The sequence below is a fragment of the Paraburkholderia fynbosensis genome (genome assembly GCF_902859935.1).
GTDB classification, from domain to species: Bacteria; Pseudomonadota; Gammaproteobacteria; order Burkholderiales; family Burkholderiaceae; genus Paraburkholderia; species Paraburkholderia fynbosensis.
Genome location: NZ_CADIKI010000004.1, coordinates 1 through 57093 on the forward strand (window position 1 = coordinate 1; position 57093 = coordinate 57093).

Sequence of the window (57093 nt, forward strand, 5' to 3'; positions counted from 1 at the left end):
ACGGGGATCGTTGCCTCGTTCAAGTTTGCCGCTTCGCCGATCACCACAACTCGAAAACGTGCCGCGGACTTCAGCGCTTCGAGCCAAAACAAGACTTTTTCAACACAATCAAGGGGACAGCGGTCATTCACACTGCGGCCTGACGAGCCGACCTCCGCCCCCTGTCGCGCCCGCTCTGAGCGCGGATCGTCTCCTTACCTAGCCGAACGCCCGCTCCGAGAACCGCTCGATCCAGACCGCCAGCCGGTCGGCCGCAAAACTGGCAGCGCGTGTGCCGGCCCGGCAGACGATAGTGTCACCTTCACGCACAAACTGCAGGGCGCCGCCGGCTTCTTCCAGCCACAGCAGGCAGGCCAGCCATGCAGCGTGCTCGGCCGATACGGCCTGACCCACTGGCCGGGTAAGGAACTCGTTGAGCGTGGTCGGCGAAGTCCAGATCAGCGCATCGCCGCCGCCGCGTACTGTGGCGCCGAGGACTTCAGCGAAGACCTGCACCGCATCAACAGCGCTGCGGCCGGCATTCTGCGTACGCAACTCCGCGAGGCATGTGCTGACCGCGTGGCCGAAGCTGCCGCTGCATTCGCTCTCGGCATGCACCAGGTCGGCGTAGTCCATACGCTGCCAGTCCGGCTCCACATTGCGCGTGCCAGCCAGCTCGGTGCCCGCCAGGTAGGTTTCCACCGGCTGGAAGCGGCCCGGGCCGATCAGGCTGGCGCACAGCGTGTGTACTATGCCGATGCGGGTGGCCACGGTCTGCGTTTGCAGTACTCCCAGCTTCTCGCGCACGAGCTGGTCGCGTTCCTTGCGCAGTCCCGACAGCTCCAGTGCCTGCTTCATCTCCATGCGCAGCGCGGTGATGTCCCACGGCTTCTTGATATAGCGATGTATCTGGCCTTGATTGACGGCCTCGACGGTCTGGTCCAGCTCCGAATAGGCCGTCGTCAGAATCCGGACGATGTGCGGATAGCGCTCGCGCGCATAGCGCAGAAGTTCGTTGCCATATTCGCCGGGCATGCGCTGGTCGGACACCAGCACGGCCAGGCTGGCGGCGTGGGCATCCAGCATTGCCTTGCCGTCCTCCACGGAGGCGCCCGTCACCACCGGCGCGATCGCGCCGATGGCGCGCTCGAAGTATTTGAGCGCGGTCGCTTCGTCATCAACGAACAGAATCGCCGGGGGCGGTGTCTGGTCGGCAATCGTATTGCTCATTGGTCACTCCTGTGCATTCGATCCTCGAAATTTGGGAATTCCGGCGTCACGGTCCTGCCGGCGCCGGACGCGGATGCGATCCTGATACTCCTGCCAAAGGACTGCATGACGCGGTTGCAGAACATCATGCCGAAGCCCGCCAAGGCCGGCGTTCGTGATAACTGGGGCGGGGAGGCAAGCGCTGCATCAGCCCGGGCGCAACACTGGGGCTGTTCTCGCCGATGCCAGCACCTCGCGGACCCTGCCCACGCCTAGCGGTTTCTCCAGGATTCGAAACACCTCGCCAGAATTGACCGCGCCCTGGAGCGCGTTGTTGTCCGCGTAGGCTGTCACCAGGATCCGCACGATATGCGGATACTCCTGGCAGACCTGCCGCAGCAGGTCGTCGCCGTGCCGGCCGGGCATGCGGAAGTCGGTCACCAGGATCGCCACCCGTGCGCCTTCGCGGCGCAGGATCGACATCGCCTCGTCCGCGCCACTCGCGAGCAGTACTTCATAGTCGCTGCCGGCCGCGCGCGCAAAGTACTTGCGGGCCAACTCCTCATCATCGACATAGACGACAGTCTGCCGAGCTTGCGGGGTTTCTCTCATCTCGACATCACTCGACACGCGGCAGGTCGAAGTTGAACGCGGTCCACTTGCCCAACTCGCTTTCTGCAAACAGTGTGCCGCCGTGCCGCTCCACCACCGCATAGCTGATGGACAGGCCAAGGCCAAGGCCTTGGCCGACTTCGCGGGTAGTGAAGAATGGTTCGAACACCCGCGCCAGATTCTCCGCGGCGATCCCCGGGCCGTTGTCGCGCACATTCACGTGCAGGCGGTCGTCGTGCCATTGGGCCGTGACATGAATCTGCGGCGATACGGTGCCGGCTTTGTGCATGGCCAGAGCGGCATTCGAGAACAGGTTGATGAGTACGCCGATGATGGCGGCTTCGTCGCCGAGCACGAGGGTGTCGCCGGGCAGCTCGCGCGTGAGCTTCACGCCGCGCAGCTCGTGCGCGCTCAGCCGGGTCGACGAGTCGAGCGCCTTCTCGAACAGGAACGGCACGTCGTCGGCCGCCGCGCCGGGTTTGCGGTAGGCGAAGGTCTTCAGGTCCGACACGATGTGCTGGATGCGCTGCATGCCCTGCTTGACATCCGTCAGGCACTCCAGCATCGACGGGCTGTCCTGGGCCTGCGGTTCCTCCATGGCTATTTCGATGGCCATCAGGCAGAAGTTCACCGGGTTGTTGACCTCGTGGAGCAGTCCCGCGGACAACGTGCCGATTGCAGCCATCTTCTCCTGTTGCAGCAACTGGCCTTTGATCTGCGCCAGACTTTCATTGGTACGGGCGAGCTGCTCGTTTTTGTGCGCCAGCTCATCTTTTAACCGGAATAGCTGGAAACGGCCCTTCTCGTTGAAGAAGGTGTAAATGGAGCTGGCCAGCGCGCAGAAGAAGATCAGGATCAGCTGGAACTGAAACTTGCTCGGGTTCCGTATGCCATCCGGATGTGCGCGGCAGGCGATGTAGTAGAGGCAGACCGTGGCGAGGCCAAATGCCAGCGTTTGCCGGTAGCCGGAGGGGAACAGGATCCCGACCGCGAAGATCGTCAGCATGAGCCCGGCATAGAACAGCGACTCCTCGCCCTGCGTGACGTAAATCATCCAGGAGATCATTGCCTGCGGCAGCAGCAGCCAGAGGAAGGTGATGACCTGCACCTGGCGTTTGCCCGTTTTCGTATAGAGCGAAAGCAATGCGAGGCCGATCGCTGCACTGGTGAGCACCCGAACGATGGCAAAGCGCGCCTGCTCAGCCGGATACACGACATAGTCCAGCGCCACGCCCATCAGCACGAGCGCGATCACGGTCAGGCCGCCGGCCTTGCTGCACAGCAACCGGTAGTCGCGTAACTCTTCCCGATAGTTCGAATGTAGCCCAGCCAGGGATGTCGTCATCTCAGGCTGCTTGTTGCTGGCCGATCACCACCTCGGCGAACACGTTAACCCCGGTCGAGTCCGTGTACAGGCGCGGCTCGCCGCAGTTCTCCGGCATGATTTCCGCCATCTGTGCCTCGTTGCGATAGATCAGGTACCACTCCAGCACGTGCTCCATGCTGAAGCGCTCCGGGTTGTCGGCGTGGACATTGGTGACCAGCAGGCGGCCGCCCAGTCTGGTGCGGCTGGCGAAATGCTGGTTCAGCCGGGCACAGACCTTGTCGGACAGGTAGTCAAAGAGGCCCGCGCAATAGACCGCGTCGAACTCGCGGACGTCCGGTGCATCTGCATCCATCCGGCGCTTGAGCAGGTGGTGCACCGAATCATGCGTGTAGCTGATGATCATGCGCCTACCCATTTTCTGCGCGATCGACGCGAGGCGCTCGCGCGTCCAGTCCAGTGTCTCCTGACTGAAGTCGAGCAGCTCGAACGTCAGCCACTCCGGTTCGTCGTATTCATGCATGAAACGCTGGATCTCCTGAGCGGGGCCGCAACCCACGTTCAGCACCCGGAACGGCCGCCGCGCGGCGCGCGCTTCATTGGCCAGCCGGGTCAGGTAGTCCACCAGCAGATCGACGCGATTGCGGTGCGCGCGTGCCACAGCGGTCTGCAGGAAGGCGGCGTTGACGATCTGGAAATACGTGCTCGGACCCTGGCGGGGATCGTCGAGCATCTGGTTGACCATCTGGTAGTCACCGGCATAACCCAGCGGCTTCGTGAAGGTGCGGAAAACGAAGGGCGAGCGCAGCAGCAGGGGATGGAGCGCGGCCTGGGCAAAGGCGCGGTGCGCCGGCGCCAGTTCTTCGTCGACCAACTGCGCCTCGGCTTCGAACTCGTCGAAGTAGAGCTTGGTCCTTTCCATCAGTGGCGACGCCAGTTCGAGGAAGAAGTCCTCGCGCAGGCTTTTGCCTTCCTTCGGCATGGTGTCGGCCAAGTCCGCCTGCTCGACCCAGCGCGACATGTCTGAGAGGAAAGCCCGAATCTGATTGACGGCGATCTGATAGTCACGGCGGATCTGGAAACGCTCGGTCCAGTCCTGCGCGAACCGGCGGGCTTCTTCCCCCACCGCGCGTGCTTCCAGCGTGCCGCCACTCAGTTCCAGCCACTCGGCGATCAGCGTCACCGAGACAATGGCCGTCAGGCCGGTATTGACCATACTGATGACGACCGCCTTGCCCGAATAGGCGTGTTCCACACCCATCTTGACCGACAGGTCGTTCAGCACCTCGCTGACCTGGACGATCGAGTACGGGTTATAGACCTCCATCACCAGGGACTTGCGCTGGAGATTGATGATCGTGCCCCGCACCTGCTCGCCCTGCGAGTTGCGGAAGCTCACTACCGGATCGATTTGCGTTTTGGAATACACAGTATTGTGGCTAGGTAAGTACGACGACAAGTCGGTTTGAAATCTGGTGCCGTACCCGGACCAGCAGGTCGGCCGGTTCAGCGTCGATGGTTTCCCTGGTCCAAGTGACGAAGCGTCGCCATCGATGTTTCAGTGCCCGCCCGGGCAACCCGTTCTTTCCGGGCGCCGTACCACTACTTCCTCCTGATCCGCGTCGGCCTGACAAGTTATGCATTTCGCTTATCGCGTCACCTCGCGACAGCCTGTTTCGGAACAGTCCGGATCTTTGCGATTGCAGCATTCTACTGACAAAAAAAGAATGCTGGGGCCTCACACGGACTTCATCGGTGAAATTGCCTGGAGGCATTCGACGAAAGCGCGTCAAAGGTCTGGGGCGCGCAGTGGAACAGCCAACCGACCCAGGGCTAATCGGTGTCTCGAAGTGGTCGTGGTTCGGGAGGCTTAAGCTGGATCTGCGTGCACCGGCGACGTCTCCGCGGCTCGCGCCATCAAGTTGGGCAATGCGTCCGCCAAGGCATCGACAGCAAGGCGGACCTTCAACGGCAAGTGCCTGCCAAAGTGCACGGTCGTCGTGACGCGCAGCGTTTCGTGACGGTTTAATCGCGTAGGCCGGAGCCTTGGTTCAAAGCTCACCCAAGTTCGGCTGTCACGCTCTTGAAGCGCCATCTGCCAGTCGTTATGCGATGCCTCCATCCGTCTGCAATTGATGAAGTACATGTATTGCCGTCTGTGCCGATTCGATGGGAACAAATATGTGATCGTGGTACGCGCCCGCCACTGACGGTCAACGTAATCCAGGCGCATTTGAACAACGGATTCAAACCGTTGGTCGCCGCGTCTCCAAGGCCATCCGGGCTTCGTTCGGTTCAGGCGGCATCGTTTAAACGATGTACGACACAGGTCAGGGCGATCGATCGCCCCGGCGATATCGAACGTTCCGATGCGGCCGGTTGGGCGAGGCGACCAATGCGACCAATGCGCATAGAAGTACTGGTCGTTTGGACAAAGTGCGAGCCGGTGTTCGCTGCTAACCCGTGCCCCTTGCCGCATCATGAGACGTGCGCAGGAACATGATTGCCGCGCACGGCAAAGTTACCCTTTCTGTCTCATGCAAAAAGCCAGACCGTGCCGCTCGGCACACGAGCGAACGCGCTACTCCTCGGCGTCGTGCTCGATGACGAAGCGTCGCAGATAAGCCAGCACCGCGGCTTCGACTGCGCGATGATCGGCGGTGCTCTTGGACCCTGCATTCTCTTCATCGCCGAAGAGAGTGGATGGCGCGTTGTGCACATCCACTTCCTGACCTTCGCGAAACACGCGAATCTCATGAACGTCTTCCGCGTATTCGGCGACCCAGTGCACGCCTTCGATATGCGCTCCCGCGCGAACGGTAGGTATCTTCATGGACGTCTCCCGTCGGGCCGGACCGTGGCGCCAACCCTTGCTGACACCATACGCCGTCGCGCTGACGGACGCGAGCCCAGCCGGTTGAAATGCCGGAGTTCGGACTCGTTCGGCCGATCCTTACCGGCAGACTCGCCGCTCCCGGCACAGCCGTTGCTACGTGACAGATGCCATAGTCAACTGGAGAACCGTCATGCCAGAACAGAAAACCCTCAAGCGTGCCGCAGCCGACAAACGCGCCGGCAAGTCAGCGAGCACCCAGGCAGGAGAGTTCGTGAAGGAACAGGTCGACAAGGTGCGCGCCGGCAAGCACGGCGTTAGGTCGGCGAAGCAGGCGATCGCGATCGGCCTGTCGGAAGCGCGTCGCGCGGGTGTCGGCGTGAAGTCGCCGAAGAAAGGCACGGCGAGCGAGGCGACCCGCAAGAAAGCGGACAAGGACAACGCCGCAGGGCAGCACAAGAGCACGGCGCGAAAGAGCGCGAGCACGGAGCCGAGCGCGAAGCGCTCACGCGCCTCCACCAATGCGCTGAAGCGCGAAAGCAGCGCCGGGGCGTCGCCTAAGGCGATGTCGAAGCAGGCGAAATCGGCGGCAGCCAAACGCCCGGCGGCGAGCCGGTCAGCGGCGGCGAAGAAGGCTGCTGCGACGAAGGGTGCGGCGGCTCGGTCGGCGGCGGCGAAGAAGGCGGCGCATACGCGGGCTTCGCGGGCGCATCATTAAGGAAGGTGGCGCAGAGGCGGCTTCACGAGCGTTCCCACCAGAAGGCGTCGCGTGAGTAGGCATGCGTATGCCTCACCGGAAAATGCGACGCATACGCGAGTTTCGCGCGCGTCGTTCACCCTTGCTCGCTAGGATGTACAACGTGTTCGCGGCCGGGCAGGCTCGCGCGTTCTTTCAAAAGAAAACGGGCGCATGCAACGCTTGCGCCCGTTCTTCACCAGCCCTGCGCATACTGCGCGGTTGCCGCTTACCGGGCGGTCGCCAGCACGTCACCGACGGTCTTGAAGATATGCGCGATCTGCTCTTCGTTGATGATAAGCGGCGGCGAAAACGCGAGGATGTCGCCCGTAAAGCGCACGAGCACACCCGCCTCGAAGCATTTGACGAACGCTTCGTAAGCCCGAGCGCCTGGTGCGCCGTCGCGTGATTCGAGTTCGACGCCCGCGATCATGCCGAGGTTGCGCACGTCCTTCACGTGCTTCGCGCCGCGCAGCGAATGAGCGGCGGCCTCGAAGGTCGGCGCCAGCGTGGCTGCGCGCTCGAACAGGCCTTCGCGACGATACAGGTCGAGCGTCGCCACCGCTGCGGCCGCTGCGGCCGGGTGAGCCGAATACGTGTAGCCGTGAAACAGCTCGATCGCGCCTTGCGCGCCACTATTGACGATCGTGTCGTGGATCGTGCGGCTGGCCGCGACCGCGCCCATCGGAATCGACGCGTTGTTGATGGCCTTCGCCATCGTGATCAGGTCGGGCGTGACGCCGAAGTATTCGCTGGCAGTCGCTTTGCCGACGCGGCCGAAACCGGTGATCACTTCGTCGAAAATCAGTAGGATGCCGTGCTTCGTGCAGATTTCACGCAGCTTCTGCAGATAGCCTTGCGGCGGAATCAGGACGCCCGTCGAGCCGGCCACCGGTTCGACGATCACCGCGGCGATCGTCGACGCATCATGCAGCGTGACGATGCGCTCCAGTTCCTCGGCCAGATGCGCGCCCCACGCGGGCTGACCTTTCGAGAACGCATTGTGTTCGAGGTTGTGCGTATGCGGCAGGTGATCGACCGCCGGCAGCAGCGCGCCGGAGAAGGTCTTGCGATTCGGCGCAATACCGCCGACCGAAATGCCGCCGAAGCCCACGCCGTGATAGCCGCGTTCGCGTCCGATCAGCCGGGTGCGCTGCGCTTCGCCGCGCGAACGGTGGTACGCAAGCGCGATTTTCAGCGCGGTATCGACCGATTCCGAACCCGAGTTCGTGAAGAAGATGCGATCGAGGCCGGCCGGCATCAGCTCGGCGACCTTGGTGGCCGCCTCGAAGGCGAGCGGGTGGCCCATCTGGAAGGTCGGCGCGAAGTCGAGCGTCGACAGTTGCTCGGTGATCGCGGCGACGATCTCGTCGCGGCCGTGGCCGGCGTTCACACACCACAGACCCGCGCAGCCATCGAGCACTTCGCGGCCGTCGGTGGTGCGGTAGTACATGCCCTTAGCCGATTCCAGCAGGCGCGGCGCGGCCTTGAACTGGCGGTTGGCGGTGAAGGGCATCCAGAACGACGACAGATCGTCGATGACGGGGCGCGAAGTCATGTGGGCATCTCCTCGAAGTGGTCTCCCCAAGGGGATTTTCCATTGGGGCATGGCGAAACTGTAGCGTTCGCGGTTTAATGGCGGCATAAACAGTTGACGTAGTGTGATGCCAACTGTGTTGGCGGATTGGCGCCAACTGTGTCGACGGGAGGGACGCGCCACGTCGGCCGCCTGGCTGCTTGCCGCGACCCGCCTCTTCGCCCCGATTTCGTGCTGACCATGATCGAACTAGAACTTGCGCGCGACCGGCGCGCCGCTCCCACGCTCGTCGAGCAAGTGGTACGAGGCTTCGCGCGCGCCATCGAGGCGCAGTCGTTGCGCGCGGGCGCGTTGTTGCCGTCGGTGCGGCAACTCGCGCAGAGCCATCAGCTGAGCACCTTCACGGTCACCGAGGCGTACAACCGGCTGGTGTCGATGGGCCTCGTGGTCGCGCGGCGCGGCTCCGGCTACCGCGTGGCGGCGCGCGCGCCGTCCACGCGCACGGCCGCGACCGACTGGCAGCCGCCGAGCCTCACCGCGACCTGGCTGCTGTCGGACGTGTTCGCCGACCATTCGGTGCCGATCAAAGCCGGCGGCGGCTGGCTGCCGAACGAGTGGATCAACGAGACCGGCTTGCAGCACGCATTGCGCGCGACGAGCCGGGTGCCTGCAGCGCGCCTCGGCGACTACGGGCATCCATACGGTTTCGCGCCGCTGCGCGAGCGGATCGCCGAACAGCTCGACCGGCGCGGCCTGCCCGTCGACGTTTCCAATGTGCTGCTCACGCAGGGTGCGACCCAAGGGCTCGATCTGATCGTGCGCACGCTGCTGCGCGCGGGCGATGTCGTGATCGTCGAAGATCCTGGCTACTGCAACCTGCTGCAGATTCTGAAGCTGGCGGGACTGGTCGTGCATGGCGTGCCGCGCACGCCCGCGGGCGTCGATACGGACGTGCTCGAAGCGCTGGTCGCCGAGCACAAGCCGAAGGCGATCTTCGTGAACACCACGCTGCAGAATCCGACCGGCGCGACTTTCGGCATGTCGGCGGCGTACCGGCTGCTGCAGATCGCCGAACGCCAGCGCATGTGGGTAATCGAGGACGACGTGAGCCGCGAACTCGCGCCGTCCGGCGCGCCGCTCTTTGCCGCGATGGAAGGCCTGCAGCGCGTGCTCTACGTGGGCGGCTTTTCGAAAACGGTGACGCCGGGGCTTCGCTGCGGCTACGTGGTCGCCGAGCAGGCCGTGCTGCGCGAACTGGCACGCACGAAAATGGCGGTGGGGCTGACGTCGTCGGAGGCGATCGAGCGGATCGTCGACAAGGTGCTGCTCGAAGGGCGTTACGCGCGTCATGTCGAAGCGGTCAACGAGCGGCTCAAGCTCGCGCACGCGAACGTCGAGGAGCGGCTCGATTCGCTCGGTCTCGAGGTGTTCCACCGGCCGCGCGCCGGGCTCTTTCTGTGGGCGCGTCTGCCGATCGAGGCCGGGCGGGCCGGCGAAGTGGCGACGGCCGCCCTGTCGCACGGCATCTGGCTCGCGCCGGGTTCCTACTTCCGTCCCGACGATGCGCCGAGCGCCTGGTTCCGTTTCAATGCGCCGTACTCGCTCGACGACGCGCTGTGGCGCTTCATCGAACGAGTCGGACGAGGGACGCTCTAGGCTGGTCCGTTCAGCCCGATCAGGCGCTCATGCCGATCAGGCGCAGTGCGATCGGGTACAGCGAGAACACGAGCAACAGTGCCATCGCCACGTTGAAAATGCGCAAGCGCTTCGGGTCCGCCAGCACCTGGCGCATCGCGGTGCCGAAGCCGGCCCACAGGCAGATGCACGGAAAGCCGATCACGTAGAAGATCACCGCCATCGCAACGGCGTTCATGCTGTAGCTCTCGCTGAGGTGGATCGTCGTGGCGGCGGTCAGCACCATCATCCATGCCTTCGGATTGACCCACTGGAACGCGATCGCTTCGTGAAAGCGCATCGGCCGGCGTTCGCCCGATTTCACCTTCAACTCGCCCGACGTGCCGATTTTCCACGCGAGATACAGCAGATAGGCGACGCTCGCGACTTCCAGCACCGTGTACAGCACGGGGAAATGGACGAAGGCTTCACCGAGACCGATGCCGACCGACAGCATCAACAGCACGACGCCGAGACTGATGCCGGAAAGATGCGGCAGGGTGCGGCGAAAGCCGAAGTTGACACCCGAGGCGAGCAGCATGGTGTTGTTCGGGCCGGGCGTGATGGTGGTGACGAGCGCGAACAGAATGCCGGCGGGCAGCGCACTGAGAGTGACGTAAGACATGATGGCTCCGGTGTCGGCGAGAGGACAGTGGAGTACATTCTAGCGAGGTCGGCCGGTACAGTACCGGTACGGTTCTAAAGATGAAGGCCGGTACGGGTTCAGCAGGTTATGGACGGACAGCGGGACCGGCCGTCGTCGAACGACACTAAAAGTGAGAATCGCGCCAATGGAACGAACTCATGGAGAGGAGGTGCTTTGACCACCCGAGCGCCGCTACCGCGTCAGTCAATCGGCGGAATCGCGCCTTCCGACAAGGTCTTCAGGAGCCGTATGCGGCGCCGCTCGAGGTCGGCGATCTGACGTTCGATGGTTTCGAGGCGCTGCCGCTGGACATCGCTGATCTGGTCGCAGGTGCGGGCGCCTTCGAGCAGAAGCATGCAGTCCGGAAAGCCGCGAATATCCTCGATGGTGAAACCGGTCGCGATCATGCGCCGGATTTGTTTAACCTGCGTGACCGCCTTGTCGGGGAACATGCGGTAGCCATTGCTCCCACGCACCGAGGCGAGCAATTCGTGTTCATCATAATGGCGGATCGAACGAACGCTTGCGCCGGTGCGTTGCGAAAGCTCTCCGATTGTCAGCAATTTCTGCGCAGGCGTCTGGTTCATGTAGGGAGGCATCCTGTTCACGAGACAGGCCATCGTGCTAATGAAAAAAGACTATCACGAATCGCTTGACCCTAACATCAGTGTGAGGCTCGAGACTAAGCGCTCTTTCTCTCTCGAGACTTCGTCATGCTTACCCGAATGCTGAATGACCTGATGACCGCCGCAGTCTTCGTGGCAACACTGTTGGCGACCGCCCCCGATGCTTTAGCAGCCCCCACGAACTATAGGGTTACGTCGAAGGATGGCGTGAAGCTTGCCGTTCAGGAAAGCGGCAACCCCAACGGCCCGCCTGTCATTTTCATCCACGGTCTGCTCGGCAGTCGCCTGAACTGGGAAGCGCAGGTGCAAAGCGCTGAATTGCGGCAGTACCGGATCATCACGTACGACCTGCGCGGCCACGGCCTCTCGGATAAACCGCCCGGTGCCGAGCCTTATCACGATGGGCGTCATTGGGCCGACGACCTCCAAGCCGTCATCGAGGGCTCGCATGCGACGAAACCCGTCGTGGTCGGTTGGTCGCTAGGCGGCGTGGTGATCTCCAACTACCTCGCAGCGTACGGAGATCGCAACATTGCTGGCGGCGTGTACGTCGACGGCGTGGTCGAACTCGCGCCGGGTCAGATCGTCGATCATCCCGACGTCTATCGGGACATGAATTCCCCGGACCTCAAGACCCATCTCGATGGCGAACGCACCTTCGTCGGGCTTTGTTTCAACCATCGTCCGGACAACGACACGTTTGGCCGCCTGCTCGCCAACGCCGCGATGGCATCGTGGGACATGCAGAAAGAAATTCCGACGATGACGGCATTTGCCGCCGACGGGATTGCCAAGGCGCACGTGCCGCTGCTATTTATCTACGGCGGCCGTGACGCTCTGGTCGATACGCCTAAGACGCTGGCCCGCGCGCGCGCGCTGAATTCGCACATTGAAACCAAGGTGTACCCCGAGGCGGGCCACGCGTCGTTCGCCGAGGAACCCGATCGTTTCAATCACGATCTGGCCGAGTTCGTCAAATCGGCGTCCGCGAAATAAGCGCTGTTCTATCAGGAGGTACCGATGGCACCCGAAATCGAACGAGCTGCTGCAGATGACTTCTTTCCAGGCTTCGCCAGGCTCGACATTGAAACTGACAACGTCTCGTTTCGGGGCGCCATCGGCGGGAGTGGATCACCGGTTCTGCTGCTACACGGCTATCCGCAGACCCACGTTGCGTGGCGCTTGATCGCGCCGAGCCTCGCGAAATCGCACACCGTTATCGTGCCGGACCTTCCGGGATACGGCGCGAGCCGGCTCCACAACGATCAGCCACGATGGACCAAACGTCGCGTGGCCAGTGCACTCGTCGCGTTGATGGATCGGCTCGGGCACGAACGGTTCGCCGTGGTCGGCCATGACCGCGGCGCGCGCGCCGGGTACCGCCTTGCGCTGGATCAGCCTCAACGGGTCAGCCGCTATGCGTCGCTGACCGTCGTGCCCACGCTCGATGCTTTCGCACGTGTCGACAAGGTTTTTGCGCTTAGCGCGTGGCACTGGTTTTTTCTGGCGCAGCCTGCGGACCTTCCCGAGCGGATGCTGGCGAACGATCCTGATGCCTACATCGACGCGGCGCTTGCGAAGATGGCCGGAGGCCTCGAGCGAATCGATCCATTGGCGCTCGATGCCTATCGCACCGCATTCCGCAGCCCCGACGTGCGTCACGCCATATGCGAAGACTATCGCGCCGCGGCGTCAGAGGATCTCGAACACGACGCGAACGACTTTGCAGTAGGCCGAAAGCTCACCTGTCCGGTGCTCGTGCTTTGGAGTGAGAGAGAACAGAACGAAAGGAATATCTCGCCCCTCGACACATGGTCCAGATGGGCGGCGAATGTGACGGGCAGAGGAGTGCCCGGCGGGCATCTGCTGCCTGAGGATGCCCCAAACGAGGTGTTGTCCGCTCTCGGTAGCTTCCTGAACAATAGGCTTTGACATTTCCGCTCGCTGCCCGGCCGATGCGTTGAGATAGCAAACCGTCTGCGAATGTTCGAAGAAAGAGCCTTGGTCCTTGCTGATCGGATGGCCGGGCAAGGATGCCGATTCAACGGGCGGATGCAACGAATCGATGGAATCTCTCTGCGGCTGTCATCGAAGTTCCATGGCGAGCATCGACTCTGACCAGGCGAATGCCGCCTTCATCTGCTCGACTTCTTCGGTCGGCGAGCGGCCGAACACGCGCTTGAATTCCCGGCTGAATTGCGAGGGGCTTTCATAGCCGACCGTTGCCGACGCAGCGGCTGCTGTCAACCCTGTGCGAATCATCAGCAGGCGTGCCTGGTGCAGCCGCGTCGACTTCAAATATTGAATCGGCGTCGTGTGGGTCACGGCCTTGAAATGGCGATGAAATGTCGGGACACTCATGCCGCTTTCGCCGCACAGGGTATCCACGTCGATACGCTTGTCGTAGTCAGTGTGGATACGGCGGAGCGCCCGCGCGATCTGCGAGAAATGACCGGAGGCCGCGAGCGACGCGCGCATGGCATCGCCTTGCTCACCGGTAAGCACGAGGAAGAATATTTCGCGTACGACTAGCGGCGCGACGATCCGGGCCTCCAACGGTGAGCCCAGTGCCTCCAGAAGACGAAGCAGCGTGTTCGACAGCCGGTTGTTCAGCGGGGTGGAATAGATGCCTCGCGGCGCCACGGGTGGCTTCCTGTTGGACGTATCGACGGCCAGCATCAGGTCCGCGGTGATGCCCGGATCGAGGCGAAGTGTGACCGCGAGAAGCGGCTCCTCGGGCGTGGCCTCGGTTTCCGTAGAAAACGGCAATGGCACCGAGAGCACGAGATAGTGATTCGCATCGTAGAGAAAGACCTCGTCTCCAAGGAAGCCGCGCTTGGAACCCTGGCAGACGAGGACGATGCTCGGTTCGTACAGCACCGGCGTGCGGCCTAGCGAGCGGTTCGAACGCATGAAGCTGACACCTGCCAGCATCGATGCCGTGTATCCCTCGTTTGGCGCCAGCCGCTCGATCAGCCCGACGATTCGTCTTTGCCTCGCCAGCATGCTTCCCCCCAGTGTTTTCGATGGCGATGGCCAATATAGTCGATACGCGGATAAGGCGCGCTGATTTGATACTTATAGGCAAGGGTGCGAGAACAGCAGCCATGGCTCACGAAAAATCCTGCATGTACATTGGACTCACTCGATTTCGAACTGTTCGTCAGCTCGGTCGGCAAACCATCTTTTGAGGATATGAACATGCAAGGCATCAATGAGGTTGAAGGTAAAGTTGCGATCGTCACGGGAGCGGCCAGTGGCATCGGGCGCGCAATCACCGAACTGCTCGTGGCACGTGGAGCCCGTGTAATAGCCGAGGATATCGATCCGGCGGTCCTCGCAATGGAGAGCCCCAGCGTCGTGCCGCTCGTCGCCGATATCGCCGCAGAAGGCAGCGCCGAAAAAGCAGTGGCGCTCGCCATGGATCGATTTTCACGGCTGGATCTGCTCGTGAACAATGCGGGCATCATCATCAACAAGCTCGTGGTCGACATGTCGCGCGACGACTGGGAGCGGATCATGAATGTCAACGTGACCGGTGCCTTCCTGCACTCGCGCGAAGCCGTGAAAGCGATGATTCCGCAACGTTCCGGCGCGATCGTCAACGTGGCTTCTTATGCGTCGTACTTTGCGTTCCCTACGATTGCCGCTTATACCGCGTCCAAAGCGGCACTAGCGCAGTTGACGCGAACGCTCGCACTGGAGGCGATCGGGCACGGCATCCGGGTCAATGCTGTTGGCTCCGGCGACGTGCTCACCAATATCCTCAACACCGTGGCACCCGACGGCAACGGCGTTGCTGCGTTAGCTGCGCATGGGAAAAGCGCGCCGATCGGTCGGGCAGCCGATCCGGAAGAAATCGCGGAAGTGGTGCTATTCCTTGCCTCCGAGCGAGCCAGTTTCATGGTCGGGTCGGTCGTGATGGCTGACGGCGGAATGAGCGTGAAGGTTGGCTCGTAACGGTTGGTCGTAACGGGGGAGAGGTGGCGTTGCGGTGAACGAACGGCTGGTCCCGTAGCTCTTCTCCGCTCGCGGGGAGCCAGTCGCGATAGATCGGGTAGATGGTCTCGCCGATGTGGTCGCCCGGAATGACGAGTACCCGGACACGCAGATATTCGGCGCGACAGCTTCGACGATCTCGCCACAAATGTCGTCGGCGTGAGCTTGCATGGTCTGGATCGTGTGATTTGCGCTATGTTCGCCGATGCCGGGAACATTCCGCCTAGCCGCGCTTGCTCGATCTGCAATGGGCTTTTCGGTGTAGGCTCGACACGATCGGTCTGGCGCGCGAGCTGACTACCGGGCTCCTGGTTCTGGTTTTACAAGTGCTATGGTCAGGGGATGGTGCGATTGCCGGCGATGTGACCGGAAGTGATGAACAGCGGCTTGTGGCGTGACTCGAACTGCGAGTCCCGCCAGCCCGCAGCGCATCTTTCCCCGGACGCGATTTCTGATGGACGACCCGCTACCCATTCATGATGCTAACGCCCCCATCGACAAAAATCGTATTCCCCGTCATCCTCCGCGCATAAGGCGTCGCAAGAAACGCGCAGGTATACCCGACATCCATGATATCCACGAGCTCGCCGATCGGCGCCCGTTGCGCCGCCTCGTTGAGCAGCAGATCGAAGTCCTTCAGTCCCGACGCCGCGCGTGTCTTTAACGGCCCCGGCGAGATCGGATGCACGCGAATGTGCTTCGGCCCGAGCTCGTGCGCGAGATAACGGCACGACGCTTCGAGCGCCGCCTTGACCGGGCCCATCAGATCGTAGTTGGGCACGACGCGCGCCGCGCCCAGGTAGCTCATCGCGAACAGCGATCCGCCTTCGTTCATCAGCGGCGCCGCGAGCCGCGCCATCCGGATGAACGAGTGACACGAGACATCCATCGCCTTCGCGAAGCCCTCGGCGGAGCTGTTGAGCAGGCCGCCCTGCAGATCCTCCTTCGGTGCAAATGCGATCGAATGCACGGCGACGTCGAGCCGTCCCCAGCGTTCGCGGATCGTGTCGAACACGCTGTCGAGTTCGCCGGGCTTCGAGACGTCGAGCGGCAGCAGGAGCGACGCGCCGAGTTCTTCCGCGAGCGGTTCGACGTAAGCCTTCGCCTTGTCGTTCAGATAGGTGATCGCGAGGTCCGCGCCCAGCTCGCGGAACGCACGCGCGCAGCCATAGGCGATCGAGTGATCGTTGGCGATGCCGACGATCAGCACCTTGTGTTGCGCGAATAGCTGCGCGGATGGCTTGTCCATACTTATGCCTCCAATCGTTCGAGCGTGTGCCGGGCAATCATCAGTTCCTCGTTGGTCGGAATGACCCAAACGTCGACGGCGCTGTGCGCATCGCTGATACGCGGCCCGTGCCGCGCGTTCGCGCCCGCATCGAGCGACACGCCGAGCCACGCGGCTGCGCGGCACACGCGTTCACGAACCGGCGCCGCATATTCGCCGATACCCGCGGTGAACACGATCGCATCGAGTCCGCCGAGCGCGGCTGCGAGCGAGCCGAGTTCGCGCGAAATCCGGTAGCAGAACAGATCGACTGCTTCGGCCGCGGCGGGCGCGTCGCTCGCGAGCAGCGTGCGCATGTCGCTCGAAATGCCGGAGACGCCGAGCAGCCCCGAGCGCTTGTACAGCACCGAGCCGATCGCGTGTGCATCCATCTGCGCTTGTTCGATCATCCACAGCACGACGCCGGGGTCGAGGCTGCCCGAGCGGGTGCCCATCACGAGTCCTTCGACGGCGGTGAAGCCCATCGTGCTCGCGACGCTCCTGCCTTGATCCAGCGCCGTCATGCTCGCGCCGTTGCCGAGATGCAGCACGACCGTCTTGCCGCGCGCCGCCCGCTCGCTGAATTGCGGCAGCACGCTCGCCACGTACTCGTACGACAAACCATGGAAACCATAGCGCCGCACGCCGCGGCTCGTGATGTCAGGCGGCAGCGCATAGCGTGTCGCGACGGCCGGCTGCGTGTGGTGGAACGCAGTGTCGAAGCAGGCGATCTGCGGTACGAGAGGATTGCGCGCCGTGATCGAACGGATCGCCGCGAGATTGTGCGGCTGATGAAGCGGCGCAAGCGGCACGAGCGCTTCGAGCGCGGCCAGCACTTCAGTGTCGACCCGTACGGGCTCGGCATAACGGTCCCCGCCATGCACGACGCGATGGCCGACGGCCACCAATGTCGAGGCGCCGGCGTGCGCGCGCAGCCAGTCGAACAGGAACGCGATCGCGTCGTCGTGACCGAGGCGTTCGCCCGCCGGCCAGCGCCGATCGTCGATCACTTCGCCGTCGTGCCGCTTCACCAGCAGGCGCGGCGCGGTGTAAAGCTCTTCGAGCTTGCCGCCCGCGATCGGATCGAGCGTGGCGCCGTTCACCGAGAACGCCTGGAATTTGATGCTCGACGAGCCGGAGTTGATGACAAGAATGACGTCCATGCCGCCGCCTCAGACGACGGCGGCGGCTAGCGCCTCGCGCCGCGCGAGCGCGACGAGCGAAGCTACCGCGCAGGAGGCGAGCCGCGTCATCACCGAATCGGCGCGGCTCGTCAGAATGATCGGCACTTTCGCGCCGAGCACGATGCCGGCGGCGTCCGCGCCCGCGAGAAACGACAGGCTCTTGGCGAGCAGGTTGCCCGCTTCGAGATCCGGCACCACGAGGATGTTCGCGCGCCCCGCGACGGGCGACGCGATGCCCTTGATTATCGCGGCCTCGACGCTGATCGCGTTGTCGAGCGCGAGCGGGCCGTCGAGGATGCCGCCCGTGATCTGCTGCCGGTCGGCCATCTTGCACAGCGCGGCCGCGTCGAGGGTCGACGGCACTTTCGAGTTGACGGTCTCCATCGCCGAGAGAATCGCGACGCGTGCCTCAGGAAAGCGCAGCGCGTAGGCCAGATCGATCGCGTTCTGCACGATGTCGCGCTTCTCGTCGAGCGTCGGCGAGATGTTGACGGCCGCGTCGGTGATGATGAGCGCGTCCTCGCGGCCTGGCACGTCCATCACGAAGCAATGGCTCACGCGGCGTTCGGTGCGCAGCCCGGTGCCGCGCGCAACCACTTCGGCCATCAGTTCGTCGGTGTGCAGCGAGCCCTTCATCAGCGCCTGTGCCAGGCCTTCGTGCACGAGTTGCACGGCGGCGGCCGCGGCGGCGTGGCTGTGCGGCGCATCGACGATCGGCAGATCGCCGAGATCGAGATGGCCTGCCTGCGCCGCGGCCATGATCTTCGCGCGTGGTCCGACGAGAATCGGTGCGATCAGCCCGAGCCGCGCCGCTTCGATGAGCGCCGACAGCGAATCGTGATCGACGGGATGCGCGACCGCCGTCGGCGTTGGCGGCAGCGTTGCGGCAAACGAGACGAGCCGTTCGTATTTCTCGCGCTTGTGTTCCATGTGACGGACCCTCGATGCCTCAACGTGATGGGCACCCGGCGACGATGCGGCGCCGGGCGAACAGACAATGACGCGCACGTTATTCGACCTTCTGACGAACCTCGCTACGCTGCATCGTTTTCGCTTTCTCCGCGGTCTTGAAAATGGCCAGCACACGATCGAGGTCGGTGCGTTCCTGCTCATCGAGGACGAGTGTCGCGGAGAGCTGCTCGAGGTGATGCGCGGCGGAGCGTACTTGCGCCGACGGCACGCCCTTCAGCATGCCGGGCAGCGCTTCGATCGCGGCGTCGCTGTCGAAGCGCAGCAACGCGGCCTGCTCGCGCACCACCGTTTTGAACGCCAGAATCCCGCGATCGGAGAGCGTGCCGAGCAGCGCCCGCGCGAGGTTGAAGCGGCGCTCGTCGGCTTCGCCATGCGTGCGGCGCACGAACAGCAACGCGCGCACGCTCGCTTCGATCAGACCGCCCGTCGTCATCGCCGCGCGCAGGCGCTGATGCTCGGCCACGATTGCCGCGTCGGGTTCCTGCGCCGCGTCCGGCTGCGACACGGTGGCTTCTTCGTTGCTGCCCGCGGCGGGCAGGCCCGCCAGCGCCTGCAGCCAGGGCGCGCCGTAGATCGTCTCGAACGTCTGCTCGACCGCCGCGTCGCGCATGTCGCGGTAGTAATCGAGAGAGGCTTCGATCGCATTCGACATGAGCGTCTGCATCTGCCAGAACGGATTGTCGGCGGCGACGCTTTTGCGCTCCTGCTTCACGCTGTCGGCGAGATGAGCGACGCTCGACGCGAGCGGATTACGGTCGGACCAGGACTCGTAGGGCACGCGCAGCGGATGGAACCGGCTGGCCAGACCCGCGGACCACGGCGTCGTGCAGGCGTGCAGCCATGGCTGCACGAAGCTGCGGTACAGGTCGAGATTCAGGTTTGACACGTAAGCGGCCGTCGCGAAGCGGCGGTCGCTCGCCGGGTCGGGTTGCACGATCGCGCGCACGTCGTCGACGCTGCGCCGCGTGACGGCCAGCACATGCTCGCCTTCGACGAGTTCCGCGTGGAGCGTGGTGGCGGCTTTCCTGCCCATCTGCGCTTCATACACACCCGACGGAAGCAGATCGATCAGATCGATATTGCTGACGAACTCGTGATGCTCCTTGCGTCCCGTGCTGCTCGACACAAAAATGCCGAGGTGCCCGATGCTGTCGTGCGTGGCATACACGATCGTCTGGTCGTGGGCGAAAACATCGGCGTCGTCGCGATACAGGTCGGTGATCCAGCCGAGCGCTTGCGGCGGTGGCGTGATGTTGTCGCCGTAGGAGCAGAACACGACGATCGGCGAACGGATGTTGCGCAGATCGAGGCGAATCCCGTCCGACGTGACGATTTCGCCCTGAACGAGCCGGTTGCCGACGAACAGGTTATCGACGATGTACTGCATTTCCGCCGCGTTCAGGAATACATGGCCGCCCCAGTACTTCTCGAAGCCGAGATAGCGCTGCGCTTCGCTGTCGACGTTCGCGTAGAGGTTGTACTGCTTGTGCCACAGCGTGTTGGCCGGATTCATGTTCTCGAAGTTCTGCACGAGCCACGCACCATCGAAGCGGCCGGCGCCGAGGTCGCCGGTCAGCGCGGTGAGCCATGAACCGCCGAGCAGTCCGCCGGAATAGCGCATCGGATTCTTGCCGCGCCAGCCGGCCCAATACGACACCGGCGCGCCGGCGACGATGATCGGGCCGAACAGCTCAGGCCGCATCGCGGCTGTCATCAGCACCTGCCAGCCGGCCTGGCAATTGCCGATCACGGCGGGCTTGCCGGGGCTGTCCGGGTGCAACTCGATGACTTTTTCGAGGAACGTCGCTTCGGCGCGCATGACGTCTTCGACGGTCTGGCCCGGCACCGGGTCGGGCAGAAAGCCGACGAAGTAGCATGTGTGTCCGGCGCGCAGGGCGGCGCCGATCTCGCTTTCGCGCTTGAATCCGCCGATGCCCGGGCCGTGCCCCGCTCGCGGGTCGAAGACGACGAACGGGCGCAGGCGCCCTGGATCGCGCGCGCTGGCGGCGTCGCGCGCGGGCTTGAGGTCGTCGGGGGCGATGATGCGCACGAGGCCATAGTTGACGGGCCGCGCCAACGTTCTTCCGTCGACGATCAACTCGGCGGCGAAGTCGAGCACGTTGGGCGTATCGTCGAGCAGGTGCGCCTGATACTGGTTGCCGCGCTCGCGCAGCACGTCGGCGAACAGGACGCCGCGTTGCCAGGCGTCGATGGAGTACTCGACGGCGGCCTGCACGAGCGGCACGCCATAAGAAATGGGGGAAGCGCCAAAGTCAGGCGGGGCGGATTGCGGTTGTGGCTGGGTCATCGTCGCTCCGAATTCCCTCAGATAGTCGGCCCGGCCCTGTTGCATCCATGTGCGCGATATGACGCGGCTGGCGCGGAACTGGGCGAGACAGGGCGCGCCTTCAAAAGCGCGGTTTTCACCAGGATCAGCGATAAAACGGGCAGCGCAACGACGCCGCGCGCGAGCCTCGCCGTGGCGTGTCACAAGCGTGACATGGACTCGCCACGGCGCGTGTTGCGCCGCACCAGCCAACCCAGTGTAGACGGTGAAGTTTCCACTGGCAAACCGTAAATGCCCAGCGAGTGCGTGCAGCGAGCGCGCTGTCGCGGTGCGTGCCGCGTCGCGTGGGCTTGGCGAGCCCGTTTTATGCGGAAACTGGCGGCAGCGTATTTGCACTTCGCCTGAAGCGATCCACGAGAAAAGTCGAGGAAGGCTCGCGCGCGCCAGCGGACAGATTGCCTGTGCTGCCCGAACAGGACGAAGAACGCCCCTTGGGAGAAGCGCTCCCTTTTCACCTGCGTTTTATTCTGGAAAGCAATCCGGTTAATGTCGGTCAACGTGTATTGGCCGAATGCCTGAAGGTATTCGGCGGAGTTGAGCGTTGCCCGAACGCCCCGCTGTAATAAACTCGTCGATAAAGGATTAGCGCGGCCATGTCCGGCAGGTGCTCTCATCGGCTCGAAGGATCAACGAAGGTTAAATACACATGCCATATTTCTTTGGAATCGGTCTTCACGTCATCGTCGCGATCTGCTTTGCGGTGCATGCGGTGCGCAGCCGGCAGGGTCTGTACTGGCTTTTCATTCTGTTCGCTTTCCCCATGCTGGGCAGCGTGGTCTATCTGTTCGCCATCTACCTGCCGAGCCTGCGCCAATCGCGCGGCGCGCGTGCGGCCACGCAAGCCATCACGCAGTTCGTCGATCCCAATCGCGCGGTGCGCGAGGCGCGCGCGCAATTCGACCGCGCGCCTACGGTCCAGCACCGTATGCGGCTCGCCGAAGCCCTGCTGGCAGTGGGTAACGCCAGCGAAGCGCTCGAGCACTATCAAGCCGCCGCGAACGGGCCGTTCGCCAACGACCCGGCGTTACTGCTCGGCCTGGGTCGCGCGCAGTTTGCGATGGGCGACTACACGGCGGCCGACGCGACGCTGGCAAGCCTGTTCGCGGCCAATCCGCAGGCCCGCAATCAAGGCGAGCCGGCGTTGCTGTATGCCCGCACGCTCGCCGCGCTGGGGTCGCCCGGAACACGTGCCGCCTTCGAACAGGCATTGATCTGCGCGAACGACGTGGCGCCGCGCTGTCTGTTCGCGGACTGGCTGGCGGCGCAGCCGGATGCGGCGGATCGTCAGCGAGCGGATCACCTGTACGCGGAAATCGTTCAGGACGCCAAACACTGGCCGCGCCACGCACGCGAGCACAACCGCGAGTGGCTGCAGCGCGCACAAAGCGGGTTGGCGACGGCATCGACCCGCAGATGAGCGGCTAGCGAACGGTTAAAGAGCGAGTCGCCGGACAGCGAGTTTCGGCTCGCGCTGGGTTTGTTCGCCTCACCACGCCTCTATGATCGGCGACGCGTCGCGCCTATTTTCTTCTTCATCGCCGCGATGAACTTTTCCGTGACCGGAGGCAGCGTGCGCCCGCGCTTCTTGATCAGTGTGATCGGCCGCACGAACGCCTGGTCGCCGATCGGCCTTGCGACCAGCCCTGGTTCGGCGAGCACTTCCCGCGCCGTGGCAGGCAGGATCGTCACACCCAGGCCGCCGCGCACCATCGCTACCGCAGTCATCATGTAGGTCGGCTCGCACGCGATCTCAGGCGCGTAGCCGCAGTTTTCAAACGCGGCATCGACAACCGCTCTGACGCTCGTCCCCTGTGCCGTCAGCACGAGCGGCACGCGGGCAAGCTCGTCGAGCTTCACGCGCCGCCCGCGGGCCAGCGGATGCTCTTTCGGGCACACCACCACCAGGCGATCGACGCCGGCATGCAACACTTCGAATGCCGTGTCGGAGAGATCGCCGCCTGTCAATCCGATGTCGACCTCTTCGCTGCGCACCAATGCATTCACTCGGTCCGCCACGACGTCGCGAATGTAGAAGCGTGCGCGCGGCACCACCTGCTTCAGATCCTGGATCAGTTCGGGCAGCACGCTTGCGGCAAAGGTCGGCAGACACGCGAGTCTCACCGTACCGCTCGTCCCTTCACCGAGCGCGCGGGCGTCGCTCAATACATGCTCCATGTCCTGAAGCGACTTTTGCAGCACCGGCAAGAGTTCGCGCCCCGCCGGTGTCAGCGTGACGTTCCTGCTGTTGCGGTCCAGCAGCCGCACGCCAACCGTCTGCTCCAGACGCCGAATCTGCACGGTCAGCGCGGGCTGCGAGACATTCAGGCGCGTGGCGGCGCGCGTGAAGCTAGCCGCGTGCGCCACGGCGATGAACGCGCGAACATCGCGGAAGGTCAGATCCATTACGTTTTGTGATCGTTGCAATCAAATCATTTCAATTGCTTTATTGTAGGCGCGAAATTACGCTGGGCCCACTAAAAGACAAATCTGGAGACAAGCTCATGCTTCCATTGCTGGGGCTGGCAACCATCGTCGTCCTGTTGGGGGCGATCCTTTCGAAACGCATGTCGCCGCTCGTCGCGCTCATCATCGTGCCTATTGCCGCTTCGCTGATCGGCGGGTTCGGCTTTCAGACGAGCAAATTCGTGATCGACGGATTGAAGAATCTGGCGCCGGTGGTCGGCATGTTCGTGTTCGCGATTCTGTATTTCGGCACCATTACCGACGCGGGCACGCTGGACCCGATCATCGACCGGATACTGCGCGCGGTAGGCACGAGACCGACGCGCATCGTGATGGGCACGACGCTGCTCGCGCTGCTGATTCATCTGGACGGCTCCGGCGCCGTGTGCTTTCTCGTGACGATTCCCGCGATGCTGCCGCTCTACGATCGCCTGAAAATGGATCGGCGCGTGCTTGCCGCCGCGGTTTCGATGGCGGCGGGCATCAACTTTCTGCCGTGGACCGGGCCGATGATCCGCGCATCGGCGTCGCTGCATCTGCCGATCTCGGCGCTGTTCAATCCGCTGATTCCCGTGCAGATCGTCGGACTCGTCTTTGTGTTCGGCATGGCGTTCTGGCTCGGCCGGCGCGAAGAAAAGCGTCTCGGGTATCGCCGCGCGGACGGCGCGGTGCCGATGCCGAGGCGCGAACTTACACCGGAAGAACAGGCGCTGCGGCGGCCAAAGAATTTCTGGTTCAACATTGTCCTGACGCTGCTGGTGCTCGGCACGATGGTCGTGCTCGGCGAAAAGGTCCCGCCCGCGATCATGTTCATGGTGGGCCTGTGCATCGCGTTGATGGTGAACTATCCGAACGTGGAGATGCAGCGCAAGCGTATCGACGCACATGCGCGCGCCGCGCTCATGATGGCCGGCATTCTTCTCGCGGCGGGCGTATTCACCGGCATCATGCAGGGCAGCGGCATGCTCAAGGCAATGGCGCAGGCGGCTGTCGGCTTTGTCCCGCAGGCGATGGCGAGCCATATCCCTGTCGCGTTGGGCCTCGTGTCGATGCCGCTCAGTATGTTGTTCGATCCTGATTCTTTTTACTTCGGCGTACTACCGGTGGTGGCCGAAGTCGCGGGACAGCTCGGCGTGCCGGCGGTGCACGTCGGCCAGGCCGCGTTGCTCGGCCAGATGACCACGGGTTTTCCGGTGAGTCCGCTCACGCCTGCGACGTTTCTCGTCGTCGGGCTGTGCGGTATCGATCTCGCCGATCACCAGAAATTCAGCTTTCCATTGCTGTTCGGGGCGTCGATCGTCATGACCATCGCGTGCGTCGTGCTCGGCGTGTTTCCCCTTTGAGTCCTTTTCGACAGGCGGTATCTGTATGATGACAACTCAATACCCACGCCGCGTGCGCATCGGCGCAGGCGCGGGTTATTCAGGCGACCGGATCGAGCCCGCGGTCGAACTGGCCGAATCCGGCAAGCTCGACTACCTCGTGTTCGAATGCCTTGCCGAGCGGACGATCGCGCTTGCCCAGCAGAGCCGCCGCAAAGACCCTGAACTTGGCTACGATCCGCTGCTGGAGGCGCGCATGAGGGCCGTGTTGCCGATCGCCGCGCGCAACGGCGTGCGCATCATTTCCAACATGGGCGCGGCGAATCCGCGAGCGGCCGCGCGCAAAACCGCGCAGATCGCGCGCGAACTCGGACTTGGCGGGCTGAAGATCGCCGCGGTCACCGGCGATGATGTGCTCGACGTCGTTCAGCGAGGTCATTTCAATTTCGAGGAGTCGGGGCAAAGCGTCGCGTCGCTCAACGATCGTATCGTTTCGGCGAACGCGTATCTCGGCGCCGCGCCGCTTGTCGCCGCGCTCGCGGCCGGCGCGGATATCGTGCTGACGGGGCGCGTGGCGGACCCGTCGCTTTTCACCGCGCCGCTGATCCACGAATTCGGCTGGAAGATGGACGACTGGAACACGCTGGGGCAAGCGACCGTCGTCGGGCATTTGCTCGAATGCGCGGGGCAGGTGACGGGCGGCTATTTCGCCGACCCGGGCTTCAAGGACGTGCCGAATCTTGCCCGTCTCGGATTTCCGATTGGCGAGGTGAGCGAGGATGGTTCCGTCATCGTCACGAAAGTCGCGCAGGCGGGTGGTCGCGTGACCGAGGCGACCTGCAAGGAGCAACTGATCTATGAGATTCACGACCCGGCGCGCTATCTGCAGCCCGATGTCGTGGCGGATTTCACCGGCGTTCGCGTAAGTGAGGAAGCGCCGGATCGTGTCCGCGTGACTGGCGGACGCGGCACGCCGCGCACCGATACGCTCAAGGTTTCAGTGGCGTATACCGACGGATACATCGGAGAAGGACAGATTTCGTATGGCGGTCCGGGCGCTGTCGCGCGCGGCCGGCTCGCGCTCGACATCGTGCGTGAGCGGCTGCAACTGACCGGCGTCCAGACGAGTGAGTTGCGATTCGATCTGATCGGTGTGAACGCGTTGCATGGCGAGACCGCGGGCACAGCGGGCGGCACAGAGCCGAACGAAGTGCGCGCGCGCGTGACTGGGCGCACCGCGTCGGCCGAGGAAGCGCTGCGGATTGGCAACGAAGTGGAAACACTCTATACGAATGGACCCGCAGGCGGCGGAGGCGTCAGCCGGTTGACGCGAGAAGTTCTCGCGGTTCAATCCGTATTGCTGCCACGCGTCGACGTCGATCCGGCATTCGAGTTTGTGGAGGCATGAAATGAAACTGCGAGAACTTGCCCATTCCAGAACGGGTGACAAGGGCAATACGTTGAACGTGTCGGTCATTTGTTACGACGCTAGCCACTATGAACATCTGCGGCGCCAGTTATCAGCGGATCGCGTGAAATCGCATTTGCGCGACGTGGTGCGTGGCGAGGTCGTGCGCTATGAATTGCCGCATCTCGCGGCATTCAATTTCGTACTGGGCGAGGCGCTTGGCGGCGGTGTCACGCGCTCGCTCGCGCTCGATGCGCATGGCAAGTCGTTGAGCTCGGCGTTGATGGCGCTGGATATTGCCGATTTGCCTTGAATGAAACACGCGGCGCGCGGCGAAGGGCGATACTCGAACGCTTCTGTTCGCCGCGGCGTGGCGACTGTGCATCGACATACACCCACGCCGCCATGCCCAATGTGAGCACGACGCGGTCGCGCCGACAGGCGGCGACTTCGTAATCGTCCGCGCGTTGCAATTCTGCCGGGCGTGATGACGAAAACCGTGCCGCTCACCTTATCGCTTGGATTGCCGCTATAGGACACACAGGCCGCGCCTGCACAGTCCATTCTGCATTGCGCCGGCCAGATTTATTCCCTACTCGACGATACCGATCAGATTGTCGATGTCTTCCTGAATGCGCATCTGTGCTTCGCGCACGGCGGCATCAGGGGTATTGGCAACGAGTGGCAGCATCAATCCCGAACCCTTGAATTCAGCTTGATAATGCACCCATGCGGCATATGTGCAAACGCCGGAAGCCTTTTGCACGAGATTGACTGTGATGTCATAGGTGCGTTGCTTGCCGTGCCGGCGCGTATATTGAAAGCGGCTTAATACAGGTTTGTACATGGCATCCCCCTTTGCCTGCGCTTTAGTTATTAACTGTTTCGTCCACGTGCGACGATTTTCCGAATGGGCAACGAGGCATCGGCATGCCGTCCACAAAAGCACTTGCACAGCGCACCGCAAATTCATAGGCGCACGCGGGACTCGCGAACTGCCCCAGATCCCCTAGGGACGTGGATTCCCCGTCTTCTTTCAGAATGCAGGCGCGGGCGACGAATGTGTGGCCGTATCTGACACTCGACGCCTGAATCGCCGCGCCACGGTGATATAGAACCATGCGTGCCCTCCAATCTCAAATCTAAGAAAGTCCATTGTAAAGTTGTCGAATATCATTTGGTAACTGTTACCTTTCTCCATCGGGTGCTTAAGTATGACGAGAGCAATGTGGGCACGGACAACGTTTGCGCGAACTACGTGTTCAATAAATCGCGTGAATAAAAACAATTGCAACTCAGCGAGAAAATTGCAGCGTCACATTTCGTGAATATGTCTGCTGTGTTGAAAGCCGAACGTCGCTAAGGCATTGCCCGGTCCAAGCGCTTTGGCGGATCATCAGCGCCGGATGCCGCGTGCCGCCTTGGTACACCATTTGCTCAGCGTTGTCGTTTTTCTCGCACGTTGCCCCTACATGTCTCGATCCCTGTCTAGTTGCAAAAGGTGGAGCGCCCGCGAAATCCGCGTATTGCACGAAGTGCCGCGCGTTCTCGTCGTCGATGACAATGCCGGCGCGGCCGAAGCGCTCGCTACCTATCTCTCCTACGAAGGCGTGGAAGCCCGCGCCGCCCTCAGTTGCGCGGATGCGCTGCGTTGCGTACGGGACTGGGTGCCGGACGTCGTCGTGCTCGACATCATGATGCCCGAGCGTGACGGCTACGAAACGGCGAGCGCCTTGCGCAGCTATCTGCCCACGCAAAGTCTCGGCATCGTTGCGTTCACCTCGCTCGACGAGGATCACGTCAAGGAAACTGGCAGGGCACGTCACAATTTCGACGGCTACTGTCAAAAAGGCACGCCGCCGACCGCTTTGCTTGCGTTGATGCGCAGGCTGTGGCGCGAATAGGGCGGGTTGCGGCGGTTCGGCTCAAGCCGGTTCCCCTGCCACCGGTTGCGCAATGATCTGCCGAACGATCGCCTCCATCAAACCCGGAAACCGAGCGTCCAGTTCCGCTCTGCGCAGCGAATTCTGATGCACGGTGCCGGCCACGCGCGTGCGCACCAGTCCCGCCTCACGCAGGATCCGGAAATGATGGGACACGCTCGACTTCGGCCGGCCGCCGTCGAGTTCGCCACAGGTGGCTTCATCCACGGTGGACAGCTGGCGGACGATTTCGAGGCGAACCGGGTCGCTCAGAGCATGAAACAGCCGCTCGAGGGTGAAGTCCTCGGCGGCAGGGTGGGTATAAGTGCGCATTCTGCAAATAGTAGAGGTTTCTGCGATACTCCGTAGTTCGATGTTTATCGAACTATCGTACAAGCCTATCTAGTGGGAGTTTAGCTTGATGTCCGCATTGTTTCAGCCCTACAAACTCAAGGACGTGTCCTTGCGCAACAGAATCGCCATCCCGCCGATGTGCCAGTACACCGCCGAAGACGGCCTGATCAACGATTGGCACCGCGTGCACCTCGCCGGTCTGGCGCGCGGCGGCGCGGGGCTGGTAATCGTCGAGGCGACGGCGGTGTCGCCGGAAGGCCGTATCACGCCAGGCTGCGCCGGCATCTGGAACGACGAGCAGGCGCAGGCTTTCGCGCCGGTGGTGGCGTCGATCAAGGCGGCCGGCTCGGTGCCGGGCATCCAGATCGGTCACGCGGGCCGCAAGGCCAGTGCGAACCGTCCGTGGGAGGGCGACGACCACATCGCCGCCGACGACAGCCGCGGCTGGCAGACCATCGCGCCGTCGGCGATTGCGTTCGGCGCGCATCTGCCGAAAGTGCCGCAGGCGATGACGCTCGACGACATCGCACGGGTCCGCGAAGACTTCGTCGCGGCCGCGAAGCGCGCCCGCGACGCGGGCTTCGAATGGCTCGAACTGCACTTCGCGCACGGCTATCTCGGCCAGAGCTTCTTCTCGACGCATTCGAATCAACGCGACGACGCGTACGGCGGCAGCCTGGAAAACCGCAGCCGCTTCCTGCTGGAAACGCTGGCCGCCGTGCGCAAGGTCTGGCCCGAGCATCTGCCGTTGACCGCACGTTTCGGCGTGGTCGAATACGACGGACGCGACGAGCAAACGCTCGCGGAGTCGATCGAACTCGCGAAAAATTTCAAGCGTGAAGGGCTCGACATGCTGAGCGTGAGCGTGGGCTTCTCCACGCCGACCGCGGCGGTTCCCTGGGCGCCCGCGTTTCTCGCGCCGATCGCGGAGCGCGTGCGCCGCGAGGCGTGCATTCCGGTTTCGTCCGCATGGGGAATCGATACGCCGGAACTGGCGGACCGCTCGGTTGCGAACCAACAGCTCGACCTGGTGATGGTCGGCCGCGCGCATCTGGCCGATCCGCACTGGCCGTATCATGCGGCGCGCAAGCTCGGCATCGAGCGCGCGTCGTGGACGCTGCCCGCGCCGTACGCGCATTGGCTGGAGCGTTACGCGGTCGCGTCGTAAGCGTTTGAACTGAAGTCGGTGGTGCCGATGAGCGCCGTTTGCCCGCTGTTGAATGCGGTGGGTGAACGGCGCTTTTTTTGCGCCATGCGGGTTTGACGTTCGACGCGCGCCATGCACGGCGCGCGGAACAGCCCTTGCTGGACCCTGCACTCATCGACCACCAGGGAGGCTCGCCCTATGAAACCTTACATCGTCGCTCACATGATGTCGTCGCTGGACGGCCGCAGTCTCACGGACGGCTGGCATCTGGACTTCGCCAGCGACCTCTACGAGACCACCGCCGCCAGCTTCGAAGCCGACGGCTGGATCTGCGGGCGCGTGACCATGCAGGAAATCTCGCACGGCGCCGATTATCCGAAGGGTCTCGCGAAGAGCGCGCTGCCTCGCACGGATCATTTCGTCGAACGCAACGCGGCGCAATACGCGATCTCGATCGATCCGCAAGGACGTGTCGCATGGAAGAGCAACACGGCACTCAAGTCGCATGTGATCGAGGTACTGACCGAAGAGGTCGCCGACGACTACCTCGCCTACCTGCAATCGATCGGCGTGTCGTACGTGTTCGGCGGCAAGCGCGGGATCGATCTCGATCAGGTGGTGCAGACCCTGACGCGCGAACTCGGCGTGAAGAAGCTGATTGTCGAAGGCGGTTCGCATGTGAGCGGGGCGTTCGTGAATGCCGGTCTGGTCGATGAAGTCAGCGTGCTGATTCTGCCGCTGGTGGATGGTCGCAGCGAGCACCCTTCTTCGTTCGAAGTCCCGATGGACAAGTGGCGGGCGCCCGCGTATCTGAAGCTGACGTCGGTAGAAAAAGCGGAGCACGACGCGGTGTGGCTGCGCTATACGAAGGCATGAATGACAACGCGCGGCAGGGTGGCCTTATGCTCCACACTGCCGCGCTGCGTCTTTGCCTGTACCCAGTGCTGCCGCTGGGATTGAATGGCGAGTCGTCAGCTCTTCGTATGTTGCGTCGACATCCACCCGCCGCTCTCACCAATCTGTGCGATCTGCTTCACCACCGCATCGGCGAGTCGCTTCGCGTCCGCTGACAGGCCGGCCCGTTTGCTTTCGGATACGGCATGCAAACCGCCACCCACTGCCGCTGTGGTCGCGATGCTGCCGGCCGCCGCGCCCACACCGGCGGTTTCGGCGACGCCCGGCGCCTTGCCGCTGTCCGCATCGGCATTAAAGCGCTGTACCAGGCGCGGCGCGCCGCCCGCTGGTTTGTACAGAATCTGCACCGTGCTGCTCACCTGGCTCTTGCCTGCACCAAGGCCGATCATCGTGCGACGGCGGCGATTGCCCGAGTCGATCGTATCGAAGCTGCCTTGCACGAGCAGCACATTCTGGTCGGCCGGGGCGGGGGCATCCGAGCGAACCGCGTGCAGACCCATCGACTGCAGTTGTTGCACGATTTCGCTGGCGACCTGCTCACGCACTGCGTCCGCATCGGCGACCTGCTTCTGTGCATCGGACGAACCGCTGAGGCGCGTCTTCAGTTTCTGCAGCATGCCGCTGTCGAGCTTGACCTGATCCGGATCAGCGTCGAACGTGTACACGTAAATCGTGTCCGGCCGCACCTGCGGCTGCGCGCTCGCTTCGCTTATGTTTCTGATGCTGCCGCCGGCGCAACCGCTCAGCAACGCGGTGCAGCAGACCATCGCCACGCAGACCAGACGGGTGGCGTTCTTTTTGAGGAAATTCACTGAAGTCAACATGTTCATCCTGTCGTCGGCACGCGGTGCCGGTAGCTTCGAACGTATCAGCCGATGATCGGGCAACCGTAGGATCGTTGATCATCGGCGAGACGTATTCGCACGTGAAACACTCTTGATCTCATGCGTCCTTGTTTCGTACGCACCGGCAGCGAACGAAGTATGGGCGAGTCGCCTGCCGAACTCCATTCAGCAATTATTTCGAGCGATGTCATGCGAGAAAACGGGGACGCGCGCGGTGTCGATGCAGTGTGGAAGCGGATCGGACCGAGGCGGGAGACACGCTAATGTGCCGGGAACGGCGTCATTCGCGTGCAATGTGAAATCGTGAAATGGCGCGGGACGTACCGCGAGAATCGGGCATCAGTTCAGCGCAAGCTTGACGATGCAACACAGGACCAACACAAGGAGGATGGCCGCAACTACCAGATTCGTCGGATATCGCATTCTTCACCACGCGCGGGCGTTTCAGTGCTCCTATCCTAATCACCTGATGGTAGATGAAAAAGTGACACTGACGCGTGAGTGTGGGGCAACCAACGTTGCATGCCAGAGGTGCGCATGGCGGATCGGCGGGAACTCTTCCAGGCGAGCGGCGAGTCGCCGCGTCGCGTATGAAAGGCTCCCGCTACAGCCGAATTACTGCGCCTGCGCCGGCATCCCCGGCGCACCATGCGGTGCCTTGCTCGCCGCGGCGAGATCCTCCGCCAAACTGGTGCGCAACGTCGCAATCGCCTGCTCGTGATTCGCGGGCTTCAACTGCTCGCGAGCCAGCGAATCGTAGATGTAATGCCGCAGCAGTGGGTCCTGCGTTTTGCCGAGCACCTCGTGATACACCGCGACGATCTCACCCGGATGGCCGCTCAGCGCATACAGACGGCGCAACTGTTCCAGATCGTTGATCACCGCAAAGCCGGGGCCCCGCGGACCCATCATCGGAACCATCGCGCCATGCGAAGGTGGACCGTCGCCGCGCTGCGCTTCGCCGTGCATCTGGGCAGATGGGGGTGAGGGCGGAGGCGCTTCCTGGGCGAGCGCCGCTGCCGCGGACACGGTCAGAACGACGGCCACCGCCGCGCTGAAAATGGCTTTTTTCATGATGTCGCTCCCATTGAGAAGAGCCGGCGCCACAGTGCGCCGGTGTAGAAGCAACGATAGTCGACATGCCGTTTCGTAGGGTTACTGAAGCCGTCATGTAACTTACCTAGCCTTGCATGCGCCGCGATGCAGGCCGCTCGAAATCGACAAAGCGGAAGAAGAACGGGCCGTGAGCCAGGGTGAGTGTCGGCTGGCGCAATGTGGCCGGATGGCGCATGATTGATCCGATGCGCCGTCCGACCCCAGATCCGGCACGCTTCGGCGGATCGTGGGTCGCGCGGCACACGTGCCTATCGGTGCGCGCGTCGGCGCAACATGCCGCGCTTGCACTGCCGGCGAGTACTCAAACCATTAAGGAGGATTTCGAATGGACCGACCTGACGCCGCCAATCCATTTGGCGATTTCACCAAAATGCTGGAGCAGTTCAAGCTCCCCGGCTTCGACGTCCCCGCCATCATGGAAGCGCGACGCAAAGACATGGAGGCCCTGGTTCAGGCGAATCAGACGGCCTTCCAGGGAATGCAATCGCTCGCGCAGAAGCAGGCCGACATGTTGCGCACGACCCTGACCGAATTGCAGTCGCTGACGGGTCAACTGTCGGCGGGCGGCGCAGCGCCTTCCACGAAAACCGCCGAGCTGATCCAGCAGAGTCTGCACAAGTCGCTCGCCGATATGCAGCAACTCGCGCAAGCCGCGTATCAGACGCAAGCCGAGTCGTATGCGGTCATCGCAAAACGCGTAGAAGAGAATGTGCAGGAGCTGAAGTCGCTGCTGCAGCAGCAGAAAAAATAGCGGGCGCTGTCGCGTCGAATCATCTGATTCGCACGCGATGCATCCCGTCAGCTGAACAGAGACCGTGAATGGCCGCCGCGCCATTCGCGGTTTTTTTTGCAGCCACTTTTCTTCACAGGAATATGCCTCGCCCGCCGTTTCTTGTCAGAGGAAAGCTGCATTCAAGGCTGGCTTTTTCAGCAGGTATTTACATCGAACTGTTCGATGCGGCGTGCGTGAACATTTTTCTTATGGGCGCCGATTCTTGGTTGCCCCATGTTCGCGTCAGATAGGACGCAATGTAAAAATGACCGCAGGAGGGCCGTCTCACGGCGGTCGCGCGTTTGGCGATCAAAGGGTGCAGGCCGGTATCCCGAGCGCTAAAGGTGTAAATCGCCACGCAAACGATTGCCGCCGCGCGCCGTCATCGCTCAAGTTTCGTCCCGTCGCTCCGTAGACGCATTCACGCAGCCCGACAGGTGCGAAGGCGACACTGGCACCACCGGTCGGAAGCGCGTCCCTTGTTTCACGTTCGTGAGCGGCGAGTGCCGGTCACGAGCGTTTCACCTCGAAGGAAATCTCGTGAAACCAATGCTGCACACCCGCATTGCCCGTGCAATGCTCGGGGCGAGCTGCGCGCTGTCGTTTGCCGCGCACGCCACGCTCGGGCAGAACGTCAGCACTGTCGACAGCGATCAGACACACCTGCACGCGGTCGCTCGCGCGGCCACCACGCAGAACGCCTATGCCGTTCATCTCCTGACGATGCCGTCGGGCACGCAGGTGCGCGAGTACGTCGGGCGCAACGGCATCGTGTTCGGCATCGCGTGGGACGGCCCGACGCTGCCCGATCTGAAGTCGATGCTGGGCGGCTCGTTCGACGCGTACGTCGCCGCCACCGCGACCCGGCGCGGCACGCCGCTCGCGGTCTCGAACAACGACCTGGTGATTTACTCCGGCGGCCATCTGCGCGCGTTCTCGGGTCATGCGTATCTGCCGCGGGCGGTGCCCGCGGGCGTCGACGTCGGCGTCATTCAATAACGGAGCGGATCATGCGTCACATGTCTTCGTGGATGACCCTGTTGTGCGCGGCGCTGCTCACGTTGCTCGTCACCGCGTGCGGCGGCGGAGGCGGCGGCTCCGGCGGCGCGAGCACCACGGCCAATTCCAGCAGCTCGACCGGTGGTGCCGCCGGTCCCACCGTGACCAATACCTCGCCCGCGCCGCAAGTGCTCGCCGCGAACGCGGTGCGCGTGACGGTCGACTCCGGCGTGAGCAACGTGCCGAACATGCCGTTCGTCAGCATCACGCTGTGCGCGCCGGGTACGAGCGAATGTCAGACCATCGATCACGTGCTGGTCGACACAGGCTCGTGGGGCGTGCGGGTGTTCGCCTCGCAACTGCCCGCGTCGATGAACCTGCCGCAGCAGAAGGACGCGTCGGGCAATCTGGTCGCCGAATGCATGCAGTTCTTCGACGGCTACACGTGGGGCTCGGTACGGCTTGCCGACCTGCAGATTGCCGGCGAAAAAGCCGCTTCGCTGCCGATCCAGGTGATCGACCCGAACTACCCGACGTTGCCCGCCGACTGCGCGAGCCTGGGCGCCTCGCGCAACACGCCGGGCACCTTGCAGGCCAACGGGATTCTCGGCATCGGCGTGTTCAGGCACGACTGCGGCGCGAACTGCGTGACGCAGGCGCTGGCCGGCACGTACTACGCTTGCCAGGGCCTGCCCTGTACGTCGATTCCGCTTGCCGAAGAATTTCAGGTGGCCAATCCGGTGCCGTACTTTGCGACCGACAACAACGGTTCGATGCTGAGCCTGCCGACGGTCTCCGGCGGTGCGGCGTCGGTGTCCGGGCAACTGGTGTTCGGCATCGGCACACAGGCCAACAATGCGCTCGGCAGTGCGCAGGTGATCGGCGTGAGTCCGTCGAACGGCACGTTCACGACGGTGCAAAACGGCACCACGTATTCGCACAGCATCCTGGACAGCGGCTCGACCGGGCTCTTCTTCCAGACCGGCGCGATGGCGGCTTGCCCGAGTCCGAATAGCGCGTACTACTGCCCGGCGTCGACCCAGCAGTTGAGTGCGCTGATCGAGGGCGCAAACGGCACGACGAGCGCGGTGAGTTTCAGCGTGGGCAATGCCGCGTCGATCGCGCAGACGTATGCCGGCGATTCGGCGTTGCCTTTGCTGGCAGGACCCGCTTTCGTGACGTCGACGATTTTCGACTGGGGGCTGCCTTTCTTCTATGGCCGCAATGTGTACGCGGCCGTCGAACAGCAGGCGACGCCGGGCGGCACCGGGCCGTATGTCGCCTATTGAGCGGCTTTGTCGCCCGCGTGCGCAATCACGCGATGCACGAAGCGCAGCTTGTCCACCACCGGCGCGGCCAGCGTGAACGGATAGCCGTCGGCCATCCCGAGACTGCGGTTGAGGCTGTTCAACGCATAGGTGAGCGGAAACCAGCGCTTCATCAGATTCTCGAAGCTGGCGTCTTCGACTGGCGTGCGGTCGGTGAGGGTCGGCTCGCTCGGGTCGTCGGGCAGCAGCGCGAGGCCGTATGACGTCGACGTGTCCAGCACGTCGACGATCAGCAGATAGTGCGCCCACGTCTCCGCCCAATCTTCCCACGGGTGCATCGTCGCATACGCGCTGATGTACGACGCCTGCCAGTCGGGCGGCGCGCCGTCGCGATAGTACGCGTCCAGCGCCTCGCCATAGTCGGCGCGCTCGTCGCCGAACAGCTTGCGGTACGGTTCGAGCCAGCGCGGGTCGTTCTGCACGAACTGATCGAAGTAATAGTGCCCGGTCTCATGACGGAAATGGCCGAGCAGCGTGCGATACGGTTCGCCCATCGCGGTGCGCACTTTTTCGCGGTGAGCGTCGTCGGCCTCGGCGATGTTCAGCGTGATGAGCCCGTTGTCGTGACCGGTCATCACGCGCGCGCCGTCGCCGCCGTCTTCGAGGAAATCGAATGCGAGACCATGCTCGGGGTCTGCCTGACGCGACTTCACCTCGATGCCGAGTTCGGCCAGCGTATAAAGTAGACGGCGCTTGGCGATCTCCAGGCGATACCAGTAGAGCCGGTTGTCCGGTGCGCCCAGATTGGGGATCGTGAGGGTCAACTGGCAAGCGCGGCACAAGGTGTCGGGCGAGTCGGCGGCGATCATCCAGTTGCAGACATTTTCGACCGCATAGTTGTGGCACTGGCGAAACAGCGCGCCGTCCGCGCCCGGATGCAGGCTGCGCCAGCGTCCGTCGCCGGCGTCTTCGAACGCGCTGATCTCCGCCAAATCCGGCACATAGCCGAGCAAGGACTCGCAAGGTTCGCAGCGAACGTTCTCGAAGAAGACGAGGTGCGAGCAGTGATTGCAATGGAAGGTTTTCATCGGGCGAGCCTGGGTGAGGGGTGGCAGTCGTGAGCGAAGTCGTGCCGCAATCTTCATGCCGCCATCGCCAGACGTCACCGGTTTAACGCACATTACGTGCATGATCGTGCATGGGCGCTGCGCCGCTTTGGTGCGTGGCCTGGCGAGAAGCGGTCAAGGCCCGGCGGCTCGTTGGTCCGGCCGCCCGGCCGGTACGGCAAAGTTCGTAGCAGCGGACGCGTCGGGGCAGTGTTGAAGCAGTACACGCGGTTCACAACGCTTGTCGCGCTCGTTCTATCCACGGCATGAAGCTTGCTTTTTGGCGGGCTGCCATCCTTCGTCCAGGAGTCCGGTGTGTCCATACGCGTCGCGTTGCATCACGTCACACATTACCGCTACGACAGGCTGGTTTCGCTGTCGCCCCAGGTCGTGCGGCTCAGGCCTGCGCCGCATTGCCGGACCCCGATTCTCGCCTATTCGATGCGGGTCGAACCAGCCGAACACTTTATCAACTGGCAGCAGGATGCGTTCGCCAACTATCAGGCACGGCTCGTCTTTCCGGAGAAGACGCGCGAATTCAAGGTGACCGTGGATCTGGTCGCCGAGATGGCCGTCTATAACCCGTTCGACTTCTTTCTCGAACCGTCCGCCGAGCAGTTCCCGTTCGCTTATGAGCCCGGTCTCGCGCTCGAACTCGCGCCGTATCTGATCAGGCGCCCGATGACACCGCGCTTCGCCGAATTCGTTGCGAGCATCGACCGCACACCTACCGGCACCGCCGACTTCCTCGTCGCGTTGAATCAGCGGCTGCAACGCAAGATCCGCTACCTGATCCGGATGGAGCCGGGCGTGCAGACGCCCGAGGAAACGCTCGTGAGCGCCGCGGGCTCGTGCCGCGATTCGGGCTGGCTGCTGGTGGAGACCCTGCGGCAATTGGGACTGGCGGCGCGCTTCGTGTCCGGCTACCTGCTGCAGCTCGCGCCCGACGTCAAATCCATCGACGGCCCGAGCGGCACCGAAGTCGACTTCACCGACCTGCATGCGTGGTGCGAGGTGTATCTGCCGGGCGCGGGCTGGATCGGCTTCGATCCGACCTCGGGCCTGCTCGCGGGCGAAGGGCATATTCCGGTGGCCTGCACGCCCGAGCCGGGGAGCGCTGCGCCGATCTCGGGCGCGGTGGATGAATCCGAAGTCGAGTTCGATCACACGATGTCGATCGAACGGGTGCTGGAGACGCCGCGCGTGACGAAGCCGTATAGCGAAGCGGTGTGGCGCGACGTGCTGAAGATGGGCGAGCAGGTCGATCAGCGGCTCGCCGACATGGACGTGCGGCTGACGATGGGCGGCGAGCCGACCTTTGTGTCGGTGCGCGACCGTGACGCCGCCGAATGGAACACCGACGCGCTCGGCCCGACCAAGCGCGGCTATGCGGTCGCCTTGATGGACAAGCTGCGCGCGCGTTACGGCGCGGACGGCTTCCTGCATATCGGTCAGGGCAAGTGGTATCCGGGCGAGCAGTTGCCGCGCTGGGCAATGTCACTCTACTGGCGCGCCGACGGCGAACCCTGCTGGCAAAACCCGGCGCTGTTCGCCGACGAACGCGAGCCTGGCCGCTACACCGCGGGCGACGCGCAACGCTTTCTCGCGCATCTCGCGGGCAAGCTGTCGCTCGACACGGACTGCATCCAGCCCGGTTTCGAAGACGTCTGGTACTACCTGTGGCGCGAGCGCCGCTTGCCGGTCAACGTCGATCCGTTCGACGCCCGCCTCGATGATGAACTGGAGCGTGTGCGCTTGCGTCGCGTGTTCGATGCGGGCTTGAGCGGCGCGACCGGTTACGTGCTGCCGCTCGCCCGCGAGCGCGACGTGCCGAACGAAGCGCCGAAGTGGGTCAGCGGCCGCTGGTTCTTCCGCGACGACCGCATGTATCTGATTCCCGGCGATTCGCCGATGGGCTACCGGCTGCCGCTCGACTCGCTGCCGTGGGTGTCGAAGACCGACTATCCGTATCAGCACGCACACGATCCGTTCGCGCCGCCGGTGCCGTTGCGTTCGTCCGCGCAATTGCGCATGCAGTACGACAATGAACAACGCGACGCGAGCCAGGCGCCGACGCTTGTCGAGAAGCGACGCGCGGCTGCGTTGTCGCTGTCGGCGGGCGATCTGCTGAGCGGCATGGCGGGCAGCGGCGTGCTCGCCTACGCGCGCCAGCCGGGCGACGCGCAGACGCCGGCGCGCGGGCAGTCGTCGAAGGAAACGCTGCGCACGGCGATCTGCGTCGAGGCGCGCGACCCCAAACGCGCGGCCGGACCGAAAGCCGAAGCGGATGCGTTCGGCAGCGGCCGCTCGCTGCTGCATGTGTTCATGCCGCCGCTCACCGAACTCGACGATTATCTCGACCTGCTCGCCGCGATCGAAGCGACGGCCGCCGAGTTGAAGATGCAGGTCGTGCTCGAAGGCTATCCGCCGCCGCGCGACGCGCGCCTGAAGATGCTGCAGGTGACGCCCGACCCCGGCGTGATCGAAGTGAACATTCATCCGGCCGCGAACTGGGAGCAACTGGTCGATCACACCGAGTATCTGTACGAGTCGGCGGCGCAGAGCTATCTGAGCAGCGAGAAGTTCATGACCGACGGGCGCCACACCGGCACCGGCGGCGGCAATCACCTCGTGCTCGGCGGCGCGACGCCCGCCGATAGTCCGTTCCTGCGCCGGCCCGATCTGCTCGCGAGTCTGATCGCGTACTGGCACAACCATCCATCGCTGTCGTATCTGTTCTCGGGGCTTTTCATCGGGCCGACCAGCCAGGCGCCGCGCATCGACGAAGCGCGCAATGACCAGGTCTACGAACTCGAAGTTGCGTTGCGCGAGTTGCAGCGGCAGATCGACCTGCTGGGCGGCCGCGACAGCGCGAACCTGCCCGCGTGGATGATCGACCGCTCGTTGCGCAACATCCTGATCGACGTGACCGGCAACACGCATCGCGCCGAGTTCTGCATCGACAAGCTCTATTCGCCCGACGGCCCCACTGGACGCCTCGGCCTGCTCGAATTGCGCGGTTTCGAAATGCCGCCGCACGCGCGCATGAGTCTCGTGCAGCAGTTGCTGCTGCGCGCGCTGGTGGCACGCTTCTGGCGCGAGCCGTACACGCAGCGGCTCACGCGCTGGGGCACCGAGCTGCACGACCGCTTCCTGCTCGGCAGCTTCGTGAAGATGGATTTCGACGACGTGCTCGATGAGCTGAACCGTGCCGGTTTCGCGTTCGACAGCAGCTGGTTCGCGCCGCACTTCGAGTTCCGCTTCCCGCTGGTCGGCGAGACCACGGTGAGCGGCGTCGCGCTGACGATCCGCAGCGCGCTCGAACCGTGGCATGTGATGGGCGAGGAGGGTTCGGCGGGCGGCACGGTGCGTTATGTGGATTCGTCGGTGGAGCGGCTCGAAGTGCGCGCGCTCGGTCTGAACGGCAACCGCCATGTGCTGACCGTCAACGGTGTGCCGGTGCCGTTGCAGCCGACGGGCCGCGTCAGCGAATACGTGGCCGGTGTGCGCTTTCGCGCCTGGTCGCAGCCGTCGGCGCTGCATCCGACCATCGGCGTGGACGCGCCGCTCACTTTCGATCTGGTCGACACCTGGACCGGCCGCTCGGTGGGCGGATGCCAGTATCATGTCGCTCATCCGGGCGGGCGCAACTATCAGACCTTCCCGGTCAACGCCTATGAGGCGGAAAGCCGGCGGCGCGCGCGCTTCTTCGCGTCGGGTCATACGCCGGGGCCGCTCACGGTCGACCTGCCGCAGCGCAGTCTCGAGTTTCCGTTCACGCTCGATCTGCGCTACTGGTAAAACCGCACATACTTAGAACGATACGACCTTGGCCTTTCAATCGACTTTTCCCTTCGAAGCGTCCGCGGCGCGCGCGGACGCTTCGTCCCTGTTACGGCTGTTGCCGGGCTACGACGGACATTGGGACGAGTTGCGCGACGAAGCGGGCGTGCTGCGCGAGCCGTGGCGGCAATTCTTCGAGCGGCTTGGCGAGGACGGGGTCGCACGGTTGGAAGATCACTGCGCGTCGGTCGCGCAGCAGGTTCGCGACAACGACATCAGCTACAACGTCTATGCGGATAACGGCGAGTCGCGTCCCTGGGCGCTCGACCTGCTGCCGCTCCTGATCAGCGAGGACGAGTGGGCGCATATCGAGCGCGGCGTGACGCAACGCGCGCATCTGCTCAATGCGATCGTCGCCGACATCTATGGGCCGCAAACCCTGCTCGAACGTGGGCAACTGCCGCCCGCGCTGGTATTCGGGCATCCCGGCTATCTGCGCTCGGTCAAGGGCTTCACACCGCCGGGCGGCCAGTACCTGCAAGTGGTCGCGGTCGATCTTGCGCGGACGCCGAACGGCGAATGGACCGTGATGGCGCATCGCACCGAAGCGCCCTCCGGTCTCGGCTATGCGCTGGAAAACCGGCTGATCGTGTCGACGCTGTTTGCCGAGCCGTTCCGCTCGATGCGCGTGAGCCGCCTCGCGCCGACCTATTCGCAATTGATCGCGACGCTCGCGCAATCGGCACGGTCCACGATGCGGCACGATCCTGGCGCGGCGGGGTTGCCGCAGTCGCCGCACATCGCGCTGCTTACGCCAGGGCCGTTCAGCGAAACCTATTTCGAGCACGTGTTTCTCGCGCGCTATCTCGGCGTCACGCTGGTCGAAGGCAAGGACCTGACCGTGCGCGACGACATGCTCTATCTGAAGACGCTCGCCGGGCTCGAACGCGTGCACGTCGTGCTGCGCCGGCTCGATGACGCGTTCTGCGACCCGGTCGAACTGCGCGCCGATTCGAGCATCGGCGTGCCCGGCCTGCTGCAGGTGATGCGCGCGGGCAACGTGATCGTGTCGAACGTGCCGGGTTCGGGCTTTGTCGAGTCGCCGGCCTTGCACGGTTTTCTGCCAGGCGTCGCGGAGGTGCTGCTCGGCGAAGACCTCGTGTTGCCGAGCGTCGCGACCTGGTGGTGCGGCGAAAAGGCGGCGCGCGAGCATGCCTTCGCGCGGCTCGACGAAGCGTTCATCGTGCCGACCTGGCCGGTGACCGGGCGCGATGCGCCGCCTGGCATCGAACAGGGCAAACAGACGCTGTCGGCGTGGCGCGAGCGCATCGACGCGACGCCCGACACGTACACGATCCAGCAGGCGCAGCGCTTCTCGTGCACGCCGCGTTACGAGGACGGCACCATCGGCCGCCGTCCGGCGGTGCTGCGCGCCTATGCGATTGCCGATGTCAACGGCGGGTGGCATGTGATGCCGGGTGGCTTCACCCGGATGGCCGCCGAGCGCCAGGCGACCGTATCGATGCAGTACGGCGGCAGCAGCGTCGATACATGGGTGCTGTCGAGCCAGCCGACGTCGACCTTCACGCTGCTGCCTTCGCCGATGCAGCCTGCCGATCTCGCGCGCAAGCACCGCACCGTGTCGAGCCGCGCAGCGGAAAATCTGTTCTGGGCCGGACGTTACGGCGAGCGCGCTGAAAACAACGTGCGGCTGCTGCGGCTGATTCTCGGCTCGCTGGAAGGCAACGATGCCGACGCGATGTTTCCGACCCTGGTCGAACTCGCGATGCAATGTGGCCTCGTGCAATCGGGCGACATGTCCGCGCCGTATTCGCCGCAAACGTTCGAGCGCGCGCTGGTCGCGAATCTGAGCGAGGGCACCGGAGCCGCAAGCATCGGCCAGAATCTGAACTGCCAGGCGCGCTCGAATGGCGAAGTGCGTGGGCGGCTGTCGAACGATCACTGGCGCACGATTCTCGCGTCGCGCAACGACTTCCGCGATGTGTTGCAGACCTTGATGCCGGCTGTGGGGTCAGGCGGCGGTTCAGTGGGGCAAGGTAGTGGGAATGGGAATGGCAGCGGCAACGGCGCGAATGGTCGCGGCGGACGCTACGACCGTTATGACCGCATCACGCTGGTCAACGCGCTCGAACGCCTGTCGGTCCAGTTGTCGGCGATCAGCGGCGCGCAGGGCGACCGCATGACACGCGACGAAGCGTGGCGTTTGCTGTTCGTGGGACGTCACATCGAACGCGTGGCGGCGATGACCTCGTTACTGCGTGTGATCGCCGAGCACGGGCAACTCGCCACGCCCGCGGGGTTCGATCTGCTGCTGCAACTGTTCGACAGCACGCTCACGTACCGCTCGCTCTATCCAGGGCGCTTCGAAGTGCCGGCCTTGCTCGACCTGCTGGTGATCGAGCCGACCAACCCGCGCGGCATCTACGGCGTATACGAGCGTTTGCGCAAGAAGCTCGACGAGATCGCGCTCGCCGCGGGCAGCGTGCGGCATCGTCCGTTCGCGGAGTTGATGCCGCCTGCGGCGTCCCTGCCGTCGCTGGAATCGCTGTGTGAAGTGGATGAAAACGGCGCTTACCGTCACTTGATGGCGGTTTGCGATCAGATCGGCGGGTTCGTCGGGGCGGCCGCACATGAGATCAGCGCGCGCTATTTCAGCCACGCGAGTACCGTGACTTCGCAGGTGTGGTCATGAAGCACGCGCCGACCGTGCTGTCAGTTTCGCATCGCACGACTTACGTTTATTCGACTTATGTCGAGACCGCGCAGCATCTCGCGACGATCCGGCCGATCGCCTGTGCGTGGCAGCGGCTGGTCTCGCATAGCGCGCGGATCGAACCCGAACCGTCGTATCTGCACAGCCGTGTCGATGCGTTCGGCAACGATGTCCTGTACTTCGCGCTGGACGCGCCGCACGAGCGCTTGCAACTCGTCAGCGAAACGACGGTGTCGCTGACGCCGCGCTGGACCGACCTCGATCCCGACGCCACACCTCCATGGGACGACGTGGCCCAAGCGCTGCAGTTTCGCGTCGGCGGGCAGTTCAGGCCCGAGGTGGAGTTCTGTTTCGCGTCGCCGAATATCGTACCGAGGCCGTCGCTGCGCGCCTATGCACTGCCGAGCTTTCCGTCGGGACGGCCGATCGCCGCAGGCGCGATCGATCTGATGCATCGGATTCACGACGACTTTGCGTACAAGCCTTCGGCGACGATGTTCGATACGCCGGCCGAGCGCGCGTTCGAATTGAAGAGCGGCGTGTGCCAGGACTTCGCGCAGGTGATGATCGGCTGTCTGCGCTCGCTGGGTTTGCCGGCGCGCTATGTCAGCGGGTATCTGCGTAACGATCCGCCGCCGGGGCAGCCGCGGTTGATCGGCGCGGATGCGTCGCATGCATGGGTGTCGGTGCATTGTCCCGGCAGCGGCTGGATCGATCTCGATCCGACCAACGACGTGCTGGCCGATGTCGATCACGTGACGCTCGCGCTTGGCCGCGATTACAGCGACGTGTCGTTGCTGCGCGGGATGATTCTTGGAGGCGGCGCCCATCAGGTGGAAGTGGGTGTGACGGTGATTGCGCTTTAGTGGCACCCCGTCTTTGCGCGCATTTCATGCCGGCTTGGGGAAATCCCTTGCCCTTCATTCCCACTCAGTGGGAATTTCATTTTTGAAATCTGAGAACGTTCTGGCATCCTGAGCCCTTGTTGGATGGCGGGCGGTGTGATGGTGAACGTGGAACAGGGTGTGACAGGGGCTGAACGGGTGCTGCTGGTGCTGGCGGCGCTCGCCAGTCATGGCAAGGCAATGTCTGTCAAGGATCTGCTAGCCGTGACCGGCCTTGCGCAAAGCACACTGTACCGGCAGATCGCGCTGCTCAAGCGCTGGGGGTTCGTCGCCGAAAACGCGGGGTATTACGCGCCCGGTCCGATCAGCCTGCAACTCGCGCTTGGCTTCGATGTGAATTCGTTACTAGTCGAAGCGAGCCGCAGCGAAATGCAGCAACTCGCGCGGGCGTCGCAGGAAAGCATTGGACTGGTGGTCGCGGTCAAGCATCAGGTGATGTGCCTCGAGATGGTCGACAGCCAGCATTCGTTGCGCTGTTCGTTCGAGAAGGGCCGCGCCGTGCCGCTCAAGGCGGGCGCTTCGGCGAAATCGCTGCTGGCGTTCATGGCCGACAAGGCGCGCGCCGAAGTGCTCGACAGCGTGTTCGATAACGATCCCGTCGGCCGTGCCGCAATCGAAGCAGAACTCCAACAGATTCGCGCCCAAGGCTACGCCGTGAGCGACAGCGAAGTAGATCCGGGCGTGTGGGGCGTCAGCGCCCCGATCTTTCATCGCAGTGGACGCAGCGCCGGCAGCGGCGCATCGATCACGCTGATGGCGCCGTCCACGCGTGCCATCGGCCGCGAAAGCCAATTCATTGACGGGACGCTACGTACGGCCCGCGCCATTTCCGAGCATATGCAATCCGATTGACTGGACCAGGCTTTTCGGTTTCACGCTCAATACGGATTCCGAACGAATCGCACGAATCGATAGAGCCACAAGGAGCCTACTTCATGAAACTGCAACGACTGTTGTCCCTCGCATGCGTCACGTTCGCCGTGACGTTGGCCGGCTTCTCCGGCGCAGCGTCGGCACAAACGCCGGACGTGCTGAACGTCGCCACCGACGCCACCTTCCCGCCGATGGAGTTCACCGAGAACGGCGCGCGTACTGGTTTCGACGTCGACCTGATGAACGCGCTCGCAAAGGCGATGGGCAAACGCGTGCAATGGACCGACATCGACTTCAAAGGGCTGATTCCGGGTTTGATCGCGCATCGTTTCGACGCTGCGATCTCCGGTATCTACATTACCGACGAGCGGGCGAAAGTGGTCGACTTCACCGATCCGTATTACGCGGGCGGCTTGGCCGTGCTGGTGAAAAGCGATTCGCCGATCAAGACGGTGGCCGATCTGAACGGCAAGAAAGTCTCGGTGCAGGTGGGCACGAAGTCGGTGAACTTCCTACGCGACAACTTCCCGCAGATCAATCGCGTCGAGGTCGAGAAGAACCAGGAGATGTTCGATCTGGTGGGGATCGGTCGTGCCGACGCTGCCGTGACGGGCAAGCCGGCCGCGTATCAACTCGCGAAAACGCGCAGCGGCTTCCGCGTGCTCGACAAGACGCTGACGACCGAAGCCTACGGTATCGCCGTGCGCAAGGACGAGCCGCAACTGAAGGCCGCCTTCAACACCGCGCTCGCGAAGATCAAGGCTGACGGCACGTATGCAGCGATCGTCAAGAAGTGGTTCGGCGCGAGTGTGCAATAAACGGCCGGGCAAACGAAATGGAACTTGATTTCTCGCCGGTGATCGCCGGTTGGCCGGACATCATGCACGGCGCGTTGGTGACGGTCGAAGTAACCGCCGCGTCGCTCGCGCTCAGTTGCGTGCTTGGCCTGTTGATCGGCATTGGCAGGCTGACGCCGAAGCGGCGCATCGTGTACGGCCTGTGTACCGCGTACCTGACGTTCTTCCGCGGCACGCCGTTGCTTGTGCAACTCTTCCTGCTGTTCTTCGGCCTGCCGCAATTCGGCATTCTGCTGCCTGCGTTCGTGTGCGGCATGCTGGGGCTCGGCCTGTACTCGGCCGCTTACGTCTCGGAGATCGTGCGCGGCGCGATTCAGTCCGTCGATCGCGGACAGATGGAGGCGGCGCGTTCGATCGGCATGTCGTCGGGTCAAGCGATGCGCGCAATCATTCTGCCGCAGGCCATCGTGCGGATGATCCCGCCGCTCGGCAATGAATTCATCGCGTTGATCAAGAACTCGGCGCTGGTGTCGCTCCTGACGATCGACGATCTGATGCATGAAGGTCAGAAGATCATCAGCGTGTCGTATCGTTCGCTCGAAGTGTATCTGGCCATCGCGCTGGTTTATCTGGTGTTGACGCAGGCGACCAATTACGCACTGCATCGCGTCGAGCGTCGTTTGCGTGCGGGAGGGATGGTGCAATGAATAACGTGGCCAAAACCAATGAGCCCATCGTCAGCATTCGCGGGCTGACCAAATCGTTCGGCCCGCATACGGTGCTCAACGGCATCGATTTCGATATCCAGCCGCAACAGGTCGTGGTGGTGATCGGGCCGAGCGGCTCGGGCAAAAGTACCTTTCTGCGCTGCTGCAACGGACTCGAACAGGCCGAAGGCGGCACGATCGACATCTGTGGGCATCGACTCGTCGAACAAGGCGAGATGCTCAAGGAGCGCTCGCTGAATGCGCTGCGCACCGAGGTCGGCATGGTTTTTCAGTCGTTCAATCTGTTTCCGCATTTGTCGGTGCTGCATAACATCACCGTCGGTCCGCGCATGTTGCGCGGTCTCGGCAAGGCGCAGGCCGAAGCGGCCGCGATTGCGCTGCTGGAAAAAGTCGGACTGGCGCACAAGGCGCATGTGATGCCGGCGAGTCTGTCGGGCGGTCAGAAGCAACGGGTGGCGATTGCTCGCGCATTGGCGATGCAGCCGCGCGTCATGCTGTTCGACGAGCCGACATCTGCGCTCGATCCCGAACTGGTCGGCGAAGTACTCCAAGTGATGAAGCTGCTCGCGAGCGAAGGCATGACGATGGTGGTCGTCACGCATGAAATGGGCTTCGCGAAGGAAGTGGCCGACGTGGTGGTCGTGATGGACGGCGGTGTGATCGTCGAAGCGGGGCCGCCGGCCGAGATTTTCTCCGCGCCTTCGCAGCCTCGCACGCGCGCATTTCTGCAGGCGGTGTTGTCGCGCGCATGAGAGTCCCATTCGATGACAAGGTATGGGCAGGCCGCTCCGACGACGGTGAGCCCGGCGACACGCGGCGTGTTTTCAATCAGGTAATGCCGTTCAGTGACGTCGTGCGGGTGCAGCGCGACGCGCCGGTGATCGTGGGCTTCGGCTCGGATGAAGGCGTGCGCCGCAATCAAGGCCGGATCGGCGCAGCGCATGCGCCCAGGGAGTTGCGCCGTGTGCTGGCGGGGTTGCCCGCCAAAGCGTCGATGGCGGCGCTCGCCGATGCCGGCGACGTGGTGTGCGACGACGGCGATCTGGAAGGCGCGCAGACGGAACTGGCGGACGTGGTCAGCGAAGTGCTGGCGAGCGGTGGACGGCCGTTGGTGTTCGGTGGCGGTCATGAGGTCGCGTGGGGAACGTATAGCGGCTTGCGGCTGCATCAGCAGCGTGAAGCCGGCAACGCTGCTGCGCCGCTCGCATCGCGCAAGCTGCTGATCATCAACTTCGACGCTCACTTCGATTTGCGCCAGAAGCGTCCCGCGAATTCGGGCACGCCGTTCGATCAGATCGCGCTCGACTGTGCGGCACGAGGGGTGCCGTTCAACTATGCGTGCTTCGGCATCAGCGATCTGGGCAATACGGCCTCGCTGTTCGCTCATGCGGAGCGGCTCGGCGTGCACTACGTGCTCGACGTCGAGATGCAGGAAACGCAACTGCCGCAGCGTCTGAATGAGCTTCAGCAGTTGCTGGACGCAGCGGACGACGTCTATCTGACGATCGATCTCGACGTCTTGCCGGCCGCCACCGCGCCGGGCGTGTCTGCGCCCGCTGCGCTGGGCGTGCCGCTATCGGTGGTCGAAGCGATGGTGCTGCGCGTGCGGTCCTCGGGCAAGCTGCGCGCGGCGGATATCGCGGAGTACAACCCGTCGCTCGATCAGGACAAGCGCACCGCGAGAGCGGCTGCACGACTGGCGTACCGGCTGCTGTAAATCGGGCTATCGCTCACCGTATCGCTCCGGCGAGCCGTTTCCGTGTCCTTGATGCCATACGAGGCGATTCGGCGCGCCGTCGTTAGATTTTTTGAAGTTGCGCTGGACCTTAAGCCACTACTACGGACTTGCCTGTCTAAGACGGCCAGTTCCAGCAACCCCGGCCGGACGCGAATTAAAATTTGACTCTGTGCGTATGCACATATAGACTGCCTCTCATGACCCGCCCTCTCTCTTACGACGAATGTAATTGCTTCGCGCTGCGCCAGGCGGCGCGGCACGTCACGCAAATCTACGAACGCCATCTCGGTGGAGTGGGGCTGACGGCTGCGCAATTCACGATTCTTGCCAAGCTCGCACGCACGCCGAACCTGCCAATGGCGGACCTCGCCGACGCGATGGTGATGGAGCGCACCACACTGGTTCGCGCCATGAAGCCCTTGCAGCGCGACGGCCTGGTGGTGGCGGAATCGGCGGAGCATGACGGCCGCACGTTTCTGTTCAGTCTGACGGAGCAGGGCGAAAAGACTTTCGACCAGGCCGCCGTCGCATGGCGCGCGGCCCAAGAGGAGTTCGAAAAGAAGTTCGGCCAGGCGCGCGCCAAGACGCTGCGCGCCGAATTGTTCAGCATCACCGGCTAGTCAGGCGCACGCTCGTTCCGACGAGCGCTGTTATATCTGTTTGTGTGCATACGCACTCACGAATGGGAAAGCACAGCAATGGAAGGGCTATTCGACGACGACTGCTTTGCGATCCGCCAGGCCGCACGTTACGTGTCGCAGATTTACGACCGGCATCTGGCCAATGTCGGCCTGACGATTACGCAGTTTTCGCTGCTGGCGCGTCTCAAACGCACTGGCCCGATGACGATGAAGCAGATGGCCGAAGCCATGCGCATGCAGCGCACCACGCTGGTCCGCACGATTCAGCCGTTGCGCCGCAATGGCCTCGTGTCGAGCGAGGCGCGCGGTGCGGATGCGCGGGCGTTGACGATTGCGCTCACGGCCATCGGTGAAGAACGGGTGAACGCCGGGCGCGAGCATTGGTATAGCGCGCAAGCCGAATTCGAGCATCGCTTCGGCGAACAGCGCGCGGCGGCATTGCGCGGCGAACTGTTCGCTCTCTCACGGGATTCGATCTAAGGCCGTCTGCGGGCGCAACGAACGCCGGCGCACTGCGCCGTTTTTTTCAACGTAACAAGTGCATACGCACATATCGACATCATGTCCACTACACCTTCGACTGTCGCCCCGCCGAGTGCGGCGCATACCGCCAGGCCGGCAAAGCGCATGCCGTGGATGTTGCTCGCGATCCTCACCGTGATCGTCGCCATGGCGCTTGCCGTGTCGTACTGGTTCTTCGTCGGTCGCTTCGTCGAAACGACGGACGATGCGTACGTGGGCGGCGACGTCACCGTGATGGCGCCGAAGGTGAACGGCTTTGTCGCCGACGTTCTCGTGCACGACAACCAGTTCGTTCACGCGAACCAGGTGCTGGTGCGCCTCGACGCCCGCGACTACGACGCGCGCCTGGCGCAGGCCAGCGCGGAAGTGCAGAGCGCGCAAGCCGCCGTTACCGAGTTGCAGGCGAAGAAATCGTTGCAACTTGCCACCATTAACGAACAAGCGGCCGAGGTGCGCGCCTCCGGTGCGGAACTCACGCGCAGCGCCGCAGACCAGGCGCGTTACCGCGAGTTGGTGAAGGACGACGCGGTATCGAGCCAGGTGGTCGAGCGGGCCGATGCCGATCTGACCAAGGCGCACGCCGCGGTCGATCGCAGCAGTGCCGCGCTGATCGCGGCGCAACGGCAGATCGCCGTGCTCGACGCACAGATAGGCGACGCCGAAGCGCGCATCGCCACCGCCCGGGCGGCGCAGCGCGTGGCCGCCTTGAACGTGGAGTACACGACGATTCGCTCGCCGATCGACGGTTTTGTCGGCAATCGCAGCGCGCGAGTGGGACTGCTCGCCAACACCGGTGTGTCGCTGCTGACCGTGGTGCCGTCGAGCGGACTGTGGATCGACGCGAATTTCAAGGAAGACCAGTTGAAGAAGATGCATGTCGGCGATAGCGTCGACGTCGATCTCGACGCATCGAACCAACGGATTCACGGCGTGGTGGAGAGCCTCGCACCGGCCACCGGCGCGACCTTCAGCGTGCTGCCCGCCGAAAACGCCACCGGCAACTTCACGAAGATCGTGCAGCGCGTGCCGGTTCGCGTGCGCCTCGACGTGCCGAAGGGCATGCAGAGCGTGCTTCGTCCGGGGCTCTCAGCGACGGTAAAGGTGCATGTCGACGCCGGCCGCGCACAAGTACACGGATGATGAGCCGATCATGACTCAAGTTCTCGACAATCCCGCCGAGCAGCCGACCCGCACCAAAGTCTTCGCGTTCGCGCTGATGTGCGTGGGCTTCTTCATGGCCACACTCGATATCCAGATCGTGGCGTCCTCGCTGCGCGACATCGGCGGCGGCTTGTCCGCGAGCCAGGACGAACTCTCGTGGGTGCAGACCTCGTATCTGATTGCGGAGATCATCGTGATTCCGATGTCCGGCTGGCTCACGCGCGTGTTCTCGACGCGCTGGCTCTTCACGTTCTCCGCGCTCGGCTTCACGGTCACGAGCATGCTGTGCGGACTCGCGTGGGACATCAACTCGATGATCCTGTTTCGCGGTTTGCAGGGCGCGGCCGGCGCCGCAATGATTCCGACGGTGTTCACCACCGCGTTCGTGCTGTTTCCCGGCAAGCAGCGGCTGATCGCGTCCACCACGATCGGCGCGCTGGCGTCGCTCGCGCCGACCATCGGTCCGGTGATCGGCGGCTGGATCACGTCGCAATGGTCGTGGCACTGGCTGTTCTATCTGAACCTGGTGCCGGGCATTGCCGTCACGGTGATGGTGCCGAAGTACGTCCACATCGATAAGGTCGACCTGTCGCTGCTGAAAAAAGGCGACTACCTCGGCATTCTGCTGATGTCAGGCTTTCTCGGCTGCCTCGAATACGTACTCGAAGAGGGCCCGCGCAAGAACTGGTTTGGCGACGACGTGATCGTTCTGTGCACGTGGGTCTCGGCGATCTGCGGCTTTCTGTTCATCGTGCACGCGTTCACCGCGAAAGAACCGATCGTCGATTTGCGCGCGCTCGCCGTGCGCAACTTCGGTATCGGCAGCTTGCTGTCCTTCATCACCGGCATTGGGATCTTCTGCACGGTGTTTCTGACGCCAGTGTTTCTGGCGCGAGTACGCGGCTTCGATTCGTTGCAGATCGGTCTCGCGTTGCTCTCGGTCGGCTGTTTCCAGTTGATTGCGTTGGCCGCGTATTCGATGCTCGCGCGTGTCGTCGATATGCGCCTGCTGATGGTGTTCGGGCTCGCGCTGTTCGGCATCGGCTGCTATCTGTATGTGCCGTTGACGAGTCAATGGGGCTGGCAGCAGTTGCTGATTCCACAGGCGTTGCGCGGGATCGGCCAGCAGTTCTGCATTCCGCCTATCGTCACGATGGCACTGGGGGCGTTGCCGCCGTCGAGGCTTCGCTCCGCCAGCGGCCTCTTCAACCTGATGCGCAATCTGGGCGGCGCGATCGGCATCGCGGTGAGCAGCACGATGCTCAACGACCGCCTGAACTTTCATTACGAGCGGCTCGACGAGCACCTGAATGCGGGCCGACCGGCGGTCGAATCGATCTTGCAGAAGCAGGCCGAATACTTCGCGGCGATCGGCGGGAATGTGCTGAATGCGGCGCACGCGGGGCTCGATCAATTGCACGACGTGCTGTTGCGCGAAGCGCTGGTGCTCACTTTCTCCGATACGTTTCTTGCCGTGTCGCTCTGTTTCGTAGTCGGTTTGCTGAGCGTGCTGTTCTCGCGCCCATTCGGCAACACCGCGCCGCCGCCCGAGGCCCATTGAGGATTTCAACATGAAGCCGATCGTAATCAAAGTACTGGCGAGCGGGGCCTTCCTGACGCTCGCGGCGTGCGCGGTGCAACCGGCCACACACGCGGACTTGCCGCAGACGGTCAAGACCGTCGCGCCGACAGCGTGGAGCGTCGATGCACCACAAGACAATGTCAGCGCCGACGCGTGGTGGTCGCAATTCGGCGACCCGGTCATGCACCAACTGGTCGAGTCGGTACTGACCGGCAATCTCGACGTGCAGGCTGCGGCGGAGCGTGTGCGGCAGGCGCAGGACCTGGCCACGCAGAATCGCGCGGCCTTGTTGCCCGAATTGAACGCCAATGCAACCGCATCGGACACGCGGCAAAACACGCCGCCGCCGCTCGGCTATGTGCGTCAGGCCGGCATCGGCCTGTCGGCGAGCTGGACGCCCGATGTGTTCGGCGGCGAACGTCTCGCGGTACTGGCCGCGCAGGCCCAGGTGTCGGGAAGCGAGGCGGCGCTGAATCAGGTGCGGCTCGCGCTCGCTGCGAACTCGGCGGCGGCCTATATCGATCTGCGCTGGGCGCAGACGCAATTGCAGATTCTCAGCGAGAACGAGCAGATTCGCGCTCGTGCGCTGAAACTCACACAACGGCGTCTGCACTACGGACTGTCGACGCAGCTCGACGTCGCGCGTGCGCAGAATCAGTTGGAGGATTTGCAGTCGCAGATTCCGCGCATGCAATCCGCCGTGCAGCATCAGTTGAGTCTGATCGCAGTCTATTCGGGCCGCACGCCGGAAAGCGTCGACAGTTTGCTGCTTGCCGACGCCCGAGAGATTCCGCTGCCCGCGCAAAGCGCGCCGCAGATGCTGCCTTCCGACGCGCTGCTGCAGCGGCCCGATGTGCGCACCGCCTATGCGCTGGTCGAACAGCGCGCGGCCGAGGTGGGGGTCTCGAAGGCGCAGCGCTATCCGAAGTTCAGGATCGATCTCGCCAATGGCCTGCTCGCTTCGTCGTATCTCGGCTTGCCGACGCTCACCGACAACCTCTTTAGCGCCGCGTTGAATGCGACGAGCCCGATCTTCAACGCGGGCCGCATCACCGCGAATATCGACGCGAGCGAGAGCCGCATGCGCGAATCGCAGCTCGGTTTGCAGCAGACCATGCTGCAGGCGCTGAAGGAGATCGAGGACAACCGCAGCGATCTGGTGAGCGGCGCGGTGCAGGTGCAACGGCTCGGCGGCGCGCTGGATGCGTCGAATCAGGCGCTGCGTTTGTCGACCGAACTGTACAAGGGTGGCGCGTCGAGCTTTCTCGACGTGCTCGCCGCGCAGGAGGCGTATCTGCGCGACGCGGAATCGCTGAACCAGGCGAAGCGCGAGCACGCGCTCTCGGCGGTCGCGTTGTACCGCTCGCTGGGGGGCGGGTGGGATGTCGCGGCGGGCGAGACGGTTGCGGTGGTGTCGGCGAAACGCTGATTCGTGGCGGCGGCCAATCGGTGCCATCAAACGAGCAGGCAGGCGCAGTAGAAAACGCAGTGCTGAATCAACTGGAGAGAAACCATGACGAGTACGCGAGAAGTAGTGATCTGCAATCCGGTGAGAACGCCGATTGGCGCATTCGGCGGATCGCTGAAGGACGTGAGCGCAACCGAACTCGGCGCGGCGGCCGTGCGCGAGACGCTGCGGCGCAGCCGGCTCGATGGGAGCGCGCTGGCGTCGGTCGTGATGGGTAACGTGATTCAGGCCGGCAACAAAATGAACCCGGCGCGTCAGGCGTCGATGGGTGGGGGCGTGCCGGTGGCGGTGCCGGCGCTGACCGTCAATCGCGTGTGCGGCTCCGGCGCTCAGGCCATCGCTTCGGCGGCTCAGGAGATCTGGTTAGGCCTTGGCGATGCCGCCGTCGCGGGCGGTATGGAGAACATGGACCGCGCACCGTATCTGCTCGATGGCGGGCGCTGGGGATATCGGATGGGCAACGCGCAGATTCACGACAGCCTGCTGCGCGACGGCCTGAACGACGCGTTTTCCGGCCAGCATTCCGGCTGGCATACGGAAGACCTCGTCAGCCAGTTCGACATCACGCGCGAAGCCCAGGACCGTTGGGCCGCGCGCTCGCAACAGCGCTTTACCGACGCGCAGGCGCGCGGTGACTTCGACGCCGAGCTGGTCGCGGTGGATATCCCCGCGCGCAAAGGTCCGCAGCAGTTCACACGCGATGAACAGCCGCGCCCGGATACGACCGTGGAGACGCTCGCCAGATTGCGGCCGGCCTTCCGCCCGGACGGCACGATCACCGCGGGCAACGCGCCGGGGTTGAACAGCGGCGCGGCCGCGATGCTGGTGGCCGAGCGTGGTTTCGCCGAAGCGCGCGGCATCGAGCCGTTCGCGCGGCTCGTCGCGTATGGGGTTGCGGCGGTCGAACCGGGCATGTTCGGTCTCGGACCGGTGCCCGCCGTGCAGATCGCATTGGCGCGCGCGGGTTGGCAGCTGGACGATGTCGAGCGCTTCGAAATCAACGAAGCGTTCGCTGCGGTGCCGATCGCGGTCGCGCGCCGGCTCGGCATCGCGGACGAACTGATCAACGTGCAGGGCGGCGCGATTGCGCACGGTCATCCGATCGGCGCGACCGGTGCGGTGCTGACCACGCGCCTCGTTCATTCGATGCGGCGCGACGGGCTCAAGCGCGGCATCGTTACGTTGTGCATCGGCGGCGGGCAGGGGATCGCGCTGGCGCTGGAAACGCTGTAGGGTCGGCGGCGGTGTGCTCAGAGGTCGCGAGCACGACCTCGACTGGCCCGCGACCACGCGATCAGCGTACCATTGCTACCCTGTCGCGCGCGTCATGCGGCTTCGCGAACTTTGCTGCGATCGATCGCGAAGCCGACCCGAGGGTTCGGCGCCGCCACGCATCGAACCGCGCGACGGCCTGCGTGCAGAGCCCGCCATGACGCTCAGGAACCTGATGGGCGCCACGCTTGCTGGCATGTTCATCACGCAGAACCGAATCGAGGACCGCCGCATGAACATGGAACAACTGCTGGAACGCGCGAGCGTCGCGCGAGAAAAGGCCTATGCGCCTTATTCGAAATTCAAGGTCGGCGCCGCGCTACTGACGCGCGACGGCCAGGTGTTCGACGGCTGCAACGTCGAGAACGCCGCCTACGGCTTGTGCAATTGCGCCGAACGCACGGCGTTTTTCAGCGCAATCGCCGCGGGTTATCGGCGCGATCAGTTTGCGGCGCTTGCCGTGATCGGCGATACGGACGGTCCGATCGCGCCGTGTGGCGCATGCCGCCAGGTGATCCTCGAACTGGGCGGCCCCGCTCTGCCGATTCGCCTCGGCAATCTGCGCGGCGCCACGCGCGACACCACCGCGCGCGAGCAACTTCCGGACGCGTTCTACCTATGAGCAGGCACAAGATCATCTACGACAGCGACCCGGGCGTCGACGATGCGATGGCGCTCGTCTTCCAGGCGCTGCACCCCGACATCGAACTGCTCGGGCTGACGAGCGTGTTCGGCAACGCGACGATCGAGACGACGACGCGCAATGCGCGCTTTCTGGCCGGACGCTTCGCCGCCGGCGTGCCGGTTGCGCAGGGCGCGGCGGCGCCGCTCAAGCGCGCCGTGCCCGCGCCGCTCGCGCGGATTCACGGCGACAACGGCCTCGGTAACATCGCTTTCGACAGCACCTGCGCGGCGCCGCTCGACGCGCGGCCCGCGCACCGCTTCATCATCGACACGGTGCGCGCGCATCCGGGCGAAGTCACGCTGCTCGCGGTCGGGCCGCTGACGAACCTCGCGGTGGCGCTCGCCGAAGATCCGCAGATCGCGCCGCTCGTCAAGCAGGTGGTGATCATGGGCGGCGCGTTCGGCACGGCCGGCGTGCTCGGCAATGTGACGCCGGCCGCGGAGGCCAACATCCTGGGCGACCCCGACGCGGCCGACCGCGTGCTCGGCGCGGCGTGGCCGGTGGCGATCGTCGGGCTCGACGTCACGCAGCCGACCATCATGAGCCACGCGTATCTCGCGTCGCTGCGCGAGCGCGGCGGTGCGGCGGGACAATTCGTGTGGGACGTGTCGCGTGATTACGAGGCTTTTCACGAGCAGAGCGCGCAATTGGCGGGCATCTATGTGCACGATTCATCGGCGGTCGCGTACGTGCTGGCGCCGGACCTCTATACGACGCGCAGCGGTCCGGTGCGCGTGTTGACGCAAGGCATCGCGGTGGGCCAGACCATCCAGAAGCCAGCGACGCTGCCGGTGCCCGCGCCGGACTGGGACAACCGCCCGGCGTGCAAGGTCTGCATCGGCGTGGATGTGCCGGGAGTGCTGGCGCTCTACGAGCGCATCATTTGCTGCTTGCCCGAATCGACGTAGTAGTTTTGAAAGGCGCCGCGCCGCGCGGGCGGCCGATAGTGAAGAAGTGGTGAGCCAAGGCGATGCATCGCCGCGATTCATCTGACCTGCGCCGACCTGAGCAGACATGAGCCGCGGCGACGCTGCATCGCAGCACGCGCCAGGCTCGGGCAATCGCCGCCCATGCCTCGCGCCAATCTTTGCTACATTTCTGCACACACACTGTGTACGCGAGCCGGAGCTCTCCAGTAAGGCGCGCGCGACCGACATCTATCAAGAGGCGAAAAGATGCGAATTCTAGTAGTAGGGGCGGGCGCGGTAGGCGGTTACTTCGGCGGGCGTCTCGCGGCGGCGGGTCAGGACGTGACTTTCCTCGTGCGCGCGGGCCGGGCGGAAAAGCTGCAGCGCGACGGACTCGTCATCAGCAGCCCGCGCGGCGACCTCAAGCTGGACGGCATCAAGACGATCCTTGCCGGCGTCAGCGCCGAGCCGTTCGATCTGGTGCTGCTCAGTTGCAAAGCCTACAGCCTCGACGACGCCATCGATTCCTTCGCGCCGCTGGTCGGCGAGTCGACGCTGATCCTGCCGATGCTCAACGGCATGCGCCACATCGAGGTCCTCACGGAAAAGTTCGGCGCGTCGCGCGTACTCGGCGGTCAATGCGTAATCGCCGCGACGCTCAACGCCGAGCAGCACATCGTCCATCTGAACGACATGCACGCGATCACTTTCGGC

Annotated in this window: 53 protein-coding genes (1 of these 53 only partly in view); 33 read left to right on the top strand and 20 right to left on the bottom strand. The window is 63.8% G+C overall.

All coding sequences use genetic code 11. The features are described from left to right. Positions 1 to 198 precede the first annotated feature (198 nt). From HV770_RS07750 to HV770_RS07770, 5 genes are all read right to left on the bottom strand, one after another. A complete protein-coding gene (locus HV770_RS07750) occupies positions 199 to 1209 on the bottom strand; it encodes a response regulator (protein ID WP_175158856.1) in 1011 nt (336 codons plus the stop codon). A 186-nt stretch (positions 1210 to 1395) separates the two neighbouring features. Next, complete coding sequence (locus tag HV770_RS07755; protein ID WP_175158857.1) at positions 1396 to 1800, bottom strand: response regulator; 405 nt, start codon at positions 1798 to 1800, stop codon at positions 1396 to 1398. Between the two features lie 7 nt (positions 1801 to 1807). Then, positions 1808 to 3145: a sensor histidine kinase gene (locus HV770_RS07760; RefSeq protein WP_175158858.1), complete on the bottom strand. Its 1338-nt coding sequence runs from the start codon at positions 3143 to 3145 to the stop codon at positions 1808 to 1810. A 1-nt stretch (position 3146) separates the two neighbouring features. Then, positions 3147 to 4553 carry a class I SAM-dependent methyltransferase gene (locus tag HV770_RS07765; protein ID WP_175158859.1) on the bottom strand — a complete coding sequence of 469 codons (1407 nt, stop codon included), beginning with the start codon at positions 4551 to 4553 and terminating at the stop codon, positions 3147 to 3149. Positions 4554 to 5705: 1152 nt separating this feature from the next. After that, positions 5706 to 5957 (bottom strand): hypothetical protein, encoded by a 252-nt coding sequence (locus tag HV770_RS07770; protein ID WP_042326185.1) that lies wholly within the window; start codon positions 5955 to 5957, stop codon positions 5706 to 5708. Between the two features lie 193 nt (positions 5958 to 6150). Here HV770_RS07770 and HV770_RS07775 point away from each other — a divergent pair, with 193 nt between their 5' ends. Beyond that, entirely contained in the window at positions 6151 to 6675 is a 525-nt protein-coding gene (locus HV770_RS07775; RefSeq protein ID WP_175158860.1) for a DUF6496 domain-containing protein, read from the top strand. Between the two features lie 247 nt (positions 6676 to 6922). Here the strand turns inward: HV770_RS07775 and aptA are convergent, their stop codons facing one another. Further along, complete coding sequence (gene aptA, locus HV770_RS07780) at positions 6923 to 8251, bottom strand: omega-aminotransferase AptA (RefSeq protein WP_175158861.1); 1329 nt, start codon at positions 8249 to 8251, stop codon at positions 6923 to 6925. 219 nt (positions 8252 to 8470) lie between these two features. On the opposite strand from aptA, the gene HV770_RS07785 reads away from it, so the two are divergent. Then, a complete protein-coding gene (locus HV770_RS07785; protein ID WP_175158862.1) occupies positions 8471 to 9886 on the top strand; it encodes an aminotransferase-like domain-containing protein in 1416 nt (471 codons plus the stop codon). Positions 9887 to 9905: 19 nt separating this feature from the next. Here the strand turns inward: HV770_RS07785 and HV770_RS07790 are convergent, their stop codons facing one another. Continuing rightward, positions 9906 to 10529, bottom strand: a complete 624-nt coding sequence (locus HV770_RS07790) for a LysE family translocator (RefSeq protein ID WP_175158863.1) — start codon at positions 10527 to 10529, stop codon at positions 9906 to 9908. A 221-nt stretch (positions 10530 to 10750) separates the two neighbouring features. Beyond that, positions 10751 to 11137 carry a MerR family transcriptional regulator gene (locus HV770_RS07795; protein WP_175158864.1) on the bottom strand — a complete coding sequence of 129 codons (387 nt, stop codon included), beginning with the start codon at positions 11135 to 11137 and terminating at the stop codon, positions 10751 to 10753. Positions 11138 to 11263: 126 nt separating this feature from the next. Between HV770_RS07795 and HV770_RS07800 the strand changes: the two genes are divergently transcribed. Together HV770_RS07800 and HV770_RS07805 are read left to right on the top strand one after the other, a co-directional pair. Further along, positions 11264 to 12172, top strand: a complete 909-nt coding sequence (locus tag HV770_RS07800; RefSeq protein ID WP_175158865.1) for an alpha/beta fold hydrolase — start codon at positions 11264 to 11266, stop codon at positions 12170 to 12172. Positions 12173 to 12196: 24 nt separating this feature from the next. Then, positions 12197 to 13108, top strand: a complete 912-nt coding sequence (locus HV770_RS07805) for an alpha/beta fold hydrolase (protein ID WP_175158866.1) — start codon at positions 12197 to 12199, stop codon at positions 13106 to 13108. A gap of 153 nt (positions 13109 to 13261) precedes the next feature. Here HV770_RS07805 and HV770_RS07810 read toward each other — a convergent pair whose 3' ends face one another. Beyond that, complete coding sequence (locus HV770_RS07810; RefSeq protein ID WP_175158867.1) at positions 13262 to 14182, bottom strand: AraC family transcriptional regulator; 921 nt, start codon at positions 14180 to 14182, stop codon at positions 13262 to 13264. Between the two features lie 189 nt (positions 14183 to 14371). Between HV770_RS07810 and HV770_RS07815 the strand changes: the two genes are divergently transcribed. Beyond that, the gene (locus HV770_RS07815; protein WP_175159169.1) at positions 14372 to 15136 is read left to right on the top strand and encodes an SDR family NAD(P)-dependent oxidoreductase; all 765 of its coding nucleotides are present in this window, start codon (positions 14372 to 14374) and stop codon (positions 15134 to 15136) included. A gap of 505 nt (positions 15137 to 15641) precedes the next feature. Here HV770_RS07815 and fabI read toward each other — a convergent pair. From fabI to HV770_RS07835, 4 genes are all read right to left on the bottom strand, one after another. After that, positions 15642 to 16424 (bottom strand): enoyl-ACP reductase FabI, encoded by a 783-nt coding sequence (fabI, locus tag HV770_RS07820; RefSeq protein WP_175158868.1) that lies wholly within the window; start codon positions 16422 to 16424, stop codon positions 15642 to 15644. A 2-nt stretch (positions 16425 to 16426) separates the two neighbouring features. Beyond that, positions 16427 to 17605, bottom strand: a complete 1179-nt coding sequence (locus tag HV770_RS07825; protein WP_175158869.1) for an acetate/propionate family kinase — start codon at positions 17603 to 17605, stop codon at positions 16427 to 16429. Positions 17606 to 17614: 9 nt separating this feature from the next. After that, a complete protein-coding gene (locus tag HV770_RS07830) occupies positions 17615 to 18556 on the bottom strand; it encodes a phosphate acetyltransferase (protein WP_175158870.1) in 942 nt (313 codons plus the stop codon). 79 nt (positions 18557 to 18635) lie between these two features. Further along, positions 18636 to 20906, bottom strand: coding sequence for a DUF3141 domain-containing protein (locus tag HV770_RS07835; RefSeq protein ID WP_175158871.1), 2271 nt, complete (start codon positions 20904 to 20906; stop codon positions 18636 to 18638). A gap of 329 nt (positions 20907 to 21235) precedes the next feature. Between HV770_RS07835 and HV770_RS07840 the strand changes: the two genes are divergently transcribed. Next, the gene (locus HV770_RS07840) at positions 21236 to 21508 is read left to right on the top strand and encodes a hypothetical protein (protein ID WP_175158872.1); all 273 of its coding nucleotides are present in this window, start codon (positions 21236 to 21238) and stop codon (positions 21506 to 21508) included. Between the two features lie 83 nt (positions 21509 to 21591). Further along, positions 21592 to 22362, top strand: coding sequence for a tetratricopeptide repeat protein (locus tag HV770_RS07845; RefSeq protein WP_175158873.1), 771 nt, complete (start codon positions 21592 to 21594; stop codon positions 22360 to 22362). An 80-nt stretch (positions 22363 to 22442) separates the two neighbouring features. Here HV770_RS07845 and HV770_RS07850 read toward each other — a convergent pair whose 3' ends face one another. Next, a complete protein-coding gene (locus HV770_RS07850) occupies positions 22443 to 23348 on the bottom strand; it encodes a LysR family transcriptional regulator (RefSeq protein WP_175158874.1) in 906 nt (301 codons plus the stop codon). Between the two features lie 98 nt (positions 23349 to 23446). Between HV770_RS07850 and HV770_RS07855 the strand changes: the two genes are divergently transcribed. From HV770_RS07855 to HV770_RS07865, 3 genes are read left to right on the top strand one after another with little or no spacing between them, the layout of a single operon-like run. Next, entirely contained in the window at positions 23447 to 24751 is a 1305-nt protein-coding gene (locus HV770_RS07855; protein ID WP_175158875.1) for a CitMHS family transporter, read from the top strand. Between the two features lie 25 nt (positions 24752 to 24776). After that, entirely contained in the window at positions 24777 to 26138 is a 1362-nt protein-coding gene (locus HV770_RS07860; protein ID WP_425497380.1) for an acyclic terpene utilization AtuA family protein, read from the top strand. A gap of 1 nt (position 26139) precedes the next feature. After that, the gene (locus tag HV770_RS07865) at positions 26140 to 26451 is read left to right on the top strand and encodes an AtuA-related protein (RefSeq protein ID WP_175158876.1); all 312 of its coding nucleotides are present in this window, start codon (positions 26140 to 26142) and stop codon (positions 26449 to 26451) included. A 279-nt stretch (positions 26452 to 26730) separates the two neighbouring features. Here the strand turns inward: HV770_RS07865 and HV770_RS07870 are convergent, their stop codons facing one another. Further along, positions 26731 to 26985 (bottom strand): hypothetical protein, encoded by a 255-nt coding sequence (locus tag HV770_RS07870; RefSeq protein ID WP_168666618.1) that lies wholly within the window; start codon positions 26983 to 26985, stop codon positions 26731 to 26733. A 670-nt stretch (positions 26986 to 27655) separates the two neighbouring features. Here HV770_RS07870 and HV770_RS07875 point away from each other — a divergent pair. After that, positions 27656 to 28042: a response regulator gene (locus HV770_RS07875; protein WP_425497385.1), complete on the top strand. Its 387-nt coding sequence runs from the start codon at positions 27656 to 27658 to the stop codon at positions 28040 to 28042. A 21-nt stretch (positions 28043 to 28063) separates the two neighbouring features. Here the strand turns inward: HV770_RS07875 and HV770_RS07880 are convergent, their stop codons facing one another. Beyond that, the gene (locus HV770_RS07880) at positions 28064 to 28393 is read right to left on the bottom strand and encodes an ArsR/SmtB family transcription factor (RefSeq protein ID WP_175159172.1); all 330 of its coding nucleotides are present in this window, start codon (positions 28391 to 28393) and stop codon (positions 28064 to 28066) included. Positions 28394 to 28481: 88 nt separating this feature from the next. Between HV770_RS07880 and HV770_RS07885 the strand changes: the two genes are divergently transcribed. After that, the gene (locus HV770_RS07885) at positions 28482 to 29582 is read left to right on the top strand and encodes an NADH:flavin oxidoreductase/NADH oxidase (protein WP_175158877.1); all 1101 of its coding nucleotides are present in this window, start codon (positions 28482 to 28484) and stop codon (positions 29580 to 29582) included. Here the strand turns inward: HV770_RS07885 and HV770_RS39355 are convergent. Further along, positions 29564 to 29695 (bottom strand): hypothetical protein, encoded by a 132-nt coding sequence (locus HV770_RS39355; protein ID WP_281366198.1) that lies wholly within the window; start codon positions 29693 to 29695, stop codon positions 29564 to 29566. The genes HV770_RS07885 and HV770_RS39355 overlap by 19 nt on opposite strands. 64 nt (positions 29696 to 29759) lie before the next feature. Between HV770_RS39355 and HV770_RS07890 the strand changes: the two genes are divergently transcribed. Then, a complete protein-coding gene (locus tag HV770_RS07890) occupies positions 29760 to 30437 on the top strand; it encodes a dihydrofolate reductase family protein (protein ID WP_175158878.1) in 678 nt (225 codons plus the stop codon). Positions 30438 to 30532: 95 nt separating this feature from the next. On the opposite strand, the gene HV770_RS07895 is transcribed toward HV770_RS07890, so the two are convergent. Both HV770_RS07895 and HV770_RS07900 read right to left on the bottom strand, forming a co-directional pair. Beyond that, a complete protein-coding gene (locus HV770_RS07895) occupies positions 30533 to 31300 on the bottom strand; it encodes a DUF4410 domain-containing protein (RefSeq protein WP_175158879.1) in 768 nt (255 codons plus the stop codon). 636 nt (positions 31301 to 31936) lie between these two features. Continuing rightward, positions 31937 to 32395: a hypothetical protein gene (locus HV770_RS07900; RefSeq protein WP_175158880.1), complete on the bottom strand. Its 459-nt coding sequence runs from the start codon at positions 32393 to 32395 to the stop codon at positions 31937 to 31939. A gap of 367 nt (positions 32396 to 32762) precedes the next feature. Between HV770_RS07900 and HV770_RS07905 the strand changes: the two genes are divergently transcribed. The 3 genes from HV770_RS07905 (at position 32763) to HV770_RS07915 (ending at position 35497) form a co-directional block, all read left to right on the top strand. Continuing rightward, positions 32763 to 33188, top strand: a complete 426-nt coding sequence (locus tag HV770_RS07905; RefSeq protein WP_121323486.1) for a phasin family protein — start codon at positions 32763 to 32765, stop codon at positions 33186 to 33188. 570 nt (positions 33189 to 33758) lie between these two features. Beyond that, the gene (locus HV770_RS07910) at positions 33759 to 34208 is read left to right on the top strand and encodes a DUF2844 domain-containing protein (protein WP_175159173.1); all 450 of its coding nucleotides are present in this window, start codon (positions 33759 to 33761) and stop codon (positions 34206 to 34208) included. Between the two features lie 11 nt (positions 34209 to 34219). Further along, positions 34220 to 35497, top strand: coding sequence for a DUF3443 domain-containing protein (locus HV770_RS07915; protein WP_175158881.1), 1278 nt, complete (start codon positions 34220 to 34222; stop codon positions 35495 to 35497). Here HV770_RS07915 and HV770_RS07920 read toward each other — a convergent pair. Continuing rightward, positions 35491 to 36564: a zinc-binding metallopeptidase family protein gene (locus HV770_RS07920; protein WP_175158882.1), complete on the bottom strand. Its 1074-nt coding sequence runs from the start codon at positions 36562 to 36564 to the stop codon at positions 35491 to 35493. The genes HV770_RS07915 and HV770_RS07920 overlap by 7 nt on opposite strands. A 333-nt stretch (positions 36565 to 36897) precedes the next feature. On the opposite strand from HV770_RS07920, the gene HV770_RS07925 reads away from it, so the two are divergent. The 17 genes from HV770_RS07925 to panE form a co-directional block, all read left to right on the top strand. Further along, positions 36898 to 40383: a transglutaminase family protein gene (locus tag HV770_RS07925; protein ID WP_175158883.1), complete on the top strand. Its 3486-nt coding sequence runs from the start codon at positions 36898 to 36900 to the stop codon at positions 40381 to 40383. Between the two features lie 28 nt (positions 40384 to 40411). Next, the gene (locus tag HV770_RS07930) at positions 40412 to 43078 is read left to right on the top strand and encodes a circularly permuted type 2 ATP-grasp protein (RefSeq protein WP_175158884.1); all 2667 of its coding nucleotides are present in this window, start codon (positions 40412 to 40414) and stop codon (positions 43076 to 43078) included. Beyond that, a complete protein-coding gene (locus HV770_RS07935) occupies positions 43075 to 43965 on the top strand; it encodes a transglutaminase family protein (protein WP_175158885.1) in 891 nt (296 codons plus the stop codon). Before HV770_RS07930 ends, HV770_RS07935 begins: the two co-directional genes overlap by 4 nt. 138 nt (positions 43966 to 44103) lie before the next feature. Further along, on the top strand, positions 44104 to 44856 hold the full coding sequence (locus tag HV770_RS07940) for an IclR family transcriptional regulator (RefSeq protein ID WP_246290778.1): 753 nt from the start codon (positions 44104 to 44106) through the stop codon (positions 44854 to 44856). Positions 44857 to 44939: 83 nt separating this feature from the next. Next, on the top strand, positions 44940 to 45695 hold the full coding sequence (locus HV770_RS07945) for a transporter substrate-binding domain-containing protein (protein WP_175158887.1): 756 nt from the start codon (positions 44940 to 44942) through the stop codon (positions 45693 to 45695). A gap of 17 nt (positions 45696 to 45712) precedes the next feature. Beyond that, positions 45713 to 46381: an amino acid ABC transporter permease gene (locus HV770_RS07950; RefSeq protein ID WP_121323477.1), complete on the top strand. Its 669-nt coding sequence runs from the start codon at positions 45713 to 45715 to the stop codon at positions 46379 to 46381. Further along, positions 46378 to 47154: an amino acid ABC transporter ATP-binding protein gene (locus HV770_RS07955; RefSeq protein ID WP_281366199.1), complete on the top strand. Its 777-nt coding sequence runs from the start codon at positions 46378 to 46380 to the stop codon at positions 47152 to 47154. Before HV770_RS07950 ends, HV770_RS07955 begins: the two co-directional genes overlap by 4 nt. After that, positions 47151 to 48119, top strand: a complete 969-nt coding sequence (gene hutG, locus HV770_RS07960) for a formimidoylglutamase (protein WP_175158888.1) — start codon at positions 47151 to 47153, stop codon at positions 48117 to 48119. Before HV770_RS07955 ends, hutG begins: the two co-directional genes overlap by 4 nt. Before the next feature lie 218 nt (positions 48120 to 48337). Beyond that, on the top strand, positions 48338 to 48760 hold the full coding sequence (locus HV770_RS07965; RefSeq protein WP_121323474.1) for a MarR family winged helix-turn-helix transcriptional regulator: 423 nt from the start codon (positions 48338 to 48340) through the stop codon (positions 48758 to 48760). Positions 48761 to 48838: 78 nt separating this feature from the next. After that, complete coding sequence (locus HV770_RS07970; RefSeq protein ID WP_175158889.1) at positions 48839 to 49261, top strand: MarR family winged helix-turn-helix transcriptional regulator; 423 nt, start codon at positions 48839 to 48841, stop codon at positions 49259 to 49261. Positions 49262 to 49342: 81 nt separating this feature from the next. After that, positions 49343 to 50443: an HlyD family secretion protein gene (locus HV770_RS07975; protein WP_175158890.1), complete on the top strand. Its 1101-nt coding sequence runs from the start codon at positions 49343 to 49345 to the stop codon at positions 50441 to 50443. 10 nt (positions 50444 to 50453) lie between these two features. Next, positions 50454 to 52025, top strand: coding sequence for a DHA2 family efflux MFS transporter permease subunit (locus HV770_RS07980; protein ID WP_175158891.1), 1572 nt, complete (start codon positions 50454 to 50456; stop codon positions 52023 to 52025). A 10-nt stretch (positions 52026 to 52035) separates the two neighbouring features. Next, positions 52036 to 53475: an efflux transporter outer membrane subunit gene (locus HV770_RS07985; RefSeq protein WP_175158892.1), complete on the top strand. Its 1440-nt coding sequence runs from the start codon at positions 52036 to 52038 to the stop codon at positions 53473 to 53475. Between the two features lie 84 nt (positions 53476 to 53559). Further along, positions 53560 to 54747, top strand: coding sequence for a thiolase family protein (locus HV770_RS07990; RefSeq protein ID WP_175158893.1), 1188 nt, complete (start codon positions 53560 to 53562; stop codon positions 54745 to 54747). 271 nt (positions 54748 to 55018) lie between these two features. Beyond that, positions 55019 to 55408, top strand: coding sequence for a cytidine deaminase (locus HV770_RS07995; protein WP_121323956.1), 390 nt, complete (start codon positions 55019 to 55021; stop codon positions 55406 to 55408). Beyond that, the gene (locus HV770_RS08000) at positions 55405 to 56379 is read left to right on the top strand and encodes a nucleoside hydrolase (protein WP_175158894.1); all 975 of its coding nucleotides are present in this window, start codon (positions 55405 to 55407) and stop codon (positions 56377 to 56379) included. Before HV770_RS07995 ends, HV770_RS08000 begins: the two co-directional genes overlap by 4 nt. A gap of 267 nt (positions 56380 to 56646) precedes the next feature. Beyond that, positions 56647 to 57093: the start of a 2-dehydropantoate 2-reductase gene (gene panE / locus HV770_RS08005; protein WP_175158895.1), read on the top strand. It continues 489 nt past the right edge of the window; the window shows 447 of its 936 coding nt (coding positions 1-447); it begins with the start codon at positions 56647 to 56649; its stop codon lies off the right edge, out of view.

Bases quoted from the DNA above. Each gene is read 5' to 3' on its own strand.
- HV770_RS07750 (WP_175158856.1), bottom strand. From the start codon at position 1,209: ATGAGCAATACGATTGCCGACCAGACACCGCCCCCGGCGATTCTGTTC.
- HV770_RS07755 (WP_175158857.1), bottom strand. From the start codon at position 1,800: ATGAGAGAAACCCCGCAAGCTCGGCAGACTGTCGTCTATGTCGATGAT.
- HV770_RS07760 (WP_175158858.1), bottom strand. From the start codon at position 3,145: ATGACGACATCCCTGGCTGGGCTACATTCGAACTATCGGGAAGAGTTA.
- HV770_RS07770 (WP_042326185.1), bottom strand. From the start codon at position 5,957: ATGAAGATACCTACCGTTCGCGCGGGAGCGCATATCGAAGGCGTGCAC.
- HV770_RS07775 (WP_175158860.1), top strand. From the start codon at position 6,151: ATGCCAGAACAGAAAACCCTCAAGCGTGCCGCAGCCGACAAACGCGCC.
- aptA (WP_175158861.1), bottom strand. From the start codon at position 8,251: ATGACTTCGCGCCCCGTCATCGACGATCTGTCGTCGTTCTGGATGCCC.
- HV770_RS07785 (WP_175158862.1), top strand. From the start codon at position 8,471: ATGATCGAACTAGAACTTGCGCGCGACCGGCGCGCCGCTCCCACGCTC.
- HV770_RS07790 (WP_175158863.1), bottom strand. From the start codon at position 10,529: ATGTCTTACGTCACTCTCAGTGCGCTGCCCGCCGGCATTCTGTTCGCG.
- HV770_RS07795 (WP_175158864.1), bottom strand. From the start codon at position 11,137: ATGAACCAGACGCCTGCGCAGAAATTGCTGACAATCGGAGAGCTTTCG.
- HV770_RS07800 (WP_175158865.1), top strand. From the start codon at position 11,264: ATGCTTACCCGAATGCTGAATGACCTGATGACCGCCGCAGTCTTCGTG.
- HV770_RS07805 (WP_175158866.1), top strand. From the start codon at position 12,197: ATGGCACCCGAAATCGAACGAGCTGCTGCAGATGACTTCTTTCCAGGC.
- HV770_RS07810 (WP_175158867.1), bottom strand. From the start codon at position 14,182: ATGCTGGCGAGGCAAAGACGAATCGTCGGGCTGATCGAGCGGCTGGCG.
- HV770_RS07815 (WP_175159169.1), top strand. From the start codon at position 14,372: ATGAACATGCAAGGCATCAATGAGGTTGAAGGTAAAGTTGCGATCGTC.
- fabI (WP_175158868.1), bottom strand. From the start codon at position 16,424: ATGGACAAGCCATCCGCGCAGCTATTCGCGCAACACAAGGTGCTGATC.
- HV770_RS07825 (WP_175158869.1), bottom strand. From the start codon at position 17,605: ATGGACGTCATTCTTGTCATCAACTCCGGCTCGTCGAGCATCAAATTC.
- HV770_RS07830 (WP_175158870.1), bottom strand. From the start codon at position 18,556: ATGGAACACAAGCGCGAGAAATACGAACGGCTCGTCTCGTTTGCCGCA.
- HV770_RS07835 (WP_175158871.1), bottom strand. From the start codon at position 20,906: ATGACCCAGCCACAACCGCAATCCGCCCCGCCTGACTTTGGCGCTTCC.
- HV770_RS07845 (WP_175158873.1), top strand. From the start codon at position 21,592: ATGCCATATTTCTTTGGAATCGGTCTTCACGTCATCGTCGCGATCTGC.
- HV770_RS07850 (WP_175158874.1), bottom strand. From the start codon at position 23,348: ATGGATCTGACCTTCCGCGATGTTCGCGCGTTCATCGCCGTGGCGCAC.
- HV770_RS07855 (WP_175158875.1), top strand. From the start codon at position 23,447: ATGCTTCCATTGCTGGGGCTGGCAACCATCGTCGTCCTGTTGGGGGCG.
- HV770_RS07860 (WP_425497380.1), top strand. From the start codon at position 24,777: ATGATGACAACTCAATACCCACGCCGCGTGCGCATCGGCGCAGGCGCG.
- HV770_RS07865 (WP_175158876.1), top strand. From the start codon at position 26,140: ATGAAACTGCGAGAACTTGCCCATTCCAGAACGGGTGACAAGGGCAAT.
- HV770_RS07870 (WP_168666618.1), bottom strand. From the start codon at position 26,985: ATGTACAAACCTGTATTAAGCCGCTTTCAATATACGCGCCGGCACGGC.
- HV770_RS07880 (WP_175159172.1), bottom strand. From the start codon at position 28,393: ATGCGCACTTATACCCACCCTGCCGCCGAGGACTTCACCCTCGAGCGG.
- HV770_RS07885 (WP_175158877.1), top strand. From the start codon at position 28,482: ATGTCCGCATTGTTTCAGCCCTACAAACTCAAGGACGTGTCCTTGCGC.
- HV770_RS39355 (WP_281366198.1), bottom strand. From the start codon at position 29,695: ATGGCGCGCGTCGAACGTCAAACCCGCATGGCGCAAAAAAAGCGCCGT.
- HV770_RS07890 (WP_175158878.1), top strand. From the start codon at position 29,760: ATGAAACCTTACATCGTCGCTCACATGATGTCGTCGCTGGACGGCCGC.
- HV770_RS07895 (WP_175158879.1), bottom strand. From the start codon at position 31,300: ATGTTGACTTCAGTGAATTTCCTCAAAAAGAACGCCACCCGTCTGGTC.
- HV770_RS07900 (WP_175158880.1), bottom strand. From the start codon at position 32,395: ATGAAAAAAGCCATTTTCAGCGCGGCGGTGGCCGTCGTTCTGACCGTG.
- HV770_RS07905 (WP_121323486.1), top strand. From the start codon at position 32,763: ATGGACCGACCTGACGCCGCCAATCCATTTGGCGATTTCACCAAAATG.
- HV770_RS07910 (WP_175159173.1), top strand. From the start codon at position 33,759: ATGCTGCACACCCGCATTGCCCGTGCAATGCTCGGGGCGAGCTGCGCG.
- HV770_RS07915 (WP_175158881.1), top strand. From the start codon at position 34,220: ATGCGTCACATGTCTTCGTGGATGACCCTGTTGTGCGCGGCGCTGCTC.
- HV770_RS07920 (WP_175158882.1), bottom strand. From the start codon at position 36,564: ATGAAAACCTTCCATTGCAATCACTGCTCGCACCTCGTCTTCTTCGAG.
- HV770_RS07935 (WP_175158885.1), top strand. From the start codon at position 43,075: ATGAAGCACGCGCCGACCGTGCTGTCAGTTTCGCATCGCACGACTTAC.
- HV770_RS07940 (WP_246290778.1), top strand. From the start codon at position 44,104: ATGGTGAACGTGGAACAGGGTGTGACAGGGGCTGAACGGGTGCTGCTG.
- HV770_RS07945 (WP_175158887.1), top strand. From the start codon at position 44,940: ATGAAACTGCAACGACTGTTGTCCCTCGCATGCGTCACGTTCGCCGTG.
- HV770_RS07950 (WP_121323477.1), top strand. From the start codon at position 45,713: ATGGAACTTGATTTCTCGCCGGTGATCGCCGGTTGGCCGGACATCATG.
- HV770_RS07955 (WP_281366199.1), top strand. From the start codon at position 46,378: ATGAATAACGTGGCCAAAACCAATGAGCCCATCGTCAGCATTCGCGGG.
- hutG (WP_175158888.1), top strand. From the start codon at position 47,151: ATGAGAGTCCCATTCGATGACAAGGTATGGGCAGGCCGCTCCGACGAC.
- HV770_RS07965 (WP_121323474.1), top strand. From the start codon at position 48,338: ATGACCCGCCCTCTCTCTTACGACGAATGTAATTGCTTCGCGCTGCGC.
- HV770_RS07970 (WP_175158889.1), top strand. From the start codon at position 48,839: ATGGAAGGGCTATTCGACGACGACTGCTTTGCGATCCGCCAGGCCGCA.
- HV770_RS07975 (WP_175158890.1), top strand. From the start codon at position 49,343: ATGTCCACTACACCTTCGACTGTCGCCCCGCCGAGTGCGGCGCATACC.
- HV770_RS07980 (WP_175158891.1), top strand. From the start codon at position 50,454: ATGACTCAAGTTCTCGACAATCCCGCCGAGCAGCCGACCCGCACCAAA.
- HV770_RS07985 (WP_175158892.1), top strand. From the start codon at position 52,036: ATGAAGCCGATCGTAATCAAAGTACTGGCGAGCGGGGCCTTCCTGACG.
- HV770_RS07990 (WP_175158893.1), top strand. From the start codon at position 53,560: ATGACGAGTACGCGAGAAGTAGTGATCTGCAATCCGGTGAGAACGCCG.
- HV770_RS07995 (WP_121323956.1), top strand. From the start codon at position 55,019: ATGAACATGGAACAACTGCTGGAACGCGCGAGCGTCGCGCGAGAAAAG.
- HV770_RS08000 (WP_175158894.1), top strand. From the start codon at position 55,405: ATGAGCAGGCACAAGATCATCTACGACAGCGACCCGGGCGTCGACGAT.